Annotated in this window: 52 protein-coding genes (1 of these 52 running past the window's edge); 34 read left to right on the top strand and 18 right to left on the bottom strand. The window is 40.2% G+C overall.

Annotated features, from left to right (window positions below; genetic code table 11):
- Positions 1-247: 247 nt before the first annotated feature.
- Complete coding sequence (locus QXL17_01215) at positions 248-709, top strand: ribonuclease III domain-containing protein (protein MEM4257756.1); 462 nt, start codon at positions 248-250, stop codon at positions 707-709.
- A 520-nt stretch (positions 710-1,229) separates the two neighbouring features.
- Entirely contained in the window at positions 1,230-1,667 is a 438-nt protein-coding gene (locus QXL17_01220) for a CBS domain-containing protein (protein MEM4257757.1), read from the top strand.
- A gap of 46 nt (positions 1,668-1,713) precedes the next feature.
- On the opposite strand, the gene QXL17_01225 is transcribed toward QXL17_01220, so the two are convergent.
- Positions 1,714-2,289 carry an acetyltransferase gene (locus tag QXL17_01225; GenBank protein MEM4257758.1) on the bottom strand — a complete coding sequence of 192 codons (576 nt, stop codon included), beginning with the start codon at positions 2,287-2,289 and terminating at the stop codon, positions 1,714-1,716.
- A gap of 132 nt (positions 2,290-2,421) precedes the next feature.
- On the opposite strand from QXL17_01225, the gene QXL17_01230 reads away from it, so the two are divergent.
- From QXL17_01230 to QXL17_01315, 18 genes are all read left to right on the top strand, one after another.
- Complete coding sequence (locus QXL17_01230; protein ID MEM4257759.1) at positions 2,422-3,147, top strand: ABC transporter ATP-binding protein; 726 nt, start codon at positions 2,422-2,424, stop codon at positions 3,145-3,147.
- On the top strand, positions 3,144-3,947 hold the full coding sequence (locus QXL17_01235; protein MEM4257760.1) for an ABC transporter permease subunit: 804 nt from the start codon (positions 3,144-3,146) through the stop codon (positions 3,945-3,947). Before QXL17_01230 ends, QXL17_01235 begins: the two co-directional genes overlap by 4 nt.
- Before the next feature lie 101 nt (positions 3,948-4,048).
- A complete protein-coding gene (locus QXL17_01240; protein ID MEM4257761.1) occupies positions 4,049-5,920 on the top strand; it encodes a C1 family peptidase in 1,872 nt (623 codons plus the stop codon).
- 369 nt (positions 5,921-6,289) lie between these two features.
- Positions 6,290-7,051, top strand: coding sequence for a hypothetical protein (locus tag QXL17_01245; protein ID MEM4257762.1), 762 nt, complete (start codon positions 6,290-6,292; stop codon positions 7,049-7,051).
- Positions 7,052-7,121: 70 nt separating this feature from the next.
- The gene (locus tag QXL17_01250; protein MEM4257763.1) at positions 7,122-8,984 is read left to right on the top strand and encodes a C25 family cysteine peptidase; all 1,863 of its coding nucleotides are present in this window, start codon (positions 7,122-7,124) and stop codon (positions 8,982-8,984) included.
- Positions 8,985-8,999: 15 nt separating this feature from the next.
- Positions 9,000-11,264 carry a M14 family zinc carboxypeptidase gene (locus QXL17_01255; protein MEM4257764.1) on the top strand — a complete coding sequence of 755 codons (2,265 nt, stop codon included), beginning with the start codon at positions 9,000-9,002 and terminating at the stop codon, positions 11,262-11,264.
- 223 nt (positions 11,265-11,487) lie between these two features.
- Positions 11,488-12,042, top strand: a complete 555-nt coding sequence (locus QXL17_01260; protein MEM4257765.1) for a winged helix-turn-helix transcriptional regulator — start codon at positions 11,488-11,490, stop codon at positions 12,040-12,042.
- Positions 12,043-12,294: 252 nt separating this feature from the next.
- Positions 12,295-13,716 carry a hypothetical protein gene (locus tag QXL17_01265; GenBank protein MEM4257766.1) on the top strand — a complete coding sequence of 474 codons (1,422 nt, stop codon included), beginning with the start codon at positions 12,295-12,297 and terminating at the stop codon, positions 13,714-13,716.
- A gap of 150 nt (positions 13,717-13,866) precedes the next feature.
- Complete coding sequence (locus QXL17_01270; GenBank protein MEM4257767.1) at positions 13,867-14,919, top strand: NosD domain-containing protein; 1,053 nt, start codon at positions 13,867-13,869, stop codon at positions 14,917-14,919.
- Between the two features lie 77 nt (positions 14,920-14,996).
- Entirely contained in the window at positions 14,997-15,164 is a 168-nt protein-coding gene (locus tag QXL17_01275) for a hypothetical protein (GenBank protein MEM4257768.1), read from the top strand.
- An 11-nt stretch (positions 15,165-15,175) separates the two neighbouring features.
- Complete coding sequence (locus QXL17_01280; protein MEM4257769.1) at positions 15,176-15,298, top strand: hypothetical protein; 123 nt, start codon at positions 15,176-15,178, stop codon at positions 15,296-15,298.
- Positions 15,299-15,377: 79 nt separating this feature from the next.
- The gene (locus tag QXL17_01285; protein MEM4257770.1) at positions 15,378-15,665 is read left to right on the top strand and encodes a transposase; all 288 of its coding nucleotides are present in this window, start codon (positions 15,378-15,380) and stop codon (positions 15,663-15,665) included.
- 42 nt (positions 15,666-15,707) lie between these two features.
- Positions 15,708-16,184, top strand: coding sequence for a hypothetical protein (locus QXL17_01290; protein ID MEM4257771.1), 477 nt, complete (start codon positions 15,708-15,710; stop codon positions 16,182-16,184).
- A 12-nt stretch (positions 16,185-16,196) separates the two neighbouring features.
- Positions 16,197-17,216, top strand: coding sequence for a transposase (locus QXL17_01295; GenBank protein MEM4257772.1), 1,020 nt, complete (start codon positions 16,197-16,199; stop codon positions 17,214-17,216).
- A gap of 419 nt (positions 17,217-17,635) precedes the next feature.
- On the top strand, positions 17,636-19,525 hold the full coding sequence (locus tag QXL17_01300; GenBank protein ID MEM4257773.1) for a C25 family cysteine peptidase: 1,890 nt from the start codon (positions 17,636-17,638) through the stop codon (positions 19,523-19,525).
- A 59-nt stretch (positions 19,526-19,584) separates the two neighbouring features.
- Entirely contained in the window at positions 19,585-20,874 is a 1,290-nt protein-coding gene (locus tag QXL17_01305) for a M28 family metallopeptidase (protein ID MEM4257774.1), read from the top strand.
- 16 nt (positions 20,875-20,890) lie between these two features.
- A complete protein-coding gene (locus QXL17_01310) occupies positions 20,891-21,592 on the top strand; it encodes a hypothetical protein (GenBank protein ID MEM4257775.1) in 702 nt (233 codons plus the stop codon).
- Positions 21,593-21,630: 38 nt separating this feature from the next.
- Positions 21,631-21,894 carry a hypothetical protein gene (locus QXL17_01315; protein ID MEM4257776.1) on the top strand — a complete coding sequence of 88 codons (264 nt, stop codon included), beginning with the start codon at positions 21,631-21,633 and terminating at the stop codon, positions 21,892-21,894.
- A gap of 43 nt (positions 21,895-21,937) precedes the next feature.
- On the opposite strand, the gene QXL17_01320 is transcribed toward QXL17_01315, so the two are convergent.
- Both QXL17_01320 and QXL17_01325 read right to left on the bottom strand, forming a co-directional pair.
- Positions 21,938-22,846 (bottom strand): PAS domain-containing protein, encoded by a 909-nt coding sequence (locus QXL17_01320; protein ID MEM4257777.1) that lies wholly within the window; start codon positions 22,844-22,846, stop codon positions 21,938-21,940.
- Positions 22,847-23,315: 469 nt separating this feature from the next.
- Entirely contained in the window at positions 23,316-24,299 is a 984-nt protein-coding gene (locus tag QXL17_01325; protein ID MEM4257778.1) for a hypothetical protein, read from the bottom strand.
- A 144-nt stretch (positions 24,300-24,443) separates the two neighbouring features.
- On the opposite strand from QXL17_01325, the gene QXL17_01330 reads away from it, so the two are divergent.
- From QXL17_01330 to QXL17_01345, 4 genes are all read left to right on the top strand, one after another.
- Complete coding sequence (locus QXL17_01330; protein ID MEM4257779.1) at positions 24,444-25,769, top strand: M28 family peptidase; 1,326 nt, start codon at positions 24,444-24,446, stop codon at positions 25,767-25,769.
- Positions 25,770-25,857: 88 nt separating this feature from the next.
- A complete protein-coding gene (locus QXL17_01335) occupies positions 25,858-26,871 on the top strand; it encodes a PKD domain-containing protein (GenBank protein MEM4257780.1) in 1,014 nt (337 codons plus the stop codon).
- A gap of 97 nt (positions 26,872-26,968) precedes the next feature.
- Positions 26,969-28,963, top strand: coding sequence for a ribosome rescue protein RqcH (gene rqcH / locus QXL17_01340; GenBank protein ID MEM4257781.1), 1,995 nt, complete (start codon positions 26,969-26,971; stop codon positions 28,961-28,963).
- Complete coding sequence (locus QXL17_01345) at positions 28,960-30,003, top strand: mRNA surveillance protein pelota (GenBank protein ID MEM4257782.1); 1,044 nt, start codon at positions 28,960-28,962, stop codon at positions 30,001-30,003. Before rqcH ends, QXL17_01345 begins: the two co-directional genes overlap by 4 nt.
- 18 nt (positions 30,004-30,021) lie before the next feature.
- Here QXL17_01345 and QXL17_01350 read toward each other — a convergent pair whose 3' ends face one another.
- The 4 genes from QXL17_01350 to thiL form a co-directional block, all read right to left on the bottom strand.
- Entirely contained in the window at positions 30,022-30,762 is a 741-nt protein-coding gene (locus QXL17_01350) for a hypothetical protein (protein ID MEM4257783.1), read from the bottom strand.
- Between the two features lie 157 nt (positions 30,763-30,919).
- Entirely contained in the window at positions 30,920-31,930 is a 1,011-nt protein-coding gene (gene amrS, locus QXL17_01355) for an AmmeMemoRadiSam system radical SAM enzyme (GenBank protein ID MEM4257784.1), read from the bottom strand.
- Between the two features lie 28 nt (positions 31,931-31,958).
- On the bottom strand, positions 31,959-33,269 hold the full coding sequence (locus QXL17_01360) for an Ig-like domain-containing protein (protein ID MEM4257785.1): 1,311 nt from the start codon (positions 33,267-33,269) through the stop codon (positions 31,959-31,961).
- An 88-nt stretch (positions 33,270-33,357) separates the two neighbouring features.
- Positions 33,358-34,395, bottom strand: coding sequence for a thiamine-phosphate kinase (gene thiL, locus QXL17_01365; protein MEM4257786.1), 1,038 nt, complete (start codon positions 34,393-34,395; stop codon positions 33,358-33,360).
- Between the two features lie 48 nt (positions 34,396-34,443).
- Between thiL and purM the strand changes: the two genes are divergently transcribed.
- Entirely contained in the window at positions 34,444-35,466 is a 1,023-nt protein-coding gene (gene purM / locus QXL17_01370) for a phosphoribosylformylglycinamidine cyclo-ligase (protein MEM4257787.1), read from the top strand.
- Between the two features lie 29 nt (positions 35,467-35,495).
- A complete protein-coding gene (locus QXL17_01375; GenBank protein ID MEM4257788.1) occupies positions 35,496-36,413 on the top strand; it encodes a tRNA-dihydrouridine synthase family protein in 918 nt (305 codons plus the stop codon).
- Here QXL17_01375 and QXL17_01380 read toward each other — a convergent pair.
- Positions 36,358-38,475: a DNA topoisomerase I gene (locus QXL17_01380; protein ID MEM4257789.1), complete on the bottom strand. Its 2,118-nt coding sequence runs from the start codon at positions 38,473-38,475 to the stop codon at positions 36,358-36,360. The two genes, QXL17_01375 and QXL17_01380, sit on opposite strands and share 56 nt — an antisense overlap.
- A gap of 123 nt (positions 38,476-38,598) precedes the next feature.
- Here QXL17_01380 and purE point away from each other — a divergent pair, with 123 nt between their 5' ends.
- From purE to QXL17_01395, 3 genes are read left to right on the top strand one after another with little or no spacing between them, the layout of a single operon-like run.
- Positions 38,599-39,045 (top strand): 5-(carboxyamino)imidazole ribonucleotide mutase, encoded by a 447-nt coding sequence (purE, locus tag QXL17_01385; protein MEM4257790.1) that lies wholly within the window; start codon positions 38,599-38,601, stop codon positions 39,043-39,045.
- A 17-nt stretch (positions 39,046-39,062) separates the two neighbouring features.
- A complete protein-coding gene (gene guaA / locus QXL17_01390; protein MEM4257791.1) occupies positions 39,063-40,010 on the top strand; it encodes a glutamine-hydrolyzing GMP synthase in 948 nt (315 codons plus the stop codon).
- A gap of 6 nt (positions 40,011-40,016) precedes the next feature.
- Positions 40,017-40,595: a GMP synthase subunit A gene (locus tag QXL17_01395; protein MEM4257792.1), complete on the top strand. Its 579-nt coding sequence runs from the start codon at positions 40,017-40,019 to the stop codon at positions 40,593-40,595.
- Position 40,596: 1 nt separating this feature from the next.
- Here the strand turns inward: QXL17_01395 and QXL17_01400 are convergent, their stop codons facing one another.
- The 9 genes from QXL17_01400 to QXL17_01440 form a co-directional block, all read right to left on the bottom strand.
- Entirely contained in the window at positions 40,597-41,112 is a 516-nt protein-coding gene (locus tag QXL17_01400) for a hypothetical protein (GenBank protein ID MEM4257793.1), read from the bottom strand.
- Positions 41,113-41,165: 53 nt separating this feature from the next.
- Positions 41,166-41,717 carry a UbiX family flavin prenyltransferase gene (locus QXL17_01405; GenBank protein ID MEM4257794.1) on the bottom strand — a complete coding sequence of 184 codons (552 nt, stop codon included), beginning with the start codon at positions 41,715-41,717 and terminating at the stop codon, positions 41,166-41,168.
- 11 nt (positions 41,718-41,728) lie between these two features.
- Positions 41,729-42,466, bottom strand: coding sequence for a geranylgeranylglyceryl/heptaprenylglyceryl phosphate synthase (locus QXL17_01410; protein ID MEM4257795.1), 738 nt, complete (start codon positions 42,464-42,466; stop codon positions 41,729-41,731).
- 45 nt (positions 42,467-42,511) lie between these two features.
- Positions 42,512-43,291 carry an inositol monophosphatase family protein gene (locus tag QXL17_01415; GenBank protein ID MEM4257796.1) on the bottom strand — a complete coding sequence of 260 codons (780 nt, stop codon included), beginning with the start codon at positions 43,289-43,291 and terminating at the stop codon, positions 42,512-42,514.
- Positions 43,292-43,306: 15 nt separating this feature from the next.
- Positions 43,307-43,795, bottom strand: a complete 489-nt coding sequence (locus tag QXL17_01420; protein MEM4257797.1) for a small multi-drug export protein — start codon at positions 43,793-43,795, stop codon at positions 43,307-43,309.
- Entirely contained in the window at positions 43,792-45,084 is a 1,293-nt protein-coding gene (gene pyrC, locus QXL17_01425) for a dihydroorotase (protein MEM4257798.1), read from the bottom strand. Before pyrC ends, QXL17_01420 begins: the two co-directional genes overlap by 4 nt.
- On the bottom strand, positions 45,068-45,679 hold the full coding sequence (locus tag QXL17_01430; GenBank protein MEM4257799.1) for a TIGR00296 family protein: 612 nt from the start codon (positions 45,677-45,679) through the stop codon (positions 45,068-45,070). Before QXL17_01430 ends, pyrC begins: the two co-directional genes overlap by 17 nt.
- Before the next feature lie 78 nt (positions 45,680-45,757).
- Positions 45,758-50,041: an STT3 domain-containing protein gene (locus QXL17_01435; protein MEM4257800.1), complete on the bottom strand. Its 4,284-nt coding sequence runs from the start codon at positions 50,039-50,041 to the stop codon at positions 45,758-45,760.
- A gap of 86 nt (positions 50,042-50,127) precedes the next feature.
- Positions 50,128-50,991, bottom strand: coding sequence for a ribose-phosphate diphosphokinase (locus tag QXL17_01440; protein ID MEM4257801.1), 864 nt, complete (start codon positions 50,989-50,991; stop codon positions 50,128-50,130).
- Between the two features lie 175 nt (positions 50,992-51,166).
- On the opposite strand from QXL17_01440, the gene QXL17_01445 reads away from it, so the two are divergent.
- Positions 51,167-53,350, top strand: a complete 2,184-nt coding sequence (locus QXL17_01445) for a hypothetical protein (GenBank protein ID MEM4257802.1) — start codon at positions 51,167-51,169, stop codon at positions 53,348-53,350.
- On the opposite strand, the gene QXL17_01450 is transcribed toward QXL17_01445, so the two are convergent.
- Positions 53,351-54,547: an NAD(P)/FAD-dependent oxidoreductase gene (locus QXL17_01450; protein MEM4257803.1), complete on the bottom strand. Its 1,197-nt coding sequence runs from the start codon at positions 54,545-54,547 to the stop codon at positions 53,351-53,353.
- Between the two features lie 56 nt (positions 54,548-54,603).
- On the opposite strand from QXL17_01450, the gene QXL17_01455 reads away from it, so the two are divergent.
- From QXL17_01455 to QXL17_01470, 4 genes are all read left to right on the top strand, one after another.
- The gene (locus QXL17_01455) at positions 54,604-54,945 is read left to right on the top strand and encodes a DUF5749 family beta-barrel protein (protein MEM4257804.1); all 342 of its coding nucleotides are present in this window, start codon (positions 54,604-54,606) and stop codon (positions 54,943-54,945) included.
- Between the two features lie 8 nt (positions 54,946-54,953).
- A complete protein-coding gene (gene pth2 / locus QXL17_01460; protein MEM4257805.1) occupies positions 54,954-55,331 on the top strand; it encodes a peptidyl-tRNA hydrolase Pth2 in 378 nt (125 codons plus the stop codon).
- A gap of 74 nt (positions 55,332-55,405) precedes the next feature.
- Positions 55,406-56,755, top strand: a complete 1,350-nt coding sequence (purB, locus tag QXL17_01465; protein ID MEM4257806.1) for an adenylosuccinate lyase — start codon at positions 55,406-55,408, stop codon at positions 56,753-56,755.
- 18 nt (positions 56,756-56,773) lie between these two features.
- Positions 56,774-57,671, top strand: the 5' portion of a protein-coding gene (locus QXL17_01470; GenBank protein MEM4257807.1) for a tyrosine--tRNA ligase. It continues 143 nt past the right edge of the window; the window shows 898 of its 1,041 coding nt (coding positions 1-898); the start codon lies at positions 56,774-56,776; its stop codon lies off the right edge, out of view.

Consider the following 57,671-nt stretch of genomic DNA (forward strand, 5'->3'; position numbering starts at 1 on the left):
GTGTCCTTTTCGTCCTCTGTTATTAGGTTTCCAAGGTGGAGGCAGTTGGTGTACCGCTTTGATCACCGCCTTGCTGAAATCGGCGGTGAAATTGCGGTTCACATGGTTCGCAACTGTTGGATTAATCCTTTTCTTTGCGCGTCCCATCCAATGAAAAAATGAATGTTTCTTCCTTAATTATCTATTTCGGGATGAAGCCATAAGGTACGGTACTTTTATGTATCATGAGTAATTTAATGGTGTTGCTATGAGAAATATTGATGTTTCGTTGCTTGAGGATCGTTTAGGATATCGGTTTCGTGATCGGAAATTACTCGAAAACGCTCTGACGCATAAGACGTTTGCATTTGAGGCGAGTAGTGCAGTTGAGTATAATGAACGTCTTGAATTTCTCGGAGATAGTATTTTGAATTTTGTTGTTGCTGAGCAGTTGTATCTCAGCAATCGATATTTTTCTGAGGGGGAGTTGACTCGTCGTCGTTCAAACGGAGTGAATAATCAGTTTTTAGCTGAGGTTGCCGATCATCTTAATCTTGGTGCATTTTTACGGCTTGGTAAAGGTGAGACGAAGCAACATGGTTCGAAGAATCGGACGAATCTTGCAAATGCTTTAGAAGCTGTGATTGGTGCGATATATCTTGATTCAGGTTTGGATCAGGTGCGAAGGTTTATTCTCGAAAAGGTGTTCTCTAAGGAACATCAGTTTTGATCTAATTATCTATATGAATTCATTTATTAAATGCTCTTATATAGAAATATTTATATAATAATTATTAATGTCGGTTTTCTCAGAATATGGTAGTTGAACTGGGGAAGCATCCTTTTTTCCACATATTCATTCTCATCACCTCCCCTCTCTTCCCCATCACTACACATATTTTTATTTATCTTTAACATACCTGCGCATGTTATTGGTAAAAAAGAATGATCTTATTGTTAGAGTTTTGAAGATAAGAGAAAGCGGATAATCATCCCGAGGATGAAAATAAAGCTTAACGTTGCAAGGTAAAATAAAGTCATTTCCCATTTTTTTTGGAGAACCAAACCCATCCATCTCACCGTTACAAACAGCTATTTTTTATTCTTTTTTATACTTTTCTTTGTTTTCTTTCGGCAAATGACGATGCATGTACTAGGAGGGGCAATATGACACCTTTTTATGCTCCTAGTGAATACTGAATTGCAATACCAGACCGATGTGGTTTTCGTACAAGCGAGGTGTGTATGAGATGCAAGTAAGTGAAATCATGACAAAAAATGTGGTTACTATTGAATGTGATCAAACTGTTGTCAAAGCCTGTGAGCGATATAAGCAGATGGGTGTAGGATGTCTCGTGGTTATGAAGGGGAATTTGATTGTTGGCATTCTCACTGAACGGGATATTATCGAGCGTGTCATCCTTGAAGGAAGGGATCCGTATACCACTTCAGTTGATGCAATCATGACAAAAAATATCAAAACTATTCATGCGTCTGCACCTGTTGAAAAAGCAGCTGAGATGATGAAGAAATATAGAATCAAAAAACTTCCCGTGGTTTTGAACAATGAGATTGTCGGTATTGTAACAGTCACTGATCTTGCAAATGCCCTTCCGAATGTGACCAAGAACATGTTCCGAAAACAAGAACCATATAAATATATTCAGATCACATCAGAATCCTACTAACGAGAACCTAAAATACTATATGTTCTAAAAAACAATCCTCGTTATATTATTTGTTGGCGAATGCTTGATTTTTAGTATATTCCCAATCTTTGTACAGGAGTTCTCGTTTTGATGATACTTGGTTTTCATCAGTGGTTTCTGAAGAGAGTGCGTCAATGATGATTCCTTCTATGTCACGAAGGATGATCTCACTTTCATCCTCAGTATAATCGGTGGTGTAAATCTGACCGTTTTTGTAAATGATACCTTCTTCCGAGTTATACACTGGTTTTTTTCCAATGAGTAACTCAGGGTCGTAATCTTGAATGTCTTCAAGTTTTTTTAACTGATAAGCATCATCAGCCATGCCAATCATGGTTCGGTAGATCTGTTGTTTTTTTAGATCATTTTCTCCTTTCATGGCATCTTGAAGAGCAGAGATAATTGCTGGGATATCTTGGGTTTCAGCTTCGAGTAATATTTTATGCCAAAACCAGTTGTACAGTTTGCTGCCACGAGCGTTGATATGTTCTGGTTTTTTTGCAGGGTAGAGAATGATACGGCCGTTGAGGGTTCGATGTTTTTTCCTCCACTCAGTTCTCTTTCGGTCAAGTTCTTGTTTCCGTGGGCTACTTTGGGTCATACCATAGAACTTATGATGTTTATTTGATATAAACCTTGTGGCAGATGTTTTCTGACATATTTGAAAAAAAGTGTTAGTATCGAATGGTTTATATGAGTTTGAACGATTTCTTGGTCTGGGGAGGTCGAAGTGGTGGTTGAGGTTATCACCGTTGATCATCTGACAAAATATCATCATACAACGTGTGTTCTACATGACCTTAGTTTTTCGGTTCAATCTGGTGAAGTTTTTGGACTTCTTGGGCCCGATGGTGCCGGGAAGACAACTCTTTTGCGAACGTTGCTTGGTTTTCTGAAACCAGATACCGGATGTATTCGGCTGTTCGATCTTCAGGTTCCTAACCATAGTTCAGTAATTAACACCGACATCGGCTACATTTCAAATCAGGTTTCATTTTATCGCTATGTCACTGGATATCAGATGCTGTCGTATCTGTCGAAACTCCGTGGCAATGCTCTGTATGCATTTGATGAACTCGTACATCTATTTGAAATTCCACTGCATGAAAAGATACATCGATATCATCCAGAACTGAAACAAAAACTGAATATCATCCAAGCATTCATGCATGAACCTGCAGTTGTTCTTATGGATGATCCAGTACGTCTGCTCAACGATGAAGATCGAAAAATCTTTTTTTCACTACTAGCTGAGCAAAAAAAGAAAGGAGCAACCATGGTTTTTGCCTCTGGAGATTTTGACGAACTCGCGCTGATCTGTGATCGAATTGGGTTGTTGCACAATGGTGTATTGCTTGTTGTTGATACTGTAGAGGGGTTGAGAAAAACCAAAGATACTCTGCTTGCTCCTGGCAAAAATGATGGGCAGACGTGTTTGTCTGCAGGGGAACACGTATGAACCGAGGACTCGTGGTGATGATCCAAACACTTCGTGATCACGCAGCATTTGTTTTAGTTCTCATCGTTCTTTTCGTAGGAATTGCTGGTGTCGTGTTGACTGCATATCCAACGTTTTTTCCCGTTGAGAATACCGCGTTTTTTTTAGAGGATGAACAGTATTTTGAGACTTTTGATCAGAATCCTACGTTGAACCGTTCCTTTCTTCGTTTTAGCAGCCTGTTTTTTTATCAATGGTTTCTCATGCTCATCGGCGGATGTATCATTGGATATGCGGCGTCTTTGTTGTTATCGCAAGAATTCCAGAAAAACACCTTGGATGTGTTACTGGCAACACCGTTATCTCGGAAAGAATTTGCGGTGGGAAAATTTCTCGGTTTTTGCTCTGCTCTTTTTATCATCAATATCGTTCTCATTGTGAGTGTCATAGTGATTATCCGTAGTCTTGGTGAAATAGTTGATATCAGTCGTTTGATGGTGATGCATGGTGTTCTTCTTCTCTATTTTTTTGCAGCGGCATCACTTGGTTTCTTGATTGCTTTATTTGCTGATACTGCGCAGAAATCAGGGATGATTACTGTTGGGATTCTGAGTGGTATGTTTTGTTGTGAACTTCTGAGTCGGAGTTTTTCTGACGTATCATGGCTTGGTTATCTTTCGCTACACCATTATTGTAATCCTGATCTTCTGTTACTTGACACTCATCTTGATCTGATCAGTCTTATCGTCTTACTTGTCTTCACCGCTGAATGTATTCTCCTGAGTCTCGTTGTTTTTATGAAAAAGGACATCTGGCATTGAAAAACCTTCTAATTTTCATAGAAGCATCTCTGTTTCCTCAGGTTTTTTGACCAAAAATTTATAATATATCTTAAATATCTATTCGGTGGGGGTATCTACTCATGATGATAGTAAAAAAATGTTTATCCATGCTGGTTTGTCTTTTGTTATGTGTGATTGCATTGACTCCAGGTCAGGCTCACATTACTTCTGGTGAAAAACGAACGCAGGGTGATATTCATGGCAATGTTCGTGAGGAGACACCTGGATGCGGATGTCAGGATGAAGGTATATCGGACAGTATGAATCAGCAGTATTCAGAACATCATCAGTATCGAACTGGGCTTCTTGTAGGTGGTGAACCACTACCTGAAGGGGAGATAATCCTGGGGGACCCACCAGCAGCATGGGATTGGCGGTCTGCAACGTATGAAGGAGTCACAGGCGATTGGACAACTGATGTTCATAATCAGGGAAATTGCGGGAGTTGTTATGCATTTGGGTCACTGGCTGCATTTGAATCAGTTATTAATATGAAAAAGAAAAATCCAAATTATGATATTGATCTGTCTGAGCAGTTTATGGTTTCCTGTGGTACGGAGTGGATGTCTGGCATTGAAGGATGTGATGGTGCCTATGCAACGCCGACGTATAATTTTTTAAAGACGTATGGTGCGATCCCTGAGTCTTGTTTTCCGTATACGAGCAGCTCTGGTTCGGTTCCATCATGTTCTCAGAAATGTAGCAATTGGCAAAACCTCGTCATCAAAATTGATAGTTGGCATACCATTGCTGCTGATCAAACTTCAATTAAAAATGCTTTGATTCAGTACGGCCCGTTATCTGCAGGTATGGCTGTGTATTCAGATTTTTATGATTACGATGGTGGTGTCTATGAACATCCAGGGAGTGATCCTGATCCAATTAATCATATGGTGTGTATTGTTGGGTATAATGATGCGCAGGGTTGTTGGATTGTGAAAAACAGCTGGGGATCTTGGTGGGGTGAGAATGGTTGGTTCCGGATAAAATATGGCGAATGTAAAATCGAACAAGCAGTTGTCTATTTTACGTATACTGATGTTTCTGGTCCACAGCTGAAAATACAAATGCATCGGATCAAAGCGTTGGGAAATATTGAAAACTGGTTTGAGGGTGGAGCTGATTGGTCGTATCAAATATCGGTGAATGCTGGTCAGGGTTGGGTTGATCAGGTGAATGATGCGTATTCATCAAATGTCGATGATCAAACCCAAGATGTTGTTCATTCATTTAATGCTCGCGTTGTTGAACCTGAGATTCGCATTAAAGTCTGGGATCGCGACTCCTTGAGTGGGCATGATCTTGCAGATGTGAGCGGCTATGTTGGTGGAGGTGTTGATAACGATATCAGTGATGTTCGAGGTGCGATTTTTTATGGGAAATATAATATTGTGACGAACTCCTTTATTCCAATAGACACCATTCAAATTGATGGAGGTTTTATCACAACTTCAGGTACGTATGCCCCAGATAACAGTGCCAATAGCGATGCTGAGAATGATGCAATGGTTTGGTTTAAGGTATCTGATACGTATACGCCGCCGGCTCCAAATCTCATGGTTGCAGGTTCGTTAAATGCCAGTGTCAAGTATGGGACAACCCATTTTTACCTTGGGTCGTTTACCGTGAAAAACATTGGTGTTGATCCTGAGGGTCTGAGTGATTCGTATCTCAACTGGGAGGTAGCTGCATATCCAAGCTGGGGTGCGAACTGGGAGTTTCAACCAGCAAATGGCGTGAATCTGAAATCAGGACAGACAGTTACCGTGAAAGTCTATGTCGATGTACCAACAGAAATGAATACTTTCACTGGTTCAATAAAAGTCTGGAACACTGCTGATCATAGTGATTACGGAATTATCTCTATAACTCTCAAAACACCACGACTATTAGATGGTTCAGGTTTTTCATTTCTTCGTTTCTTATTTCAGTACCGTTTGATGAAACAATGAACTATCTATCTTAGATGATGGAAAAAGTTAGGTACAATTCATATTAAAAAAAGAAATCAAGAAATCTATAGAATTTATCGATCAGATAAAAAGGAATAGGATACACGAGGTGTTGCGGCCATAAAACACAGGTACTTCTATTTTTTTTTCAGAGAAAAAAACCAAATTAGATAAAAAGAACGTCATAGGTTTTTCAGACAAACCCCTAAATCCTGCGATATCTTTAAATACTGTTTTTTATAATTAGTACAGTATCTACGGGGGATCTGTCTGAAATATATACCTGGTCTGTTTGGCATAGGAGTAGTTCTTCTCAGTGCGATTGCATCTGCGGTACATACTCAGCAAACCGTACCGCCAATTGTTGAAATGCTTAATGATGACGTACCGATTTGGTCAGTTGGTGATAGTTGGACGTATACAGTTTCTTCGTTTACCGTAGATTATGATGCAAATGGACAACGAGTGTATTGCACAGGTCGTATCGATGAGGTCACGTTGACTGTTTCCAGTACGAGTGGAACAAACTACGTTGTTGACGTTACTGGTAAGATAACCTGCGGGTATTCTATCCATGTACGTTCATCATCCTTGACTTTAGATATGGTCGGTTCTCTGAAACCATCGACAACGAAATTGGTCGGTTCGATGGTGTTTTCTAAATCAAATCTTCAGCCTGTTGATGGGACTGCTGTGATTAAGGGTATTTCAATGGCAAAGATTTTGCCGCTTCCTTTTGCAGTACCGCTGCCGATAAAGATATCGCTGGATGGCGACCTTTCACAACCATTTCCGTTATTTCAATTTCCGCTGTATACTCATAAATTCTGGGAGATGCCAGATCTCCGGATTCAATCTAACATTAAAGCAGGTGGCATCTTTGGTTTGATCCAAATTCCGGTAACATTTACTACTCAGTATTCTTGGTTGCCACTTGCGTTCCACTGTGTAGATAAACAATCAATAAGTGTTCCTGCTGGAACGTATACTGCTTGGCATATCACATCGACATTCTTTGATATGTTTGATTATTATTATGCACCAGCGGTTGGAAATCTAGTTAAAATTGATGCGGTTCTTCCTAACGGAGAAGTTCATGCAGTGTTGAAATCAACGACATATTCAATATAAAAAATAGACACATGAAGTGTTTGGCTATTGATATGAATATAATGAGGTAGAGTAAGGGGAAAAGAGAATTATGAAAAAAATTGGAGCAATACTCTTAACAGGTTTAGTCCTTATGAGTGGACTTGGTGCTGCTGTATCATTTTCAAAACAACCATCAAACATTGTTGAAAATGTCGTTTTTCAAAACATGGTGATTTCTGAAACCGAAACTAATACGATTGTTTCTTTGGATGTATCAAACAGCTGGGTGAAAAACCCGGGAAAACCATTACTTCCTATGGTTCAGAAAACATATATTTTTCCGTTTGGTACACAGATTAATAGTGTTGATGTAATATTTGTCAACCCTCAAATAATCCAGTTTTCAAAAGAGATTATTCCAGCACCCCTGGCTCAAACAGTGGTTCATGGAAAATTGATTTCTCAACAGCAAGATCAGACAACGAATACTGCTTTGTATCCTGAAACACCGTTCAGCTATTCTGTCTATGCTGGCATTAAGGGGACAACCCATGTTCTGTTTCTTGTCGTCTACCTGTATCCTATTCGATGTGACATCCAAGATAAGATCTTATTTTTTTCAGATGAAGCTGCTCTTCGTATATCATATACGTTACCAGTGCAGCCAGTTTTTACTTCAGATGATTATGATCTTGTGATTATCGCACCTGAGGTTTTTTCAGAAGCATTGCAACCATTAGTTGAACATAAAAATAGTCATGGTGTTTCAGCGTTTTTGAAGACTGTTGAATCAATCTATGCTGAGTATACTGGTGTTGATGAACCTGAACAAATCAAGTATTTTATCAAAGATGCTGTTGAAACCATGGGTGTTGATTATGTGTTGCTTGTCGGTGGCCAAAAGGGGCAACGGCGATCGTGGTATGTTCCGGTTCGGTATGCAAATCTTGACGATAACTCAGATTTTGAAACTAGTTATGTAAGCGATTTGTATTATGCTGATATCTATGATGCCGGTGGTAATTTTTCAAGCTGGGATCCTAATGGGAATGGAATTTTTGCTGAATGGAAAGATGGAACAAAAGAAATCCTTGATCTTGTTCCTGATGTGTATCTTGGTAGGATTCCCTGTCGTAGTGTGTACTTCGTGAAAATCATGGTTGATAAAATTATCACCTATGAGACGAATGCTGCTGGAAAATCCTGGTTTAATGATATGGTGGTTGTTGGTGGTGATTCAGCACCTGGAGACCTGTATTATGAGGGTGAAGAGGAAAATAAAAAAGCATTGGAGTACATGGATTTTTTTAATGGTGTTTCCTGTTGGACATCTGATGAGACATTAACTGGACCGCAAAGTGTTATTGATGCGGTATCTCAGGGTTGTGGTTTTCTGTTTTTTGATGGTCATGGGAATCCATCAGTGTGGTCAACGCATCCACCTAATAATGAAAGTGTGTGGATTACTGGTTTGAGTAATCGTGATATGCGCAAGCTTCGAAATGGCGATAAACTCCCGGTTTGTGTTGTTGGCGGGTGTCATAATGCTCAGTTTAATACAAGTTTGATGCGTATCCTTGAAGGTATTAAAAGTGAGGGTTTTAATTTTTTCAAACGTTCGTTTTATTATAAAGACTGGGTTCCTGAATGTTGGGCTTGGAAAATGGTGCAGGTAAAACGAGGTGGTGCAATTGCGGTCATGGGATATACTGGTCTTGACTGGTTTGCTACAGGTGATTATACTAGTGATGGCATTCCTGATTGTACCCAGTTTTTTTCAGGGTATGCAAATACTCATTTTTTCAAAAACTATGGAGTAAATGATATCACTGTTCTGGGGCAGACACATACACAGACACTTGTTGATTATATCATCGATAACCCGCCGATGAGTGAACCGCTTGATTGTAAAACAGTTCAAGAATTCGTACTGCTTGGTGATCCAAGTCTTCAGATCGGTGGGTATGTTTAAAACAGGGTGATTGCAATGAACAAGAAAATAGTTCCCTTTATTCTTTTCTTTTTGCTTCTTTTTAGTTCTTGTGTTGGTGCAGGTTTTTTTTCGTTGCAGTCGTCAGATCCAACGATGTTAGTTCGAGTTGATCTGAGCATGCAACAGGTTGTGTTACCTCGGGGTGTGGAAATAGCAAGCATGGTTCCTGAGAGTTATGTTGATATTTTTATCCAACAGAGCCGTCTTTCAGAACTTCGAGAAAAAACATCAGCATATCGTGTTCTGATTGAAGATGTTGATCTGTATAGTAGTCAGTTTATTGGTCAGTATCACACCCTTGCACAAATCGAACAAATCCTTGCTGACACGGCTGCAAGCTACCCGTCGATCACCAAATTAACAAGTATTGGATCAACCTATGAGGGTCGAAATATTTATTGTCTTGAAATTTCTGATAATCCTGGTGTTGATGAAGACGAACCAGGTGTACTCTTTATGGGTTTGCACCATGCACGCGAATGGCCGACGGTTGAGATATGTTTGTATATTCTCAGTCAGTTAACTTCACAGTATGGAAGTGATTCGATGTTGACAAACCTGGTAGATACTCGTCGTGTTTGGATTGTTCCTTGTGTGAATCCTGATGGGTATTACTACTGTCATGATCAGGGTCATGACTGGCGGAAAAACCGGCAGTATTTCTCCCAGTTTGGAACCATAGGTGTTGATCTGAATAGGAATTATGATGGTACGTGTAATGGTGAACCTATGGGTGCATGGGGATCTGTGATGAATGGAGCAGCAACGCATTCACCTAATCAAGAAACCTATTGCGGTCCAGCTGCTTTTTCCGAGTATGAAACCCAAGCTATTAAAAACATGTTTCTAACCAATGATATTTGCGCTTCGATTAGCTGGCATACCTATTCTGAATTGGTTCTCTGGCCGTGGGGGTATGCAACCAACGAACAGACACCAGATAATACGTATCTGAAACAAGTTGGTCAGGGTATTGCTGCTCGTATCACCAAGCAATCTGGTTCTGGTACGTATACCCCGCAGCAAAGCGCAGCGTTGTATCCAACCACCGGTGATACTGATGACTGGGCATATGGCTATGCACATTATATTCAGGGAAGAAATACGTTTGCATATACAATTGAAGCTTGTTCTCAGTTTCAACCACCAGCCTCCAAGCTTGATCAGATATGTGCTGAGAATTTTGATGGTGCACTGTTTCTTCTAAAGGAAGCTGCAAATATAAGTGCACTGATCCCACGACCATTGCCACCGGTTCTCACTGTACCTTCGAGTGATCCTGATGGGAACTATCTTGTTTCATGGACTGAGCAGAACCCTTCTGCTGGTGTTGATTGTTTTCAGCTTGATGAACTCAGTCGTTTTCATGTTTTAGTTGATGATGCAGAATCATCAGAGATTCAATGGACTTTGATTGGTTTTACCAAAAGTTCAGATCAGATGCATTCCGGTACACAAAGCTACAAAGCCAAGAATCAGAATAATTATGTTTCTTCAATGACCAGTAACTATGCAATGCCGGTTACGAGTGGTATGATTTTGTCGTTTTGGACATGGTATAGCATTGAGAATCAATGGGATTATGCGTTTGTTGAGGTGAGCCGTGATGGGCGGAAGTATGACGTCCTTGATGCGTATACTGGTTCCTCATCAGGTTGGGTGCAGAAACAATATGATCTCAGTAGTTATGCTGATAACTCGGTTTTTATCAGGTTGCGATATACGACTGATGATGAAACGCTCGGGTCTGGTTTTTATGTTGATGATATCAGCCCGGTTCCAGTGTTTGACCAGAGTGTGACGCTTTCTGATACTATTGGGGATACATCATTTGAGGTTTCTGGCAAAGCAAATGGGACGTATTACTATCGTGTCCGAGCTCATAATACTGTTCGTGGGTGGGGTGACTATAGCATGCTTCAAAAAATACTGGTTGGTAGTGGTGAGGATACCCAGCCGCCCAGTGTTCAGATCATGGTTCCTGCTGAGAAAAAACTGTATCTTGGATCAAGGATGTTTCCGTTTTTTGTAACCCTTGTGATTGGGCGTATCACCGTTGAGGTTAGTGCTGTGGATGCATCTGGGATTGATCAGGTTGAGTTTTATCTAGATGGTATATTTGTTGGAAATGATACCGAGGAACCATATACCTATGCATGGGTGCAGAAAAGCTTTGGGAAACATGTTGTAGCAGTGATTGCTGTTGATACGTATGCAAATCAGGCTTCACAGGAAATAGCCGTGTGGAAGTTTTTCTGAAACAATCCTTTTTTCTTTTCTTCCATGTTAGTTTTTTCATTTTATGGTGTTGCAGTTTTTTTGTCGAATGGAGTATTTTTACTGCTTTTTCCGTCAAAACGATAAAAAAAACACGTTTTTTGGAATTTTGACGGAAAAAACCGTAGTAGGGTTTTATGTTTCTCTGAAATAATATTGTTTTTTATGGGACTACATTTGAAAACGAAACCTTGGAGGAATACCTATGGAAAAAACTGCATATACGCTCTGCAGGATTCAGCAGCAGATTTCTGATTTTTTACGTTGTAATCCTGGTGCGCATTGCCGGGAGGTGTCTCGTAGGTTGAATATTCCGTTTAGTACGGTACGATATCATCTGGTACGTCTTGAAAAACAAAACATACTGTATTGTGTTCGTGTTGGGAAGTATGCTCGATATTATGTATCTGGGATGATCGGTGTTGATGAACGGAGTATTGTGAGTGTGCTTCGGAATGCAACACAAAAGCAGATTATAGAGGTGTTATTAGTGAATGTTGCTGTGTCAAAAGAGGAGGTAGGTAATTGTTTGCGGAGGCATCCGACGACAATTATGTTTCATTTGAACCAGCTGCTTGAACGTGATATTATAACAACCCAGGGTTGTTCTGATGCTTTGGTTGGATCAAAAGAAAACCTGGGTTGTAGTTGTCAGACGAGTTCGAGAGCAAAGTTTAAACGGTATCGGTTAAAAAAACCTGATCTGGTAGCTCAAGTTATGCAGAAATATGCAGCAGATACTTGCTTAGGAGCTAAATAGTATCATGGTTGAATCTGGTTAATCGTCTTTATCGAATCGTATTTGAAATAAACTACGTATCACCTCCTCTTCGAACGATATCTAATTTTGATTTATGATATTTTATCCAAAAATAATAGCTTGTTACTTATTTTTTTATACACAAAAAACAGCTAAAAAAGGATGATTGATCTATAAAGTATAAATATTTGGATGATACTATGTTTTTTAAAGGCTTGATAAACTCAAGCAGAGAATGGAGGAAAAGATTTGATGAAGAAAATGAAAGGAAAAGATTTTTGTATCGGGGCTGTTGTTCTTATGGTACTACTTGCAATAGCACCCTCGATAAATGCTCATGGAATAAGTAATAAACTACCTGATGGTGGAAACGGACCTTTTACAAAATATACTCAACCTCAACCACAAGCGGATGATGACGATAATTCCGTTTACGAAGTAGTTTGGGAAGATACTTATTATGGTGCGGGGATGGTACTTGATGTTGCAAGCGATTTTGATAATAATTATATTGTTGTTGGTGTCACTCATTCATTTGAGGGAGCAGTTGTAAAATATAACGGCGTCACTGGTGAAGTCATTTGGGATAATATTATTTCTGATTCAGTGATGTTACCATTTTATGAAGGAGAAACCTATCAACCAACTTCAGATATCAGCAGATTCTATTGTATACGAAATCTTATGTTAGATGTTCACCAGCAACGATATGATTTTTCTCTCGACCCGACTGGAGCTTATTTTATACTAATTACAGGGGTTGACATCTTTTCGAATGGAGATGTAGTTATTGTAGCTACAGCAATTGACAATACGAATGATAATGATCCATCTGATGTATATATTGCAAAATATAGTGGATTAACAGGAGAAGTGATATGGGAGAGGCTACTTGATTTATATGTTTGGGATTTTGGATATTCGGTAGCTGTGACAAGTAATGATAATGTGATTGTTGTTGGTGTCAGTGGGGGTTATGAAACCCATAATGGTCAATTACTCCCAATCATGGATGGATGGGTATACAAACTTGATGGAGATAATGAAGGTTGTACTCTTGATCAGAGTCATATTTTTGGGATTACCCAACCACTACCATACTATTTTGATGTTGCACTCGATTCAAATAATAATGTTTTTGCCACCGGTGCTTGTCTTATTATTGATTGGAGTAATTTTCCAGAGATCACCGATGTGCAGACGGTTGTTGTGAATAGATATAGTGGAACTACTCTTAATTTACAGAAGTCATATTACGGGAATCCAGCAATTTTCACATGGCTATGCACGATTACTATTGACACAGAAAATAAAATCTACGTTGGAGGACATATTAACAACCCTACTACAAACCGATATATAATGAAGTTCACAAATAATTTAAACACAAGTTTATGGACCTTGCAAAACGTTCCAGGGGAAGTTGTATGTCTTGCAGCATCAAAAAATCCCAATGTTGATGAAATAGCTGCACAAATAGGAGGTAATGGTTTTATCACTGATCGTTTCACCTTCGCCGGGGCGTTTATCGCACCTGAAATCATTGAGCATTTAAATGAGGGATGTGGAATGGCAATTGTTTATGACGGAAATAATGATATGGTCGTAACAGGGTCCATTGAAGGAGGTTGGGATGTATACATGCATACGATGAAGTACCACATTTTCCGGTAATAAAAATCAGTAAGAAGTATATCTCCCAAGGGAATCTTTTGGGAGAATCTTCAGCTTTCATATAATTTGTTAAGTTAATAAGGATATTTAATAGAAAATTTAATATAATATAATAAATATAATAATAAAGTATTGCGGGGAAATGAAAATATGTTTAAAAAAAATATTATACCTCTTTTAATGATTAGTTTCTTATTTTTAACAACAACTATTTTTTTTGCATCTACAGTTCAATCAATTATTAAAAATGAGAAAATAATATCTGAACCACGAACGATCTACGTTGACGATGATAACCATGCAGGTCCTTGGGATGGTACTCCTGAGCATCCATATGAGACAATAACACAAGCATATAACGTTGCTATCTCGGGAGATACAATCTTTTGTTTCTCTGGTGTTTACGGAATCAGGGACCAGCGTGATTGTTATATGATAATAAATAAATCAATCAACCTTATCGGTGAGAATAGAAGTAATACATATCTTTTTAAGAGAATTGGACCGGAATTCTATTACCTAATCGTCATTGATAATGTCAATATTTCTGGCTTTCATTTTACTGTCCATAGCTCATGTCATGTTATGACGAAAATTTTTGTGAATGCTTCTGATCATTGCACTGTGACGAATAATGATTTTCAAGATGATTTTACGATGGTTGGGGCAACAGCAATCATAAAAATAATTGACTCGGAAGACATCATAATTTCAGACAATATCATAGGTCGACCGAATCCACCGGTGAACATTATTGGTACTCAAGGAATCATTCTAGAAAATTCAAGCAATATACAAATTTACAATAATTGTATCGATGAATATTTTTACGGAATTGTAGGCAAGCATCTTACCAAGAGCAATATTACAAACAATCAGTTGTACACGCTTGGTGGGCTGCAACTTGTTGCATCATCTCATAATATAATTTCAAATAATGTCATTGAAAATGGTATTAATGGATATGGAATATATTTACTTAGATCCTCTGATAATTCTATTATCCAAAACAATTTTATAACTAATAGAATCAGAATTAGAAAAGCATTATTTTCTGATTGTACGAATACCTGGGATCAGAATTACTGGGGTAGGGCACGATTGCTTCCAAAAATAATTTTTGGTGAAAAAACCGTGAACAACAAAATAGTACCTGCATTTCAGATTGACTATCATCCTGCAAGAGACCCCATCTCGCTTTAAATAACTATACAACAAAAACGGCTTTGGTTCATAATTAATATCTAAGAATCGCATATCCTCCTGCGCGAGGGATGGGTATGCGAAAAACAAATTGGAAAATCTACGAGAAAGCAGAGGAGGAAGAATTCCGACTCTTCCTTGAAATTGGCAAAAAATTATCTGGGATCAACAACCACCACAATACTGGAGAACAAAGAAAAAGAGACCAGGAAGACCACCGGCATACGATTGGAAAGGATTGGTGATCCTCCTGCTCTTGAAGATGTTTTACCGATTGAAATTCCGAGAGATCACTTCATTTGCTAAAGGGTTTCCTGGTCTTCGAGAACTCTTAGAACTCAAGAAAACACCAAGCAGATCAACCCTCAACGGACCATGAAGAAATTGGATAAAGCTTGGTTACGAACAGTGAACGATGCCATTATTGCTGAGTTTAAAAAAAGCGGAAACACATCGGTATTGATTACAGCGGAGAAACAGTTAATCACTACTCACCGTGGTACTGCTTAAGAACTAAGAAGAAAACCAGAAAACGCGATTTCAAAAAGATCCATGTCGCAATGGAAATTAAAGGCCCTGAAAAACCTATCTACTCCATCGAAGTGACTAAAGCAACACGACATGATTCTTCTCTTCTGATTCCGTTACTTGACCGGATCACTGGAAAGATCGGGGATGTCTGCGGTGATAAAGGACTCTCATCACGACGCAATGCACAATACATCCCGAGTTTCGCACGTGAATAAAAGTTAAGTGCCTTCAGTGTTTGTATTTTTATTGGTGCAAAAATGCAAACTGTACTGAAGACACCAAACCACATAAAGCTCAACAAGAATAAGACCTTTCCGATAGGAACAATCCAAACCGTCAAAACCATTTTCGAAAAACTTCATCTTTCCCAACTCCTTGATGATCTCAAACACTGCGGCTATAGGCTCAGCGGACTCTCTACTGGGCTGGTCTCCTACAAAATGACCGAGAATTTCTCAATCAGCAGATGTCATCAATGGATGACATCCAATCCAATGCTTCTGGAATACCTCCAATTGTCTGCTTTTGAGGATGATGCCTTGTACCGTGGCCTTGCAATCCTTGGAGAGAATAAACACGTGATCCTCAGTCACCTTTTACACGTCCTCAAAGAAGAATACGGTGTGGGACTGGATATGGTGTTCATGGATTGGAGCACCGTGTACTTCGAAGCCAAACCAACAGAGTACATCAAATATGGACATACTCGTGATCATCGACCTGACAGGCCGTAGGTCGCCATAGGACTGGCACAAGACCAAGGAACTCAACTCCCTGTTGGACTGACCATTCAACCTGGGAACATAAACGATCAAAAACACTTCAAAGTCACTTACCAAAAGATCAAACCAGGACTCAGAACTGGGAGTGTCCTGGTTTTTGATGCCGGTGTCACTGGCATCCCAAACTTCGATCTCCTTGGTTCGGACAAAATGAGGTATCTCTCCCGGATGAAACTCAACACAAGCGACATTAAACACCATCTGAACACATTCAACAAGGAGGAATGGACACCTGTTGTCACCGGCAACAGGGACGAAGAGGTCTATGGGAAACAGCTGGTGTTCCCCAGCAGGACCAAATACCTGTACTTCTCCCAGAACCTCTACGATAACACCATGAAAAACAGGAGAAAGCACCTGGAACAAGAGTACGACGAAGCGCTAGACCTGCGGAAAACCATACAACAAGGGAAACGACCACGGAAGAAATACCGCAACAGCAACCACTTCCTGCAAACACACCTGTCCTACACCTTCCCCCTCACCGGCCTCTCTCGTGAGCAGGCGATAGAGCGTGCATTACAGCTTTCCATTACCGGGAAAGAAGGATTTTTTGCACTCGTATCAAGCAAAGATTTCTCACTTCACGAAGCACTCCAATACTACCGTGAAAAGGATGGTGTGGAGAAGCTGTTCAACAGCATCAAAAATGAGCTTCATGTGCGACCTACACGCTGCTGGACACAGGAGGCGATCGACGGATCCATCCTCATCGTCTACCTTGCTCAACTCGTCATAAGTTTACTCCGCTACAAACATGACAAGCTGCGTCATCTTTCAACAAAATTCATCATGCAAAGCCTGAGCAATTTCGCACTTACCATCGTTGTGGGTAAAAATGGGGTGAAAAACCGTGTTTTTTCCAATTTTGACTGGATCAATACCCTGGTTTTTTTTGTGGAAAAACACCAGGATCGTAGGTTTTTCAGCCTGTTTGGCTGGCTGAAAACGAGAAAATTGTGTCATGTGCGAAATGTGTTCTAATCAATAAAAGATCAATCACCTGCGAAAGTCAGGATACATCGCCAAACGAGGCGGTACACCCTCCTCATGATGAAAAAGAACAGCATCAGCAAAAGCAAAGGATGCCCCGCCTGGCACAAGATGCACAAATCCCGAGAAAAGGACGAAAAAGCTTGGGACAAACATTATCACAAACGCTCCAATAGCGAAGCAGGATTCGGCTCATTCAAACAACAAACCAACTCCTATCTTTCCAGTAGAAACCGGGAAATGTCAAACCAACGAAATATGGCTAAAAACAATAGGATACAACATACGACAATTGATCCATAGAAAAATACGACTGGAGGTCACAAGAGGTGAATTATGAACCAAGGCCAAAAGCTCAAAAACATTTATATAGTGCACAGCTATAAATTAATTACGGGGATAGTTTACGTATGAAGAATACAAAAACGTTGATGATCGTCAGTATGCTTCTTTGGAGTGGTTTTGGAGCTAGTATCATCCAAGCAACAAATAATCAAACCTATGAAACAATGCAGGTTGTTGTATCGTTTTCTCAGCCGATAGTTACCAATGGAAACGATGGGCTGTCGGTTTCTCTTGCTGAGGCAACATCTGTCTTAAATACACCTGGCGGGTATATGCTTCCTCAGGTTACCAAAGTTTTTAGTTTTCCGTTTCGCACACAAATCATTGGTATAGACGTGGTTTTTTCCGATATAACAACACAACTACTACCACAAGAACCTGCTCGTGCAACTCAACCAGTCTCTGATCTTGGTTTTTCAGCACATATTGAAGAAATAGATCTCTCAACATATACACTGTATCCTGAAAATCAGTATAGTTATTCACTTGCAACAGGTCGTCAGGGTGACAGTATCGTACTTTTTATTGTTGTACGGTTAACTCCTGTTCAGTTCAACCAGAAAGACATGCTGCTTACAACTGCAAAAACCGCTGATATTACCATTACTTATAGAGTACCAGAACATCCAACCATACTTGCTGATACCTATGATTTACTTATCATTACTCCTGATGATTTTGCTGCTGCAGTAGAACCCTTGGTTGTTCATAAGAATGCGATGGGGGTTCAGACAAAACTGGTTACCCGATCTGAGATCTGCGCTGGAACCTATTTCCCTGCGCAGGGTCGTGATTGTGCTGAGGAGATGAAATATTTCATTAAATCTGCATTGGAATCCTGGGGAATAAAATATGTTCTTTTGGTTGGCGGCCGGAAAGGAGGCGTTATGCAGGAGAAATGGTGGATGCCGGTTCGCTATTCAAATCTTGATGATTCCTCTGGTTTTGAGGCAAGTTATCTGTCTGATTTGTATTTCGCTGATATCTATGATGCCTATGGAAATTTCTCAAGCTGGGATACAAATGAAAACGGTGTTTTTGCTGAATGGAAAGGTGCTACCAGGGATATTCTTGATATGTATCCTGATGTGTTTGTCGGTCGTCTTGCGTGTTTGAATACCCGTGAGGTGAAGCTTATGGTTGATAAGATTATTACCTATGAGACTGAAACATATGGGTCTGCATGGTTTAAGCGTTTTATTGGCGTTGCTGGTGATACCTATCCTGGGCCAACAGATCCGTATTATGAAGGGGAACGTGCGAATGAAGCTGCGTTTAATCTGCTTGAAAGTTCTGGTTTTACCGCAACTATGGTATGGACATCCAATGGTATATTTACTGGAAAAAAGCCGGTGATTGATGCGTATAGTAAGGGTGCTGGTTTTGTGCATTTTTCAGGGCATGGTAATCCGAATGCATGGGGTAATCACCCACCGCATAATGATACGTTTATTAACGGACCGACGTCCTTTGAGATGGGGAAATTAAAGAATAAAGAAATGCAGCCGATTGTGATTGTTGGCGGATGTCACAATGCTCAGTTTAATACAAGTTTGTTGAATATTGTAAAAGGTGTACTTACTGATGGCCTTCAGTATTTTAGTACAAAGTCTCCACTGGGAAAATACTGGTATCGGGAATGGGTTCCCCGATGTTGGGCTTGGGCGATGGCTGCACAGAAAAACGGCGGGTGTATTGCGATTATGGCAAATACTGGTCTTGGGTATGGACAACCTGGTGAGAATTGCTTAACGATGCGTGGGCGGTTCCTTGAAGTCTTATTTTTCCGGAGTTACAGTGAGGGAAAAACAGTACTTGGTGAAACTCATGGGCAAGATATGATCTATTACATGCATGAATATCCTCCGATGAGCAATGTGATTGATTGTAAGATTGTTCAGCAGTGGGCATTGCTTGGTGATCCAAGTCTTCAGATTGGAGGATATCCAAATTAGTCGGTTTTTCGTTTATAGACAATTAGTCAGGTGATGCAATGATATTTTAAGGTGCCTCTATGAACCATGGCGCATATTTTGGAGTGATGCTTTGTTGTTTTCTATGCATCGGTGTTATCCAACAGCCGTATTATGTTCAATCCGCTGGTGCAACTAGTTCTGATCAAACAGAAGATATTCTTGAGATGATCAGTCAGGTTGATGAAGGACTTGTGCAAAACTATGTTACAAAGCTTTGTGCGTTTCGACCACGGTATACTGGAACTACGCTGTGTACTCTTGCAGCTCAGTATCTATTTGATGAGTTGAGTTCTATGGGTCTTGAAACTAGTTTTCATGAGTGGTTCTATAAGGGTTTTAGAAGTAGGAATGTGGTTGCAACACTTCCTGGTACTGATCCAGAGAGTACTGCTGTTTTTATTATCTGCGGGCATTATGATACTGTGGAAGTATCACCAGGTGCTGATGATGATGCGTCTGGTGTTGCATCGGTGCTTGCCTGTGCTCGTATTATGAGTCAGTATTCTTTTCCTCATACGATACGTTTTATTGCTTTTTCTGGTGAAGAGGTTGGAACACTGGGGAGTTTTTCGTATGCACGTGATGCGTATCGGCAGGAAGACAATATTGTTGCAGTATTAAATCTTGATATGGTTGGATATGCAAACAGTGCTGAGGGTGGAAGCACTCTTCGGTTTTTTCCAGCACCGCGAGCACGGTGGATAGCAGATTTTGCAGAAAGCATCAGTGAAAAATACAAGGATATCATTGATATGAATGTTGAGATTCTTCCATGTTATATTGGTTCTGATGCGCAGCCTTTTATTGATTATGGGTATGATGGTGTATGGATTGCGCATCATGATGGGTATTCCTGGGGCCATTCAGCAGATGATGTTCCTGAGCATTTGAATTACACGTATCATGCAAAAGCAACTCGTTTTATGCTTGCGGTGCTTGCTGAGTTTGCGATTAAACCCCTACCGGTTCAGGTGATTATTAAAACACCGTTGGAAGGGTATGGGTATTTTTTTGATCGACCTACGATAAAACTTGATCTTGGTAAACAGTGGTATAAAGGCCTCCGGGGGATCACGATTGCCATCGGTCGTCCTGTTGTTCGGGTTGATGTTCTGAGCAGTGAACCGATTAAGTATGTTGTTTTTTGTGTTGATGGGAATTTTATGTATTGGGATAGTCAAGCGCCGTTTGAATGGAAACTAGGAGGTTTGCATTATCCACTGGTTGGTCGACATACACTTCAGGTCTATGCGTATACAACTGAGGGAAACAGTGCTGTAGATGAGATGCAAATTATTATACTCACATTTTCATGTCAGTATTCATAAAAGAACAATGATACGTATGGCAAAAAGTATTGGTTTCCTTGCTGTTTTTCTGGTGACTTGTTCGTTTGCTTCATCGTATCATGTGGTATGTACAAATGAACTGATTATTTTTCCCTCTTCACCGGTTGTGCTGGTTACCGGTTTTGAGCCTTTTGCTGATTTTGATATTAATCCGTCGCAGATAATCGTTGAGGAACTCCAGAATCAAACAGTTCATGGTCTGCAGGTTGTTGGGGTGGTATTGCCAGTTAATTTTACTTCTGCTGATATGATACTTGTTCAGGTACTCCAGCACTATCAACCGTTTCTCATGATCAGTCTTGGTTTGTCACCCAAGGCAACTACTCTTGAAGTTGAGACATGGGCTGTGAATATGAAACGATATCCGCTTGATTCAGGAAGGTGGTCGTTTCCTCGAAAAATAGAGCAGGATGGTCCTTTGCTTCGTTTATCATCCCTCAATACCCGTGCGGTTATTCGGGAGTTGAAAAATCATGATATCCCATCGGAGCAGAGTTTTTTTGCTGGTACGTATCTCTGTAATTATGTATTTTACCGAGCACAAAGCATTGTGAAAACAATGGATCTTTCTACTCATGTTGGTTTTATACATGTCCCCCTCCTTGATGTGCAAAGTCAACACGGTATGAAACTTCAAACTATGGTTGATGGCGTGAAAGTAGTCATTGGTTTGTACTCTACTTCAAACAGCATATGAAAAAGTTTTATAAAGAAATGAGTGCTTGACTTAGTGTGATGAGAGAGTTAACGAAAGCACGGTTGACAGTTGGTTTGTTAGCTTTTTTTGCGTCAGTCTGGATTGTCATCCGGAAGATCTTTATCTCTTTTGATCAGCTGTTTATAACATTTGGTTTTATTGTTTTGCTGTTGTTTGTTATTCTGATCCTGTCGGTTGTTATCCTTGGGATTTTAGAATGGGTGCATATTTTTGATTTGAGAACCAACTCGATTCTGACGTTGATTGTTGTGATTGTTATCAGCGTTTCAACTGTGTTATAACGGTGATATCAAAGTGTATTCTTTTTCCTTATGGGTTTTTGTTTTATCTGTTGAGTTCTCGCATGATATGAACTGAGCCGGTTACGATTCCTTGATCATTGATAATAGGTGATGCTGATATTTGGAGTTTTTTACCGAGATGCTCATCAAAGAATTCCACGGTGATTGGTTTTTTGAGTTGTTGTACTTGTTGGCAAGGACAAGGTTGATGAACGTGGTTTGTTCCATGGAGAAGTGTATAGCATTTTTTTCCAATGCATTGGTCTGGTGAGAGGTTGAAAAAATCGGCAAATGATTTGTTTGCGCGGATGATGGTGTTTTCGGCGTCATGGATTGAGATCATTTCGTTGACTGAGTTAAAAGTTGTTTCCCATTCATGGATGACTTGTCTCAGTTTTTTTTCAGTGTTTTTTCGTTCGGTGATGTCTTCAATGATCAGTGTTACTCCAGGTTCTCCATCGTCGAAGGTTGTTGGGATGTATTTCATGTTGAGATAGAATTTTTGTTGATTGGTTGCAAATTCGATTTCTGTAGTTGTATCAGAGCCGTCGAGTGCTTTTTGGACGTTGGTGGTGAAGTCAGTAATTTGAAAGAGTGGTATGAGAAGTGTATCGATGGTTTTCCCGATGATGTCGTTTCGTGATGTTTTGAGAAATTCGAGGAGGTTTTCATTGATTTGGATGATTCTGTGGTCTTTGTCAATGAGCAGGACGTAGTCGAGGGTGAAATTGAGTACTGCTGAAAGTGGTACTCGTCTGCTCGGGAAAAATACTTTTGCTGGGCCGAACGTGACCATTTCTGCATGGCCTGAGATAAGGAGGATGTCGAGGTATTTGGCAACTGAGTTGCGGTTAATGTTGATTTCTCGAGCGATGTCGGTAACGGTCATTCCTCGAGGATTGCTTTTGAGAATGGTCCGTATTTGGGTGAGCTCTTTTTGGTAACTTTCCACAGAGGCACATGGGTTGTACGATATTTATGCATTTCGCTTTTGCCATGCAATTAAAGAAAAGTTTATATACTATATTATGCATTATAGTATTGCCTTGCATAATCGCATGGCGAAATGGTGAAGGGAAAAGATATGAAGAATCGTAACTCAGAACAACGAGTTTCGTCATCTTCGCGTACACAACACATCTCATCTACACATAACCCACAATATCATCTTCAACAAACGGGGGAGGTTGCCCACCATCATCCATCGCATCCTACAGAAGTTTCACACTTCTGTCTTCTCCCACACCGCTTCATCCTCCTCCATTCTCGGTATCAAAATGGACTGCCACCATCGTTTCCATTCCTCCTCATCGGAACAGTAGGTACCTCTCGAAGATTATTTTCACGCATCCCATCTCCTTTTTTTTTAACCATCTCTTAAGAGAGGTACCCATCCCATCCTTCTTTCAACAAATGCATCTTCACCAAAAATGACAGTACTCCATGATCTGAGTCTCATTTACCGATTCTTGTTGATCGGCAATTGAAATCGTACCAGTAACCAACATATGAAACCGCCAATACCGAAGCATTCCAAGCATATGAAAATCAATTGATTGCACAGAAAAACGAACAGCAACATCGATATCATCCTCATGAATTTCAAACATAGATTCAAGAGGAATCAATTTTCCATGATGATACTGATACTGAATGTGAGTAAGCTTGATATTTTCACGGTGAATGCTGGTGTAATTCAGAGTATCGCGATTAATCATAACAAGGAAAAAATCTTCGCACCATCTGTTTTTCATATTTTGTGAAAAAATAATTGAAAAATGTGTCGATGAGAATTTTCCCCAAAACCAACTCTTATGAAAACGACGAACGTCAAACCCACGTTCTTGGTACCCTACTCCTTTAACCATGAAAATTGTATCATCCCATTGAAGTGTCCCAACAACCACAGCTCGTGGTACAGGACACCCCCAAATACCATGACCGGTGTATCCTTTCCAGCCCTGTATTTGACTAATAAATATGAGATTTGCAGATACTGTTTTAATTGACAGGTTGAGAGATACACAGAGATGGTTCTCAGCATCATAAAAGGTGCTGAGCAGTTCTTTTCCCTGCAGTTGTAATCGAGGTTCTGCTGGTGAAAACTGCATCATCCTGAGAGGAATAACACGATGCAATCGTGCTACAATCGTAGCATGATCATACAAACTAATTCTAAGGAGGAAAAATCCTGTTTTTCCTTGGGTTCCTATAGAAAGGATTCCGACATGGATGCTGTAGTTGTTAGTGAACAACGCATCAAAGTACCACCATTGCAGTGACCAGTACGACGTAATGTTATATGCATTATCGAGAAGTGTGATATCTGTTGGTTCGTACCATCTCGGATCGTTGCTTTTCACTGCCGGTATTTGAAAAAGGGCTACCCCTACAGTGAGAATCATGCATATAGAACATATAGTTTTCTTCATGGGTTTTATTAATATATAAAACATCAATATTTATATAACTTTAGTAATAAGCGAATCCAAAACCTTTATAGAGATACATTTATAAAATTAGACTGCTTATTATATATCCATGAAACCATGAAACATATTCAAAAAACACAGATAACATCAAGTATTATTGTCTTCTGCTTTTTCGTTTCAGTACTACCTGCTGTTTCCTCTTCTTTTATCGGCGCACCACAATCACCGGGTGTTTCTCAGGATTCTACTCATCTCTCAACGGATTTATATAACCCAAAAGTTGCTGCAGCACTCAGTCAAATCACTGAGGGTCGTCTTCGTGAGATTCTTACAGTGCTTGTTGGTTTTTCTCCACGGTTTACAGGAACCTATGGATGCGAACAAGCAGCAAACTATATCTATGATTTTTTTCAGAGTAACCATCTTCAAACGCGGTACCACAACTGGAGCTCATGGGGGAACGAGTATCATCGACGGTTTTTTTCCAGCAGAAACATCGAAGCAACCATCCCTGGAACAGACAAGAAGAATACTGTTCTTTTGTTCAGTGCACACTATGATGGTGTGAAAAGTGCTCCTGCAGCTAATGATGATGGCAGCGGTACGGCGGCAGTTCTTCTTTCAGCTGCAGTTTTGAATCAATTTAGTTTTAACCATACTTTGAAGTTTGTAGCTTTTTCTGGTGAAGAAATTGGTTTGCTAGGTAGTCACGCTTATGCAAAAGAATCCTATGAAAATCATGAGAACATTTTGTTGAATATCAATGCAGATATGATTGGTCATGCCGAAACCAGTGAAGGCGGGAGCAGAATGGGTATTTCTTCATCAGAAGATCTAGCTTGGCTTTTTGATATTGCTGATAGTCTTTGTAGTATCTATGATATTGATTTGACGATAAGTCGTGGTAGTATCAATCGTGATGGTCGCGGCTGGAGCGATTATTTTTCTTTTATTGAATACGGCTATGAGGCATTTGCCTGTTGGGGCGGAGAACATGATCCAAATATGCATACTTCAAAGGATGACCTAAACAATGTAAATTTTTCCTATCTTGTAAAAACCACTCGTTTGATTACAGCACTGCTTGGAACACTGGCTGATTACGAGGATTTTTACCCCCAAGTGACAATTGCATCACCTCGAATTGGAAAGCTCTACATTGAAGGAAGAGAAAAACGTAGCATCGGTGATCTCAAAACTATAGTTCTTAATGATATCTGGATTTGGGCTGATGTTCGCTATGCTTCAGTGCCGATTCTCCGCGCTGAGTTTTATCTCGATGATCGTCTCATGTATACTGATACGCAGGTCCCGTTCTCTTGGCAGTTCAATAAATTTTCAGTGGGGACCCACCGAGTGACGATACTTGTGTATGATGAACTGGGGAGAAAATCTTCTGAGTATCGAGATATTCGTTTCATTAATCTTTTACTTAAAAAATAGGTTTTTCTGGGAGGAATATTTAAAAACCGGTTTGATTTCTCCATTTGTACACTGCATCCTATTTTTGATGAAGGGAGAAAAGAAGAGTATGAACAAGAGCAGGAAGATACTATCATATATGGAGGTATTCGTCATTTTGTTTTCAATGGGTTCCATGGTTCTCATTTCGTTTGATAGCCATGCACTACAGATTGGACCCGAAATAACAATTACCACTGATCAGCTAGAATATTATCCTGGTGAGCAGGTTTCCATTTCTGGTCGTATACTCAATGATGGTCAAGGAGTCCCCTCATCTCCTCTCTGTGTACACGTGAACGATTCTGAAGAAAACATGATTTTTGGTACCTGCGGACTGTCAAATAATTATGGAAATTATACATTTACTTTTTCATTAGACGAATATGCACTGCTTGGTACCTATCATGCAGAAGCACACTCATATCAGTTTGATATTAAAACGACAACTTCCTTTGAGGTCGTATCAACTGTAGTGATAGTTGAGATATCAGGACCTTGTAACGGTGTCACAGGTGTTCCTGTATCGTTCTTCGGCTCGGCAACTGGTGGCAAAAAACCGTATAGCTGGCTGTGGAATTTTGGAGATCAGCAGATCTCCGCTGAACAAAACCCACATCATATCTATTCAACTCCTGGAAATTACACGGTTGTTCTCACAGTTACCGATACAGATGGTCATACCGGTACCGATCTGCTACTAATCACAATTCTACCTGGTGAAAATCAGACACCAAATCAGCCTATGATCTCGGGTCCGTCATCCGGAAAAATAAAAACTGAATATACCTACAATCTTTCAGCAGTTGATCCCGACGGAGATCAAGTGTATTTTTGGATTGAATGGTGTGAAAATTGTGTTGAGCCACAGTGGATTGGGCCATATGATTCTGGCGAAATCGTACCGGTACAGCACGCCTGGGAAAAGAAAGGAATGTATACCATCAGGTTGAAGGCAAAAGATACCATGGGTGCTGAGAGTGCATGGACAACGTTTGAAGTGAGCATGCCGAAGGAAAACCGTATCTTCCGCAGTATGTTTTTCTGGTTCTTGAAAAGTCGTTTTCCTCGTTTTTTTGGGTGATTATACACTTTGTTGGTCGTATGACATGCCTTTCAATGTGCGATTTGTAGACATCCTATTCTTTTTTATTCTTTAAACCTATCTCTGTGTTGGTAGTATGCAACGTGGGCTCTCAGCATTTGACCTCATGGTCGTCGTTCATGATCTTCAAAATAGTATTGGTAGCTATATTGAAAATATCTATCAGATAAGCCGTGATGAGATTCTGATCAAGATCACAAATAAAAATACGCATGAAAAAGAAATCATTTTCATTAGAAATGAAGAACTTATCTGCATCACACAACAGAAATTCAACGTTCCTGAAAAACCATCAGTATTTGCGATGACGCTTCGGAAATATCTACAAAATGGGCGCATCACCAACATAACGCAACATATGTTTGATCGGATCATTTTTATTTCCATTGGTCGTGCTGATGGGGAATACACCTTAGTTGTTGAGTTAATCCCTAAGGGGAACATTATTCTGCTCAATTCAGAGTCAGTTATTCTTGCCTCGTTGATTCGTCAGCAATGGGCCCATCGAACCATAAAAATACATGAAAAATATGTACTGCCGCCCTCGCAGATAAACCCTTTCGAACTATCGTATCAAGTATTTGCAGATCTTCTTAAAAGAAGTACGAAGGATCTTGTTCGTTTTTTTGCTGTGAATCTGAATTTCGGTGGAGCCTATGCTGAGGAGTTATTATCGCGTATCGGTATGGATAAAACCATAAAACCTCACAATCTTTCTGAAGTAGATATTCAAAAACTTTTTGACGCCATGCAACAATTTTTAGACATCTTCCGCCAGAAACAATTTGAACCATATCAAGTTCGGAGAGATTCTGCGATTGTCGATGTGATCCCAATATTGTTTAAAAGCTACGCTGCTGAAAATTTAGAACTCTGTGGATGTTTCATTTCAGGCCTTGAAGCGCTGATTAGTCAAAGAAAACAAACTAAAAAAACAATAGCGACTTCTCTAGTAAAAAGAGAGGCGCTCCATCGGCAATTGCGACAACAGCAAGAATCAATTCAAGAATTTCAAAAAAGGATGCTAGAAAAACAAAAAGAAGGAGAGCTAATCTATCATTATCAGCAAGCTCTTGATCAAATTCTTACTACAGCGGTTGATGTTCTTAAACAAAAAGATAAAACCGAAGGTCTTGGACTTCTTAAAAAACATCAGATGGTTTCTGATGTCAATTTTGAGAATCAAACGATAACCGTCCTTCTTCGTGATACTGATAATACTGAATATCAAGTGATTTTAGATATCTATAAAAGCGTATCTGAGAATGCGCAAAATGCGTATGCTGAACGTAAAAAACTCTCAGAAAAAATTAAAGGTGCACTTGAAGCTGTTGAACAAACAAAAGCTGAACTAGCCAATCTTGAAAAACACATGCAACAAGAGGAACGAGAACAACATCGAGCGATCAGCACAGAGAAAAAATCTGAAAAAACGTATTGGTTTGAACAGTTCCGCTGGTTTATCACTTCTGAAGGCAATGTAGTTGTCGGTGGAAAAGATGCAAAATCTAATGAACTTGTGGTTAAAAAATATCTTCGCGATGGTGATCGGTATGTTCATGCCGATGTTCATGGAGCGCCCAGTGTTATTGTAAAAACAAAAAATATCCATGATGAACACCTATCAATTTCTGAGAAAAGCCTTGAGGAAGCATGTATATATGCTGCTTCATTCTCAAAAGCATGGAATCAGTTTGCTGAAGCACAAGCATACTGGGTGCATCCTGAGCAGGTGAGTAAAACACCGCAGAGTGGTGAATATGTTCCGAAAGGTGGTTTTATTATCCGGGGGAAACGGAATTACCAGCGGTGTACGCTTGAACTTGCCGTGGGAAAAATCAATCTCGATGGTATCGAAAAACTCATGTGTGGACCCGAGCGTGCTGTACAAGCATATACTGATCGGTATCTTGTTGTGGTTCCGGGTGGCATGAAAAAGGCGATTGTGGCAAAAATCATAGCACGGACGTTTGCTGTATCTGTGGAATCAGTTGAGCAGATTCTTCCTCCGGGTAATATGCAGATCAGTCGCAGCGTTGGTCTGACCGTTGAAGAAGGTGATTACCCGTGAAAATCGTTTTTCAGGATCATAAAACCGGTGAACTGAAAATAATCGCTGAAAATCTTGATGATCTCTGGCATTTGTATCATATCATTGAGGAAGGAGATTTGGTTCGTGGAGTCACATTTCGTACTGATGAACAGCCGGGTGATAAACTTCGATCGAAAAAACCTGAGAAAAAAAGAATGAAGCTCGGCATCCGGGTTGAAAAGGTTCAGTTCCATGAGTTTTCTGATCGGCTTCGAATCCAAGGAGTTATTGAGGAAGGACCGCAGGATATAGGTTCGTATCACACGTTCAATATTGATGCCGAGAGTATGGAAGCGTTTTCGATTGTGAAGGATCAATGGAAGGAGCATCAGCTGGAACGCATTAATGAGGCGGTGAAGCAGCGCATGCAGCCAGTTCTTGTTTTTGTAAGTCTTGATGAAGATACTGCAACCGTTGCGATTCTTCGGCAGAGTGGCGTGCAGTGGATTGCTGATGTTGATTCGAAACGATCTGGGAAGATGTATGAAAGTAAGGAAACAAGCTATGAGTATTTTGGTGACATTGTTGGTATTCTGAAAACCTATGTGACTAAAGAAACACCTCTCGTGGTGATTGGTCCTGGTTTTACTCGCGAACATTTTATAGCATTTGGTAAATCCAAGTATGCTGAGTTGTTTTCAAATGTTCAGACACATGCAACAAGTCATCCTGGAATGAATGGTATTCATGAGGCGTTAAAACTTGGTGTAGTTGAGCAGATCACTAAGGATAATCGGGTGTCACTTGAGACACGTCTGGTTGAGAAACTTTTTGAGGAGATTAAAAAAGATGGATGTGTAACATATGGTGCTGCGGAGGTTGAGGATGCCTTGCATCGAGGTGCAGTTGAGCGATTGTTAATTTCCGATGTTTTTGTTCGCAGTAAGAAAGGAGAACAACTGTTAGAGCTTGCTCGGCAGACCCGGAGTGATTTCACCATTATCAATTCATTACATGAAGCTGGGAGAAAATTTGAACATCTCGGTGGTGTTGCAGCGTTACTAAGGTTTAAAATTTAAATAAAAAAGATTTCGTTTTTAGATGTATCTGCTGCAGCCTGTTTTGAGAATCATCGAAAGATACGGAGGTTCCCAAGTATCATCCGTGTTGTAGGTATTTTGATGTGTGTTTTTTGTTTCTTCTTTCGTTTCGCTGATCAATGCGTTAAAGTAGGTGTAGGTTATTTTTACGTCGAAATCGTTTCCTTTATCTCTGAGGTATTTGAAGAATCTGAAGATTTTTTCACCGGTTTGTACTTTGACGTTAATAGTGAATGTTTCATCAGCGGTTTTATAGTAGTCTGCTTTGATGGCATCTTCTGCATCTGAGAGCGTTGATGCTTGTATAGTTGTAATCGTTGGAAGTGTGTTCATTCGGAACGTCAGAGTCATGGTACCGTTACCGGTTTGTTTTTCGGTTTTGGTTTGACCTTTTCCGGTTACATCAACCGTGAGGGTATCTAATCCTTTTTTCCTGAGGAGTCCATAGGTGTGATCATCAGTCCAGGAAAGCTCAATTGTTACTTCGAGGAGGTTGTCTTGGGTAAGTGTAATTTCTTTGGAGTATGGTTTGTTTTTGCTCGTATAGAGCTCGTCGTTGAGCTGGTATGTCCCTGAAGAAGTCTGCCAGGCGACCTGGTATGTGGTTTCACCAGGTGGTGTATGTTCATTGTTTGTTTTCTCTGGTGGGACGTACACAGCGATACCGACACCGGCAATAACAAGAACCAATACGCCGATAATAATAACTATTTTATCGTTTTTCTTTAAACTGACCATAGTGATGTCACCTTACACGTTTGTTCAGAATGCAAGATATTTATATATTTCTGCAGTATATTAGTATGCTTCCTGGTTTATTAAATTTTTCCATTATTTATATATTTTTATCTTTTTAATAATTATCCTGAGGGAGATGTTCCCACGGCTCTTGGTTTTAGTCAGAGATTATCGGAAGAATCGTCCCGCAATACATACATCGTTTATTGTTTACTCCTGTAAGTTGTATTGAGAACCCATGGCGTTCGATAACGGTTTTGTGGCAGATGGGGCATCTGGTGTTTTCGTAGGAACCATGAGCGATATTTCCAAGATATGCGTAGAGTAATCCTTGGTTTTGTGCATGTGAATAAATAGTAATCATAGTTTCTTTCGGGGTTGCCGGTAGGTTTGTCATCTGGTGGTCTGGATGGAATCTGGTAAAATGAACCGGTGTTTCTCGACCAAGTTTTTCAAGAACCCATCGGCAAAACTTGTTAATTTCATCTAACGTGTCATTGTATCCTGGGATTACAAGATATGTTAATTCGACATGAATTCCAAGATTTTTTGCAAGCTCACAAGTGTTTAGAACAGGTTCAAGTCGTGCGGTACAGATTTTGTGATAAAATGATTCCGTGAATGCTTTCGCATCAATATTCATTGCATCTAAATACTGGGAGAGTTCCCTGAGCGGGTCTTCATTGATATATCCATTGGTTACATAGACGGTAGCAAGTCCTTGTCTTTTTGCATATTTCATTGTGTCATAGGCGTATTCATGCCAAATTGTTGGTTCGTTGTACGTCCATGCGATACCTCTACAGTTATGTTCTTGGGCGATTGCAACTGTTTGTTCAGGAGTAAGTTCTCGAAAAGGAAAATGATAGGGTTGTGCTGTTGAAATACTTGCATTCTGACAGTGAGCGCATTTCATGGTACAACCTACAGATCCGATCGATAATACCAATGATCCTGGATAGAAATGATACAATGGTTTTTTTTCAATGGGGTCATCAGCAATCGATGAACAAGACCCATAAATCAGAGAAATCAGTTTTCCTTGCTTGTTTTCACGGACACCACAAATTCCGCGTCTTCCTGAAGGAATCGTACATTGATGTGGACATAATAAACATTGGACCTGTTGATTATCCAGGGGCCGCCAGAATTTTGCTTCATGATGCATTGCTGTTTTTCATACAAAAACAGTTTATTTATGTTTCGCCAAGAATAAGCCCTTTTCGGTTTGTTACTCGATACGGATATTTGTCGTTGATTTGGGGCTCCATGGTTTTATATTCGGCAAACGCCTTATCGGTTCGTAGCATATATTTAGCATAATAAAATGCTTCTTCGACCGATACTTTTCCATCTTTGAAGAGGTGTAACCGAGAAGGTACTCCTCGTTTGAGAAAACCTGGTTTGAAGCCATCAGCATCTCCTGTTTTGATACCCTCAAACCAGAGTAAGGTAAACAGAGGGCCCTGAGTGGTGCTGGCGTATCCTTGTCTGAATTTACTGGTGCTTGAAATGACAATACGACCTGAACGTGGTATCCCTGATTTGAACAGAAGTGATGTTGAAAAATCATAAATGGTTTTATCTGCAAAACCTCCACTATAGCAAGCGTCAACGATCAGTGTTGTTTTTTTAGATCGAAGTCCAAATAGCATTTTTCCCAAGTCACGATCACTCAGTAGTCCATCCCAGAGAAAGATCTGACTTCGTTCGAATAGTTTTCCACCGGTTGCTGAGTTGCTTGCATCTCCATATCCATGGTTGAAAATCCAGATGAACACTTCGCTATCGCGGTAGGAGTTTGCTTGGTTCACGAGATGGGTAACAACCTGGATGAACGTATCTTTGGTTGCTGCTCCATAGGTAACCGCATAGCTATGCTTGCGTTGCTGCAAGGTTTCTATTCTTTCACCATAGCCGTTGTCTTTTCGAATCCATCCATCGTCAAAAAGAATCACAATGTTTTCTGTGGCATAGTTGTAGTGGGTGATGAAATATGCTGCCATTTCTTCAGCAAGGTATAATCCACCGTTGCCAAGTTTACTTTCATTCTCTTTGGGAAAGTTTGCGGCTGCGACAAAGAGAGCCCATTTGTGGCCATCTGAAGAAACATTTTTCGGATTTTCTAAGGTAACGTTAATCGAAGAGATTTTTGAATACTGTTTACCATCATATGCTCGTACACTAATCATGTAGTCTGCATTTTTCTCAGAATATGCAATCCAGGTGTAGCTCCACTGGGTTAGACCACTTACATTGGTCCATGTTGTGTTGCCGATTTTAATTTCAACACTAACCAGCTCCTGATCTCCATCCGGGTCAGATGCAGTTCCACTGATCATAACTAGTTGGGAGACCACAGCATGATCTGACGGATACACTATGGTGACAATTGGTTTTTTGTTAGCATGGTAGGGATCCCGGGTGCCTAGTGTAAAGTAGTACACAATTCCTATAAGTATCAGAACTACGAGTACTGTGCATACAGTGATCAGCTTTTTGTTCATTCTTTCTCTAATAAAAAAAGTACTCTTGGTCCTTTAATATCTTTATGGAACAATTGGTACCGGATTCTGAAGGAAGAATCGTGTTGTTTTACCACGTAATGTTTTTTTTAAAATGTTCATACCCTTTGTTCTCAAGAACTGTGGTATCACTCCCAGTATATAATAGAATTTTTTTTGTTTTTGTTACAGTTCCAATCGGATAGAGAGATACACCTTTTTTTCCTACGGCTTTTTTTGTTTTTTCAAACACAGTTGGCGGAATTGTAACAAGGAGTTCATAGTCACCACCGAAATGCAAAGAAACAGCAGGAACATCAAGGTTTTTTATTTTCTTTGCTACTGATCTGAGTTCTGGTGAAATCGGAAGTTTTTCTTGATCTATTTCAACCCCAATCTGGTTCATTTCTTGGAGTTGATACAGCGATGACGATAAACCATCGGAAAGATCCATACAACTGGTAACATGATGCGTCTGAGCTAGTATTCTCCCTTCGTTGAGTCGAGGCCATGGTTCAAACAAGAATCGGCAGATTTTTCTGTCAGTAATGTTATGGCGGAGTGCATAGTATCCAGCTCCAGCTTTTCCGAGCGTTCCAGTGACTGCAACCACATCGCCAATCTGTGCTCCTCGACGTGCCATGAACTCATTTTTATTCACCCTGCCAAATGCAGTCCCTGAAAGTGTTATTTCTCGTGTTTCTTTGGTATCACCGCCAACGATTGTTGTTCCAAAACGAGTTGCACAGGTGTTTAAACCACGACTTACTTCTTTGAGAAATTGTTCTGAGGTTTCCGTAGGCAACCCCAGAGATACAACTAATCCAAGTGGTGTTCCTCCTTTTGCTGCAAGGTCACTGAGGTTGATTGCGCAGAGAAACCAACCAATCTGAAATGGTCTCATCTCCTGTGGTATGTGGGTTTTTTCAGAAATCATGTCGGTTGTTATGAGCAGATAGTCTTTTCCAAGATCAATCGCGGCGCAATCGTCGCCAAGACCAACCAGGCTAGTATCCTGAGTGAGTATCGATGTGATGAGTTGTATCGCTTTTCGTTCTCCGAGGTCTGAGAGTTTTTTCACAAATTGTTCAACACGTGGGGTATTCAAAAGGTTTATGATAAAAAACATGTTTTTCCCCTTGATGTATGCTGTAGGGAGTGATTGATTTTGAAAAAAATGACGTATGCAGATAGCGGTGTTGATATTTATCAGAAAGAAGAAGCAATTACCTCGCTACTTTCAAGTATTACAACAAAAAGAACCGGGTTTGGCAAACCCTTAGGGGGGCACTATGCAGGTCTTATCGATTTTGGACCATATGCATTAGTCCTTTGTACTGATGGTGTTGGAACGAAAATCAAAATCGCTGAAGCATTGAACAAGTGGGATACTATTGGTATCGATTGTATCGCAATGAATGTCAATGATGCGATCTGTGTTGGTGCAGAACCGCTTGCATTTGTTGATTATCTAGCGGTAAACAACCCAGATGCTGAAATAACAAAGGAAATCGGTAAGGGGTTAAACAAGGGAGCAGAACTTGCTCGAATATCAATTATTGGTGGTGAAACTGCTGATCTGCCTGAAATCATCAATGGTCTTGATCTTGCAGGAACGTGTCTAGCCTATGTGAAAAAAACTGATATCGTGATGGGTGATCGTATTCGTCCTGGTGATATCATCATTGGCCTTTCAAGCACTGGAGTTCATTCTAATGGCTACACGCTTGCACGAAAAGTAGTTACTGAATCTGGTTTTGCATACACTGATCGATTTCCTGAGGGCTGGTATCCCGGGAAAACCATTGGTGAAATCATGCTTGAACCAACAAGAATCTACGTTCGAGAAATCTTGCAGCTTCTTAAAAAAATCAAAGTCCATGGATTAGCTCATATCACCGGAAGCGGCCTTCGGAATCTCCCTCGATTAAAGAAACAGGTGAAATATGTACTTACCGATCCCTTTGCACCTCAGCCTATTTTTCAGTTTTTACAAACGTATGGAAACATCGAAGACGCAGAGATGTATCATACATTTAACATGGGCATGGGATTTGCAGTAATCGTTGCAGAGCAAGATGCCGAAGAAACCGTCAAAATTCTTACAAAATATTCAGATGCAGAGGTACAGATCGTCGGAATGATCACGAAAGGATCTGGTGTTGAAGTCCCAAGTTTGAATATAGCGTTCCAACCATAGGTTTTTTTCTGAGTACGTATGTAGGGTATATGAAAATCGGAAATGTTGAAATCAAGAATCCTTTTGTTCTTGCTCCACTTGCAGGAGTGAGTTGTACCGCGTTTCGTTTGCTCTGCAAAGAGAACGGCGCAGGGCTTATTTATACGCAGATGATTGATGCAGAACGTATCTCTGAGAAAAAACCTGAGGAGGTACAATCGTTTCTGAATATTCTGCCGCAGGAACGACCAGTAACCGTCCAACTTATTGGCAGTACCAAACAAACATTACTTCGTGCAGTACACGTAGTTGAACCATTTGCTGATATTATTGATTTGAATGTTGGCTGTATTGAGGAGGATTATCTTTCGAAAGGATGCGGTGCAGCATTGCTTAAACATCTTGATCATCTTGAGACGCTCGTCAACGCGATGGTGAGTGCAACTGCAAAACCTATCACGGCGAAAATACGGATTGGGTGGGACAACCAGCATATCAATGGTGTAGCAGTAGCACAACGTTTGGAAAACAACGGTCTTGCTGCTCTCTGCGTTCATGGGAGAACTGCTGATCAAAAATATGCGGGTAAGGTCAACTGGACGATCATGAAGCAAATTAAACAAAAACTTCACATCCCAGTTATTGCAAATGGAGATGTTAAAAGTTATACTGATGGTCTTGCAATGTTGGAAAAAACAGGATGTGACTTGGTGATGATCGGCAGAGAAGCTATGCACTGCCCGTGGGTATTCAGTCAAAAACCAGTTGATATCAAGCAGCAGATTCTCCGATTTATTGATCTGTATCAACGTTATGAACAGCGCCAGTCAGTTGTAGAGATTAGTGATCATGTGTTTTGGATGCTTCGTGATTTTCAAACAACTCAGGATACGAAGAAGGTTCATCTGTTATCTACGGTTGGTCAGATTCAGCGTTTTGTTGCTCGGTTAGATTCTCGTCTTGAGTAGATTTCTTTTTTAATGACGATGGACGTTCTGTTTGTTTCGATGAGGTTGTAGTTCCATTGTTTTTTTTCTTAGGGCAAGCTGGGTTTAGACAGAGATCCCAATGTCGTTTACCTTTGAATTTCACCCGGATAATTGGTGTTTTACATTCAGGGCAGAGTTTATCGGTGAGGATCAAACCACCCTGCTGAGGAAGAGAATACGTGTTTTTACAGTCAGGATACCCGGTGCAACCAACAAATCGTTTCCCTTTTTTTGATGTGCGAACCATGAGATCTTTTCCGCATTGAGGACATGAACCAATGTTATGCTGCTGACGGACTGCTTTGGTGATACTTTGTTTAATCTCCTCTTTTAGTGGTTCAAGATCTCTCATAACTTCTGTGAGCATCTGACGAGATTCTGTGACCACTTCGATGAGTGTTTTCTTTCCTTCAGCGATGGCATCCATATCTTCTTCGAGACGAGCCGTCATAACTGGTTTGACGACATCGCAATGTCCAAGTGCTTCAACCACGGCGATTGCAGTTGCTGTGGGAACAGGGGGTGAACCATGGATATACTTCCTGCTGTACAGTTTACTAATGATTTCATGACGGGTTGATTTTGTTCCAAGTTTTAGTTCCTCCATTTTTGCGATCAAAGATCCTTGAGAGTATCGCTGGGGAGGTTTCGTCGCATCTTCTTTTATCTCGATATTCTCAACCTGGATTGATTCTCCTTGCGTAAGCTCAGGAAGTACTGTATGTTTTTCTTTGTAGTATGGATATACGTCACGCCAGTTTGATTCAAGAAGTTTGTAACCTTCTGCGTTGAATAGTTCGCCACCGATGTCAAGCTGTATTTTTGTTCGTTCTGCTACAGCGTTTTTTGTCAGGGTTGCAAGAAAACGGCGGCAGATTAATTCATAGATTTTTTTCTGTTCTGCTGAGAGTTTTTTGCTTGGTGCATCGACAGGATGTATTGGTGGATGATCGGTTGCTTGTTGTTTTCCCCGTGTTGGGTAGTCTCTGCTGTGCGTAAGGACGTAGTCAACTTCTTTTGAGAATTGAGATGTTTTCAGTTTTTCAAGAATACCTCGGATATTGAGTGAATTTGGATACACGGTATTATCTGTTCGCGGGTATGAGGTTAATCCCATCATATAGAGTTCTTCAGCGATGTTCATTGCTTTGGCTGCTGAAAAACCAAGATACGATGCTGCCTGAAGAAACGTTGTCGTGTTGAAAGGAGATGGCGGTGTTTCTTCTTCAATCTTTTTTATTATTTCTTTTACCGTTGCTTGGTGTACCTCTTTTATTTTTTCATAGATCTGTGTTGCATGTTGTTTTTCCCAGAAAAATTCTTCACTGTGATCTGCATCAAATGTGGTATTTTTTATCAGATGAGCAATAATTTTCCAATATGGTGTTGGAATGAATTTTTTAATTTCTTTTTCTCGTTCAACAAGAAGCGCCATGGTTGGTGATTGCACTCTGCCGATAGAGAGAAAGTCTCGTCCAAGACGCCGTGAGGTCAATGAAATAAATCTCGTGAGAACAGCACCCCAGACAAGGTCAATGATCTGACGCGCCTCAGCAGCATTTGCTAAATTATAATCAACCTCGACAAGATCAGAAAACGCTTTCGTAATTTCATATGGGGTTATGGCACTATACTTTGCTCGTTTGATTTGAACAATATTTTTATTATACTCTTTTAGGAGATCAACAACTTCAACACCGATCAGTTCTCCTTCACGATCATAGTCAGTTGCAACAATTAAAAATGGGTTTTTGTCAACAAGTGATTTCAATGCTGCAGCAATACCTTTTTCATGAATTTTTTTAATTGGTTGTACCTCAATGAGTTCATGTGGTTGGATTTTCTGCCATTGGTTAAAATCAGTTGGATAATCAAGGGTGATGATATGACCTTTTAAACCAATAACATCCCACGGTTCACCATCTTTTTCAAACTGATAGACAGGGATTTTTCCGATATGAGTACTTTTTGCAGTACCATTAGACAAAATATAGGCAATTCGTCGTGCAGCTATGTTTTTTTCGCAAATAACCAGTTTCATCGGGTGTTCACTATTTTTATTGTGCAATCACGTCATTAACAACTCCTATAACTAGTTTGCGATACTCTAAAAAAGTTAGTTGAAACTATTTATATGAAGAGCATAATATCCTGGTGAGGTACTATGAAAGTTCAAATTGTTATGGGATCAAAATCAGATATGCCGGTAGCAGAAAAAGCAAAAGAGATACTTACTGAGTTTGATGTTGAACATACGATTACTGTTGCTTCAGCGCATCGGACACCTGATGTCGTAAAAAATCTTGTCGAAAAAAGTGACGCTGATGTTTTTATTGGGATAGCTGGTCTTTCAGCAGCACTCCCTGGAGTCATCGCTTCCCATACAACAAAACCAGTCATTGGAGTTCCAGTGAGCGGTAAAATCAATCTTGACGCGATTCTTTCGATTGTCCAAATGCCTCCAGGTGTTCCGGTTGGAGCAGTTGGTCTTGATCGGGGAGAAAATGCAGCGTTGCTTGCTGTTGAAATTCTTGCAGTTCATGATGAAAAATTAGAAAAAAAACTGGTTGATTATCGGAAAAAAATGCGGGAAAAAGCACTTGCGCAATAGAACCAAAGGTTGCTTTTATGTTTCGTGCTGAAACCTTTATAAAAAAAACTGTTGAACAGCTCAAAGCAGACATTCGTGGAAAAGCTTTAATTGCGTTTTCAGGTGGTGTTGATAGTACCGTATGTGCTGCACTCGTCAACAAAGCAATCGGTGATCACCTCGTCGCGGTACATGTTGACACAGGATATATGCGAAAAAATGAATCAGCAACCGTCAAACAAATGATGGATTCGATGGCATTGAACAATCGATTTATTAATGCAAGTCATGAGTTCTATTATGCATTGAAAAATGTTGAAGATCCTGAACAAAAACGAAAAATCATTGGGGAAAAATTTATCAGAATTTTTGAACGAGTCGCACGTGAGGAATGTATTCAATATTTGGTTCAAGGAACTATCGCCCCTGATTGGATTGAATCAGGTGGTGGTCTTCGTGATACGATTAAATCACATCATAATGTCGGTGGCCTCCCAAAGGATATGAACCTAACCTTGGTTGAACCACTCCGTGATTTATACAAAGATGAGGTTCGTCAGGTAGCTCGTGCGTTACATCTGAACGTTTCAGAACGTCAGCCGTTTCCTGGTCCTGGTCTTGCAATTAGAATTATCGGAGAAGCATCCCCTGAGAGAACTGAAATAGTTCGTGAGGCGTGTTATATTGTTGAGACAGAAATCGATGCAGCAGTCGCAAAAGGACGTATGGAACGCCCATGGCAGTATTTTGCAGTACTTATACCTATTAAAACTGTTGGTGTTCATGGTGATAAACGTGCTTATGGGAATACAATCGCGATTCGTGCAGTCCAGAGTGTAGATGCAATGACTTGTCAGTATAGTTCGATACCCCATGAGGTTTTGGATCAGATTTCAACAAAAATTACCAATACATTGAAAGATAGGGTGAATAGGGTTGTCTATGATATAACAAATAAACCTCCTGGGACTGTGGAGTGGGAATAATATACTATGGTTAAAATCTATGTTGTTGACAATGGTGGTCAGTGGACGCATCGTGAATGGAGGACCCTTCGTGATCTTGATGTTGAAACAAAAATAGTACCAAACACGATTTCCTTTGATGAGCTTCAACAGGAAGAAGTTGATGGCTTAGTTTTGTCTGGTGGCGCACCTCGGATCGGGTTGGAGTCAACGCTTGGCAATTGTGATGAATATCTGAAAAAAGCTTCCTTTCCGATTCTTGGTATTTGTGCGGGTCACCAGTATATGGCACGGTTTTTTGGTGGAGATGCTCAGCCGTCAAAAATTCCTGAGTTCGGGAAGATAGAACTTCATCTTCTCAGGGATAATGAAGAGTTGTTTCAACATGTTCCTCAGAAGTCGATTGTATGGGAATCCCATAACGATGAAGTAACCAAACTTCCAAAAGATTTTGTGCATCTCGCTGAGAGTGAATATTGTAAAATCCAGGCAATGCGACATACGAAAAAACCTTTCTTTGGTCTTCAATTTCATCCTGAGGTCGAACACACTGAATATGGTGAACAAATCTTTCAAAATTTTGTCGCTCTTTGTAAACAATACTAAACTATGGTATCAACATTTTTTTGATTTTTTTGAGGAAATATTCAAAGATAACAATGACAAACAGAATTGCAATACTCGTTACAACAAACAAAAGGAAACTATACAGAATTGCTCCTTCAACACCATACGAGGTTACCAGAGTTGATATACTTAGGATAATCCAGATGCCGGCAAGGATCATGGAAAGTATAATTTCAGCACCCCATCCTTTTTTTGCCGTAAACGTTTCCTCAATGTGGTTTATCTCTTCTTCAGTATCTTTGATGATTTTTTTAACTTCGTCAGAATCGTCTTCAGGGCCGAATGGCTCTGCTTTTTCATCCTGTTCGTTTTTTTTCTTCAGAGTATCAAGAAAATTTTTATAACAATCCTCAGAATCGAAAAGGAGCGGCTCACCTTGATATCCACAGTCTTTGCAGATGCTTTTCCATGAGGTGATACCAAAAAGTATGCCTGCATTCATGGTCCCTGCATCAATGCGTCTACTTCCGCAGTTTGGGCATGCCTGAATATCCATAATATGATACCAGCTAATTTTTTGTTATGATCATCCGATGTTTTTAGGTGGTACTACTCCCAACGGCGAAACAAGGTATGACGTATGCTGAGTTGGTCAAGGATTTTTCCAACAATAAAATTAACTAAATCATCAATCGTTTCCGGTTTCTGATAAAACGCTGGCATTGCCGGGAGAATAACTGCTCCTGCTTCTCGTGCTGCCACCATGTTTCGTAAACCAGGGAGATCCAAAGGAGTTTCTCTGATGACCAGAACCAATTTTCGTCCTTCCTTCAGACAGCAACTTGCCGCCCGAGCTGTGAGTGTGGTGCTGTACCCTTGTGCGATTGCAGACAGCGTTTTCATACTGCAGGGGACAATAATCATACCGTCGAGATGAAATGAACCACTGGCAGGACCTGCAGCAAGATCATTATTGTCGTAATATGTGTCTGCAAGTTTCTGAAGATTCTTTGCAGAATATCCTGTTTCATGCTCGAGGATTTTTTTTCCACCATTGCTAATAATTAAATGAATTTCATGCTTTGTTTTTTTTAATTCTTCAAGAAGACGGATGCCGTAGATACTTCCTGAAGCACCAGTCATACTCACCAAATATTTCATACAGTACACCTTCAACTCTCTAAAGAAGCAATTAGATCAGTTAATGTTTGTTTCAAATTTTTTTCTTGTTCAAGAGCTGTACCCGTGATAAGTATGTTTGCCCCTGCCATTGCTTTTTGCCGTGCTGTTGCCGCATCTCTGATTCCACCGCCGACAAGCAAGGTGATCTTAGTGTTTTTTTTCACACCAGTGATCAACGCATCTGATACAGGATAGGGTGCACCTGAACCTGCTTCGAGATAAAAAAACTGCATGCCGAGATACTGAGCTGCAAGAGCATAGTTCACGGCTTGTTGAACATCATCTTTACCGATGAGATCAGCTTCACCGACACGGCCAACAGTCATTCCCGGCTCAACAATAACATATCCCATAGAGAGCGGTTCTAATCCTGATTGTTGAACAAACGGTGCCCCTCGGACGTGCTCTCTGATGACGAAATTTAGATTTCGAGAATTGAGTAAACTCATGAAAAAAACCGCATCAGCGTATTTACTGAGGTATTGTGCACCTGATGGAAAGAGAATGACCGGAAGATCTGAGTTTTTTTTAATTGCAAGTACCGTTTCATCAACTTGCTGGTGTGAAAGAATGGTTGATCCGCCAACCATGATTGCACTGCTCCCAGCATTGGTGACTATTTGAGCGATTTTTCCTGCGGTTTCTGGTTTCTGTTTATCTGGATCAAGTAGTGAAAAATGGAGTGTTTTCTTTTTTGACTTTCTGATAAATTGCTGCGCAAGCGTCATTATTTCTCACATCCTCTTGTGTCCTATTTAAAATTTTTGTACATATTATTGCAACAGATCATGGATGATTTTTTCTGAGCCTGCAACAAGAATATTTGTTCGTTCTTGAAGTGAAAACTCCATATCTAAAATATCTCCTGCAAGATTGTACACAAAACCTCCTGCTTCACGAACAACAAGTGTTGCTGCCGCAATATCGGTAACTCGAAGGTAGTTACGTTCAACCATATAATAGTCAAAACCACCTGTTGCGACATAGCACATTTCAAGCGACGAACAGCCAAATGCTCGAACATAGTTTTGAGTTCCAAGATGTGTAGTTTTGATATCGGCGTGTTTTCCTAAAGCTAAGCAGGAGAGAAGTTCGTTTGCCGGGATTTCTGGAACCATGATACGATGCTTGTTCAGGTAGGCTCCTTTTCCTTTTTCAGCGATAAAAACATCTCCTGTTGGAATATGTTGTACAATGCCATATTCAACATCAGAGATTGTTTTTTGTCCAACAGCAAGTGACACTGCATAAAACGGTATTCCCCGAACTGCGTTCCGTGTACCATCAACAGGATCAAGAACAAAGGTATATGGTGCATGATGATCGATGAATCCTGCTTCTTCAGAGAGAACATTTATCTTCATTCCAGATTTTTTAATACAGCGAAGTGCAGCGTCCTCAGCGATTTTGTCAAGATATTTTGTTGGGGTGCCATCTGCACCGATACCAATGTTTTTTCCCATTGCATGAAACTCATGAGTTAGGGCTTTTTTGACGGTTCGATGAATGGTTTCAACAGTTTTTAATGCAAGTTGTTTTATTTCTTCATGCATATTTATATCACGGTGTTAAATGTTTACTCCAAAGTAGATCAACAAGGATCGGATGTAGACCGTCATTACAATCATACAAAGAGAAGCAAGAACAATGCCACAAAAAATGGTGATTAATGATTTTATATTGTTCAGCTGAAAGAGGTATGCGATCAGGGCGCCAGTCCACGCACCGGTAAATGGAATCGGGATTGCAACAAAAATAAAAAGACCAACATATTGATACTTGCTGATATGACGATCTGCTTTTCGTCGTGTACGAGCAAATAACCAATCCATGAGTTTACACCAAAAGGAATAGTTTCGCAGGAATTTTTCAACTCGGTGAAAAAATACCAGGATGAACGGTATCGGAAGAAAATTCCCAAGAACTGCAAGTGGAAACGCCTGCCACCACATCCATTCTAGTTGAATCATTGCATAAGGGATAGTATATCGTGCTTCAACCCACGGAAACATGGAAAAAAGAAAGATCTGGGCCCATTCAGGAATGTTTGAAATCATCGTTGAGGTTCACCTATACATGTTCCATAGCCTGGTTTTCCAACCAAGGTGTAGTCATCGATAATCTGTTCTCCTCTGACAAAGACATGTAGGGGAAAGAGAGCAGGCATTCCTTCAAATGGAGTCCAACCGCATTTCGAATGAAGAGCGTCCGCATGTATTGTTTGCAGTTTTTTAAAGTCAATGACAATAAAATCTGCGTCTCTGCCGATTTCAATTTTACCTTTCGGAATGCCAAGAATCTGTGCCGGCCGTTCACAGAGAAGTGATATCATCTGCCGAAATGAAAGAGCATCTTTTTTAACCTCGGCAAGCAGTAACGGATACATGGTTTCAACACCAGGGATTCCTGAAGGTGCTTTGTCAAACTCAGTTTCTTTTTCAGTAAGCGTATGTGGTGCATGATCTGATTCAAGAACATCGATACTATTATTTTTTATGCCATACCAGAGCGTTTCTCGATCGAATCCTGATCGAAGCGGCGGATTCACTTTATACCACGTTTCATTACCCGAGATAGTATCGCAGTCAAAGTAGAGATGATGGGGTGTTACGCCAACGGTGATATGTGCAGGTCGTCTGCGGAGAAGTTCAAATCCTTCAAGAGATGATAAATGGCAGATATGAACCGGTGTTGTGATCTGTTTTGCATGCGTGAGGATATTTTTTATCGCCGTAACTTCGCATTCTGAAGGGCGCGCCTGTACATGATCCTTTAAATTTCGTTCTACAATCGTATGTTGTTGCAAGCAGGTTTCTGATTCTGCGTGGATCAGGGTTACTTTTTTAGTATGCATAATTTCTTCAAATGCGACCTGGAGATTACGTTCATTGAGGTGTAGCGTATTTGTACTCGCTCCTAAAAATATTTTAAAACCATTGCAAACCGAACCAAGTTCTTGTGCCTGGTTGATGTTCGTATCAGTTATTGCTGCATAGAGGCCAAAATCAACATAGCTTTTTTTCTCAGCAAGTTTTTTCTTCTCACGTATTGCTTCAACAGTGATTGTCTGAGGATTCGTGTTTGGCATATCATACACACACGATATTCCTCCGTAAGCTGCTGCTTTTGATCCTGAAGAAAAATCTTCTTTTTTTGGAAATCCTGGGTCGCGGAAATGAACATGCAGGTCGATACCAGCGGGAAGAATAAGTTTTGAGCCGAAGCTGATATGATCATCTGATTTCAAGGTTTTTTTAATCTCACTGATCTTTCCCTGTGTAATGCCAAGGCAGCATGATTCAAACGTGCCGTTGATGTAGATTTTTCCTTCAATTGTGCGATCCATCGAGTTTTTTCTCCTGTATTGTTCCTTTCGGTGTTTGTTCAGCAAAAATCTGACCGGTGAATTTTGAAATTCGTATGTCTTTATCAAACCAAGCATCTGGGAGAAGTCCCGCTTTCATGCAGGTTTGTGAAAGGAATTCTTCGGTATCCCAGCCTTGTTCGACGGGAACCTGCGGGAGGAGCAGACCTGCAAAGAACCCTTGTTCAACAATAAGACCGTCTCGTCCGATTTTGATATGTTGAGGATATTCTGATGGTTTTGAGACAGTAATGAGTTCTGGTTTTGTCAGAATAGTTACTTCGACAACAATGCTGTCGAGTTCTTCTTTTCTGAGTGGGGGAAAGCGTGGATCATGGGTTGCTGAGACCGCTGCATCGGTGATCGCGTGTTTGAGTTGCTTGACCGGGAGAGGTATCCCGATGCATCCTCTCAGTTGATATTCTGGGTAGGTGTGAATAGTAACGAAAACTCCATGTTTTTCAGAAAATGTTGCTGGAAGGTTTTGTACTTCAAGTTTTTGATGTTGAACGTGTTGTTCGATGGTTGTTCGTGCAAGACGAACTGCTTGAATTCCATCTTCTTGTGATAGCATCATAGCAAGAACCACCTCATCTTTTTCTGCTGTGCACTTTTGTAGAAAGAAATAAACAAGAAGAATAAAAACAATATTTTTTTATCCTTCTATCTCTCGGAGTAGGATAATATCGTAAGTTCTGGCGATGTCAACTTCGTCTTCTCGTAGGTCGAGATATCCAGCAAAACGATACGTTACGTTTTGACCGAGTTCTTGTCTAGTTTCTTCAACGGTCACATTGTAGCGTCCTGGTTTAAGTTCAACGGTATATCGACCATGTTCATCTGATCTTTTTGATGCATATTGTGCGGTGTTATTTTCGTCAGAATAATCAGGTATAAAGTCGATTGAGATGTTAGCTGTTGGTAAACCGTTGTACAGCGTTTTACCTTGGATGGTTACTGATTTTTTAAGAAGTGCAATATTATAGGTTGCAACACCTTGGCCGATTGGTATATCCAGAGCTCCAGTAAAGCTGTAGAATCCTTGTTCACCATCGTAATTCACCGTGACGTTGTATGAACCTGGTTGGAGTTGTACAGAATACATACCAGTTTCATCAGTAGTTGCAGATGTGCTCTGAGCAGTATTATTCTTCACAGATCTGTTCGCAGTAAATTGTATAGGTATGTTACCAAGAGGTGTCGTTCTATGTTGAGTTGATCCTGTGACCGTAATTGGTGCGTAGGTGATTGAGATATTTTGAACCTTTGTTTTGTTTGCCTCAAGGTTGATGGTTTGTTCTTTTGCATAATCAAGATATTTTGTGGTACTGTTGCGTTTGGTGACATTGAGGACATAATTCCCAGGTATAATAGAGCTAAATGAGTATGAACCATCAGCACCGGTAATCATCGTGTTGACGACTTTTCGATCAGTTTCTGTATAAATCAGTTCAACAGTGACATCAGGCATTTCTTCTCCATGGTCAACTTTGTTGTTTTTGTTTGCATCAAAGTAGACGATACCGTTGACTGCAGCTGGTTGTGGTTTTGACATGTTATACGTGTTGTTCCCCGGGTAGATAAACACATAGTTTTCATGGATTCTGAAATCGTCATATACTGCTTGGATTAGATAGATACCAGGCATGAGATCTGATGCCTGGTAGTATCCATGTTCATCAGTGGTGAGTTGTCGTAGATTTTCATAACCATATTCTTTTGGCTGACCAGGACGTGTTGGGTCATTGAGGGGGTAGAATTCTTTGATTTCTATGAGCGTAATTGAAGCATTATGAAGCGGTGTATCGATCGATGTATTATAGGATTCATCATAGTCGTTGTTTGCATATACGTAGCCTTGGATAACTCCGGGTATAACTTCGATGTTGAGCGTCCGTTCGTAGTTTGTTCCTTGTTTTCGCATTGCTTCATCATCGGTAATGGGTGCTTGTTCTGGATCAGTTTCACTGTTGAAATGAACGGCTTTTATGGGAAATGCATTCATCCCGAGCTCTGGATTTCGCCGTAACTCAAGAGTTATGTTTCCTGCAGGTGCAATGACTTGGAACATGCCGTTAGCTGCTTTTGTAGTATCATGATCAATTCCAAGAGATGTTCCATATAATGAAATGTTTTTCCGTACAACTACTTGGACGTCCAATGGTTCACCTTTGTACGTTATTGTTCCGTTGATTTTTGCTCCTTCATAATATTTTGCAATTACGACCGAAACAAATCCTTGAGTTCCCGGGTAGGGTAATGTTGAAACGTAATCTGCGGTGAAATGTTTTAGACCCCAACAGGGGACTTGAAGGAGCTGATTTTTTACAGTTTCTAAAACTGTACTCTCCCCAAGATAGGTTCGATAGAACATCGTATTGTTATACGCAGGTTTTGATACAACTGCAGTATCGGTGATTGAAATACTTCTTCGTTCAGATGCGGACATGGCGTTGAGTTGTGCAGCAGTCCAGGTTTGTTCAGATCCGATCTGCTGGCCGGTTTGAGGATTGACTTTATAGCCTTTGTATCGTACCTGGATGAAATCATCTTCGGCATTGTGAAACCGTTCACTACTTGCGGTTCGTAATGCATGTAACACTAGGCTTTTATCACCAAGGAAACCAAAGATGTTGAAAATGTCACGGTCATATCCTTCGGCGCCATAATATCGAATACTTCGTCCGGTTGCTTCTTGGAGATCATGGTATAACCAGGTTACTTGCTCTTCAGTTAATGTATGGTTTAAAACCGCGGTGATATCATGATAATACACATTTTCGATAAATTGTTCACCGACAACAAGATCTTTACTTAATTCTTTATCATATTCTGATCCGATTGGTTTTAAATATGATGGTGCTTTTTGTGGTTTTTCAATCCAGGAAAGGAGATCAGAATAGGTAATATTTACATAGGTTACGTTTTTCACGGTAAATGGATCATGGGTGATATTGCTGAGATGTTTTTGAAGCACTGCTACAGTTGTCGGTGAAAATGATTTTTCATGCTGTTGGAAATCGCCTTCAAGGAGGCGAATGATGAAGACGATGACTGCTTCTTTTTCACTAGTTGCCGTATGGAGGTTAGCTGCAGGTGGTATACCATCTTGGAAGTTGTCAGCAACGGTTGGATGATCACCAACTGCTACTTCATAAAACCCGTAATCCCACCATGAGATGAACGCAGGTCGATCAACTGGATTTTCGATATGTGTGTCTTGTTGTTTGAGCCATGAGAAAGCATCAACCCAGTATTGTTCTTTATATGAACTTGAGCCAAATGCTCCTGAAAAGTTTTTTCCGAAGTAATCGATTTTAAAATTACTCGTTTTATTTTTAGATGCTGCGTAGGGTACTGCTGCATCAAGTGATAAGAAGACATTTGGCATCATAATTAAAAAGAAGATAAATAAAACGCCAAGAACCTGATACATTTTGATTCCTTTTCTGAGACTTCGGAGTCCACCACCAGCATGTCGAATGTTTTTAATCATGCTGCTGTAGTTTACTTTTTCAATGAGATACCAGATGACAAAACCTGCAAGGAGTGCAACAACCGGGACAACATCATTGAGGAAACGACCTGCGGTCCCCGCAAGCCAGATATTGATTAAGAAGAGCATAATGATGAATAAGTGTTCTCGTTTTTTCTGCCGGTAGAATCTGATGAGTACAAGAATAAATCCAATCCAGGCAAGCGCAAGCAGTGCAGGACCATAGGACATCCATGATCTGCTGATATTGTAGGTTCCTGCTTCTGCGATAGTCAGATCAACTTTCGATCCGTAGATACCAGCGGTTCCATAGAGAATTCCTGAGATTCGACCAAGTGGTTTTAGAAAAGGATACGTTTCTGTTAAATCAGGAACGAAAAACAGAAAGATTGCGAAAGCTGCTGCGGTGATAGCAAGTAATGAAAATGAAAGAACCCAAGGTATTTTCTTCTTGTCAATTATGTAACAGAAAACTCCCAGTGCAGCAATGAGTATACAGATCATGAGTTGGTTTTCAAAATAGAATTGTTCCATTCTCGTTATTCGTACTGGCAGGGATATGAAATATCCGACAAAAAGAATGATTGCCATATTTTGTGCAAATCCTTGATTGATTTTTTTCGTGAAGATGTCAATGAGGATTTGAGCAATCACATAAATTCCGATGATGACAAAGAGGAATTGTGCTTCGACCCATACAAGTGAAAGACCTGCAACGCAAAGACCAGCAAGAAATGCATAGACCATCGAGTTGATTCTGTCTTTCTCAGTAATACTTTTCACCAGAAACATAAAGGTGAGGAAGAAGAGTAGCAAGTTTAATGAGTCATGATCGAACAGGCCATATGCTGAACCGTGACCAGATGCGATATGGATTGGGATGATTGCGATAAGTAGGGCAGCAATGATTCCTTCTTTTCGTCCAAATAATGTTTTTCCTATATAATAGATGGGGATAATGAGTAACGCGCCGAATAATGCTGGGACAAATTGCATAGAATACCCAAGTGCATCAGATTGGCTCATAAACGGTGTGAGGAGGTTACTAAATCCAATTGCAAGCATGTTGAGGAGTGGTGCTCGACCTCCGCTTCTACCGATAGGGTAATTTAATAATGGGTCGTTTTCAGAATAGTAGGGATATCGTCCTGTTTGTACGGTTTCTTCAACAAGACGCATGTTGTAATACGGGTCAGGACCAGAGAGATAAAATTTTTCATCAAGTGTTGTTCCTTCTGGATTGAGATTAACATCAGAGATGAAGTTAAAATAGGTATTCATCAGTAAAACAAGACAAAAAATACCGATTAGCGTAACTGTAGTCCATGAGTTTTTTTTCAATTTAATGAAATGTCGTTCTGGTTTGACTTCTTTTGTTGTTGATTCACTAGATGGTGATGATGAGGTGGTTGTTTCCATTTTAAATTGGGCTCGTTTCCGCATAGATATTCACCTAAAGAATAACGAGAACCGTAAATCTGTGGTCTTATAAATATCTATCTCATAGCAGGGTTTGTTTTTTCTCGATATTACATGACCTGTTTTTTGAGCAGCTCAGCAATACATGGTGCAACTGATACCGTACTATAGTTACTCTGTATTGTATCGGTTGCGATAATTTCGTCGCATCCTGCTGTTGTAAGTTTTTGTTGTGCATCACCGATAAACAGCCCATGGGTACAGGCTACAGTTACTCTGTTTGCTTTTTGTCGTTTGAGTTCTCGTATTGATTGCGCCATGGTGCCCCCAGTTGATATGATATCATCGATAATTGCAACGTTTTTTCCTTTTGCATCGAGATGTTTTGGTTTCATGGTGACGGTTGTTCCATCGATTCTGGTTTTTTCGATATAATCATAGTCACATCCAATGATTTTCGCTGCATGTTTCGCTCGGTTTTTCGCTCCTTTGTCTGGCGCTAAGATAAAATCAATATCTTTCTTTTTGAGATATGTGGCTATTTCTGCAACAGCACTACATCCATACGCGGGAACCGTAAAAAATTGCAAGAGGTGATCTTTATGGGGATCAACTGTTATAATTGTTGACGCGTTGATGCTGATGAGCTGTGCAAGTGCTTGTGCACTGATCGGTTCTCCTGGTTCAAATTTTTTGTCTTGTCGGTTATACCCAAAATACGGTATGACAACTGTTATTTTTTTCCCGCCAGCTTCATGGACAGCATTTTGCATAATGAACAGTTCGACAAGGTTTGGATCTGGATAGGTTGTTTGCACGATGATGATGTGTTCATTGGTGATATCATCGTGGATCCGGATGTAAAATTCAGTATCTGGAAAACGTTTTGTTGTTCTAGTAAGTAATGGTTCGTGGAGAATTTCTGCGATTTTTTGTGCAAGGGGTTCAGATGCAGTTCCTGCAAGTATTGGCATGTTAATCAAAGACCCGTTATCCTTGATGATGTTTTTAGGGGTTTCGTAAGAAAGTTTTTATAAGTGTTTTTCGCTTCGTATTTTTATAACGGATGTGGATGGTATGCGTATCAGGAATCAACGGAAGACTTCTTTTTTCATAGTTATGATAAGTATTTTTTTTGTAGGTTCATATATGCAGGTTTCAACGGTTTCTGCGCAGCAGGATCAAAAAAATGTTATTTCTGCCCAGTTCGACATTCGTATGGTTTCAGGGACTGTATTTCATGTGAATGTGTCGATGGATGTTGAGAAGATTATTTTGACGTCAAGTATTAGTTATACAAAAAGTGATATACAACTCTTAATTGCAAGTACTGAACGTGCAGATATTGAGATGGTTGGTGCATTGAAATTAAAGCTTCGAGATCTCCTCGAAGATCAGATACGGAACTCATTTTCTCAAGCGCGCATTACCGAGAACCGAGTGTTACCAATATATCAGAATGCTGTTTTTTATGATGAGTATACGGTTACTTTGACACCCGAATTTTTTACCATGTCATCATCGTATGAAATTGCACCGTTAGTTGATGGTATTCTTGATATGGGTGGTGTTGTTACCTATTCTTTTTTACTGCACGCGGCATATGGTTGGAATAATACGTATACCTTTATCCTTCCAGAGTATCTTGGTTTGAAATTTTCAAACACTGCAAATGTGAACACCCAACAGAACCGTATCACGTGGATGGTATTGAACTGGAACAGTCAGCTGAAAACAGAGCAAGCGCAATTATCAATTACTGAAAAAAAACCAACAACATCTGCATCATCTGAAGATATTGCTCTTGCGTTCTCATTAGATACCACACCCATAGTGACAAATCGGTTGCAGCTTGCAGTTGATATAAACGTTTTAAATATTCGAGACTATGCAATTCTTCCCTCTTTTGTTAGTGATTTATCTGCTATTCCTGCTGATGGCGTTCGTCTTTTTGTAAAATATGGGTTGATGTCGTGGGATGCTCTTTATGAAAAAACCGTGAAAGCGGTTGCACAAAGTACTATAGCTATGATTGAGATTTCACGGTTAAATCAAAGTCTTAATATGAGTTTTTCCTGGGATGATACGTCAGCTGCTAACTGTTCAACGCCGTTTAATAGTTCTCAGATGGATTCAAATCCTCCGGTTCGAGCAGAGTTTGTTGATGATGATGTTGATCTTCGTTTTTGCGGTATGTCGTCTCGCGCGTTCTTTGGGTTAATTAATGCCGGTGCTCGCGCGCAGGTCTCTGCCGATGATATTAATTTTGGTGATAAACTTAACAAACTTGATTATCGGTATGATGTCTACGTATATTTACCTGAGAAAATCTTTTTGAATGGATTCAATGTGTTTCATTGGAACAGCAGCAATCCGTTTTCAGGAAAATTTACCTCTGAATATCAACCAAAATCATCTTATTCGCAAGAACAGATCTCTACGTATGTTGAGGTTGATATCAAAAAAATGGAACTGAATTTATTTAGCTTTTTCTCCGGGAAAACAGAGCTTACTGCAACTGCGCATATCAAAGAAGTTGAAAATATCTATGTCGGTAAACTTCCGAAAGAATTTTCACTGTCGAAAAAATTGAATCTATCGTTTTTGAATTCAGATGCATATAGAATCTGTATCGAGGAAGGTGTTTTTACGCAGGATCAGATTGAATCATATCTTACGAATAAAACAGTGATGTTCCAGCGTCATCTCGCAAAAGTTCTTCGTGGATTATCGGTCGTTGGTATTGTTGATCGAACTGCTTTTCTTGATTCGTTACGTTGGGATAAAGACATTATGGTTATGGATGCTCATGATCCTGTGGTTTTTTCTGCATATGCGGATCAGATTCTGCCGGTGAACATTACATTATCTATTGCACCACCAAGTATTTCAATTTCTGAACAAACATTTTTGTTGTCGAGTCTAGGAAATCAAAATGTGACGTATCGTTTTATCTTTCCGCAGGGTATTGCTATTAAAACTGCAAATAGCAGTCTTGTTTCAGCGGTTAAAGATCGATTGAGTACTGGTCAAGAATTTGTCGAGGTTTTTTTTATTGGCAGTAGTAGTGGAGATATTTCAGATGTTCTCAGCTGTGTTTTAGATCCTTCGCCGATTTTTGTACTCAGTCTTTTCTTACCTTGTATTTTAAGCTTTGTGCTGCTGATTATTCTTATTATTATTGTATATTTAATCCGTCGGAAGCGGCGATTTGGTGCTGGCCCAACGATAAAAAAACCAAAAAAGAGTAAGAGAAAAGAGGCTGAGGAGGAAGCTACTGGATACGAAGGTGAGGATTTTTATATTCCACCCCCACCGCCCTCTTCTCGGTAATCATTCTTTTTTCTTTGTGATGAGTGCGTGAGGAATATATTTCAAGAAGGTAGGTATTTTTTTGAGCAGCGGAAGTGCTAGTTTTGAGGGATAATCAATATCTCCAAATTGATTGATGATCTCAATACTTTTTTGTGAAGATAGTTTTTGGCAGATATTGTTGAGTTGCTGGTCGTTGAGTTTTTTGTAGATGTTTCGAAATCGCATGCCGATTGCTAATTCCTTTCCGATGTCGCGGGTCCATGTAGTGTGATATTTTTTCAGAAATGCATCTGTGAAATCTTGGGTTTCGAGTGCCTCAGCTGCAACAGTTGCACATTGTGTAGCACAGAGCAATGCAGGGTAGATTCCTCCACCTGATGTCGGTTTGACGTGACCTGCCGCATCTCCAACAAGCATGACGTTATCTGTTGTTGTTTTCGTGAGCGGGCCAAGTGGTATGATACCACCGATGCGATGTTCGATGTCTATGTCTTTGAGTTCTTGTTGTTTGAGGAGTTGATTGAAATAATAGGTGAGTGGTTGTGTTGTTGTTCTGGTGGTACACAGGCCGATCCGTGCTTTTGTTCCGTCTTTGTTTATAGGTATAATCCAGGCAAAGAAACCTGGTGCAATGTGTTGTCCGATGAAGATATGAACAAAAGTAGGATCAAGTGATGTATTAGTTATCTCAGCGCCAACAGCATTGAGGGTTTCTTTTGGTTGAGGAAAAGAGAACATTGTTCGAACAAGTGACTGTGGTCCATCGGCACCGATCAGTAGTTTTGTTGTAAACGTTCTTCGTTTTTTTTTATAACGTGTTGTTATAGTTAGTTGGCCATTTTTCTTTTCTATATTTGTGACCTTGTTTTCTAAAATAAGAGATGCACCATTTTTTTCTGCTGATGCTGCAAGGTATTCATCAAACACCGGGCGATTGATAACGAGTGCATGGCTGGTGTCGCCACCGATGGTAAAGGTTTCTCCTGATGGTGAATGGATGATCGCTCCGGAGATACTGTTTTGAATGATAGATGCTGGCAGGAGTGTTGTGTAGTTGAAAATGCGTGAGCTGACCAGTCCTGCACAGCTGAGCGGGAGTCCAATTTTTTTGTGTTCTTCTAAAACAGCAATAGTATATCCTTTTTTTGCAAGGTTGTCTGCAACAGTTGCACCTGCTGGTCCACACCCGACAATAACTGCATCGTACGAGGTCATACGAAACGTTGTATGTCACCAAAGATTTATAATAAAACCGGTGATACGGATGTCCTATGATGTTGAGTATTTGGTTCTTGCAGTTCTGTCAGTTTTTTGGCAATTTTTTTTCATTTTCTAAAAAAGATAAAAAAGACCAACAGCAAATAAAAGTATCTGACAAGAAAAATCTGTTATGTCGTTTTGTCCTTGATAGTTCTGGGAAAAAAGTTGGGGAGACGGTTGCGGTTGTTGATGAAGATATTCTTATTATTAAATCAGGTTGTCAGTTTCTTGGTGTTCCTTTGAAACATGTTGAGGAAAATGGAAAAACTATTTTAGTTAAAGGTTTGATTGATTATACGAAAGCCTGTGAGCTTGGGGAGACCTGGCGGGAAACCGCTACTCGTGATGCATGAAGGTTTGTATGAGCAAGGAAAACAGTATCGATTTTGAATATAAGATGGTTCTCATCTCTCGAAAAGATCTACCACTTTCACCGGGAAAGTTAGCTGTTCAGGTTGCTCATGCTGCTGTTGAATGTACGCTTCTTACAAAACAACATAAATCAGTATGGTTTTCAAAGTGGCATCGTGAAGGTGGAAAAAAAGTCGTTGTAAAAGTTGATTGTTTAGATGATTTTTTTAAATTAAAAAATGATGCAGAAAAATTAGGGATTGCAGCAGTGATTATTACTGATGCAGGGCTCACTGAAATCCCTGAGGGTACACAGACTGTTCTTGGTCTTGGTCCCGCTCCTGCGGCGTTACTCGACCGAATTACAGGTTCGCTTTCGTTGTTATGAATCGGCAGTGTATATCTTTTCTTTGTGGAAAAAAACATTAACTACGACGCTGTTTATGGCGTGGAGTGTTGTTTATGGAAAATCCTGTGTGTCCTCTTGAATATCGGTATGGTCGGAAAGAAGTAAAAGATATTTTTGGTGAGACAAGTAAACTTCAGTTTTATCTTGATGTGGAGGCCGCTCTTGCTCGTGCTCATGCTGCTGTTGGGAATATTCCGAAAAAAGCTGCTGATGAGATTTCGAGAAAAGCATCAGTAAAGTTTGTTACTGTTGATCGAGTAAAACAAATTGAACAGGAAACCAGGCATGATTTGATGGCGGTTACAAAAGCACTCAGCGAGGTTTGTGAAGGGGACGCCGGGAATTATGTGCATCTTGGAGCAACAAGTTATGATATTGTTGATACAGCAAATGCTCTTCAATTTTCCTTAGCGGCAGACTACCTCTCCAAAGAAGTAAAAGAACTGCGGCAAACACTCGTCGGGCTTGCTCAGAAATATAAGAAGACGATTATGCTTGGTCGAACCCATGGTCAGTTTTCTATTCCTATTACGTTTGGTTTGAAGATGGCAGTCTATGCCATGGAAGTTGATCGTCATCTTGAACGTCTCCATGAATGTAAATCTCGGGTTTTAGTTGGTAAGATGTCTGGTGCGGTTGGTACTGGTGCAGCGATGGGACCACATGTGTTAAAAATCCAGGAACTAGTCATGAAGGATTTGCGACTTGGGATTGAAGAAGCAGCAACGCAAATCGTTGGTAGAGATCGATATATCGAACTGATCTCAGTTCTTGCAAATATCGCAGCAAGTATTGAAAAATTTGCCACAGAGATCAGGAATCTACAGCGGAGTGAGATTGGCGAGGTTTCAGAAGCATTTGAGTCAAAAAAGCAGGTTGGCTCCTCGACGATGCCGCAGAAACGTAATCCAATTGTTTGTGAGCAAATATGCGGTCTTGCTCGGGTAATTCGAAGTTTGATTATTCCTACCTATGAAAACGCACTGCAATGGCATGAACGTGATTTATGTAATTCATCCTCTGAGCGTTTTATTTTACCCCATGCATTGATATTGACTGATTGGATTGTTTTTCAGATGAATAAAGTGTTTTCTGGTCTTCAGGTGTATCCTGAAAACATGGAGCGGAATATACAGCGATCTCTTGGTTTGCCGATGGCTGAAGCAGTGATGACAAAACTTGTTGAGAAAGGGCTTGGTCGAGGGCAGGCTCATGAAATCGTCCGTATGTGTTCACATAGAGCTTTTGAACAGCATCGTTCACTTCAAGAAATTTTATCGAAGGATCAGCAGGTTTCAACATTGTTGACTGACCGAGAGCTTGCAGAGGTACTTGATCCACAGCAGTATCTTGGTGTTAGTGAAGAGATTGTGGATCGTGTGGTGAAAAAACTTACCCGGTAACAAAAGGAGATAGAAGATATGGATTCCTATGAATTGATTGTACGCAATGCTGTTGAGGTTGTTACCCATGATGAACTGCGTGGAGTATTGCAAAAAGATAGTCCAAAGATGTATATTGGTTTTGAACCGTCAGGTTCAGTTCATCTTGGTTGGATGATTTGCATTCAAAAAATGAAAGATTTTCTAAGCGCTGGATTTGAATGTATCATTTTGCTTGCTGATTGGCATGCGTATATTAATGATAAACTCGGTGGCAATCTTGAGAAAATTCAGCTCTGTGGAACGTATATGGAGCATTGTTTTGCTGCACTTGGTCTTGATACGTCAAAGATTCGTTTTGTATATGCTCATGAGTATGTTGGTGATTCGAAATACTGGGAGTTAGTTTTGAAAACCGCGAAGGCAACGTCGGTTGCTCGGGTGAAGCGTGCGATGGATATCATGGGTCGAAAAGAGGAGGATATGGAGAAAGATTTGAGTAAGTTGTTGTATCCGGTTATGCAGGTTTCTGATATTTTTTATCTTGATGTCGATGTTGCATTTGGAGGTATGGATCAACGTCATGCACACATGCTTGCTCGTGATGTTGCACGAAAGTTGAATCGAAAATCCCCGGTTGCTGTTCATACACCGCTTCTGAGTGGTTTGCAGGCTGGTAGTCGGATGGATCCTATTGAGTCGAAGATGAGTAAAAGTAAGCCTGATTCTATGATTTCGATTCATGATTCATCGGAGACTGTAAAACGAAAATTAGGTAAAGCGTTTTGTCCGGAGAAGCAGGTTGAGGGTAACCCGGTTTTGGAGCTCTGCAAGTATGTTATTTTTCCTTGGTTAGATGGTGCTGTTTTTGTGATCGAACGTCCTGAGAAGTTTGGCGGTAATCTTGAGTTTGACAGGTATGATGCTTTAGAAAATG

Source organism: Candidatus Thermoplasmatota archaeon (assembly GCA_038884455.1).
GTDB lineage: Archaea > Thermoplasmatota > E2 > DHVEG-1 > DHVEG-1 > JAWABU01.

Coding starts and splice junctions, on each gene's coding strand:
- QXL17_01215 (MEM4257756.1), top strand. CDS start 248: ATGAGAAATATTGATGTTTCGTTGCTTGAGGATCGTTTAGGATATCGG.
- QXL17_01220 (MEM4257757.1), top strand. CDS start 1,230: ATGCAAGTAAGTGAAATCATGACAAAAAATGTGGTTACTATTGAATGT.
- QXL17_01225 (MEM4257758.1), bottom strand. CDS start 2,289: ATGACCCAAAGTAGCCCACGGAAACAAGAACTTGACCGAAAGAGAACT.
- QXL17_01235 (MEM4257760.1), top strand. CDS start 3,144: ATGAACCGAGGACTCGTGGTGATGATCCAAACACTTCGTGATCACGCA.
- QXL17_01240 (MEM4257761.1), top strand. CDS start 4,049: ATGATGATAGTAAAAAAATGTTTATCCATGCTGGTTTGTCTTTTGTTA.
- QXL17_01245 (MEM4257762.1), top strand. CDS start 6,290: ATGCTTAATGATGACGTACCGATTTGGTCAGTTGGTGATAGTTGGACG.
- QXL17_01250 (MEM4257763.1), top strand. CDS start 7,122: ATGAAAAAAATTGGAGCAATACTCTTAACAGGTTTAGTCCTTATGAGT.
- QXL17_01255 (MEM4257764.1), top strand. CDS start 9,000: ATGAACAAGAAAATAGTTCCCTTTATTCTTTTCTTTTTGCTTCTTTTT.
- QXL17_01260 (MEM4257765.1), top strand. CDS start 11,488: ATGGAAAAAACTGCATATACGCTCTGCAGGATTCAGCAGCAGATTTCT.
- QXL17_01265 (MEM4257766.1), top strand. CDS start 12,295: ATGAAGAAAATGAAAGGAAAAGATTTTTGTATCGGGGCTGTTGTTCTT.
- QXL17_01270 (MEM4257767.1), top strand. CDS start 13,867: ATGTTTAAAAAAAATATTATACCTCTTTTAATGATTAGTTTCTTATTT.
- QXL17_01275 (MEM4257768.1), top strand. CDS start 14,997: ATGCGAAAAACAAATTGGAAAATCTACGAGAAAGCAGAGGAGGAAGAA.
- QXL17_01290 (MEM4257771.1), top strand. CDS start 15,708: ATGCAAACTGTACTGAAGACACCAAACCACATAAAGCTCAACAAGAAT.
- QXL17_01300 (MEM4257773.1), top strand. CDS start 17,636: ATGAAGAATACAAAAACGTTGATGATCGTCAGTATGCTTCTTTGGAGT.
- QXL17_01305 (MEM4257774.1), top strand. CDS start 19,585: ATGAACCATGGCGCATATTTTGGAGTGATGCTTTGTTGTTTTCTATGC.
- QXL17_01310 (MEM4257775.1), top strand. CDS start 20,891: ATGGCAAAAAGTATTGGTTTCCTTGCTGTTTTTCTGGTGACTTGTTCG.
- QXL17_01315 (MEM4257776.1), top strand. CDS start 21,631: ATGAGAGAGTTAACGAAAGCACGGTTGACAGTTGGTTTGTTAGCTTTT.
- QXL17_01325 (MEM4257778.1), bottom strand. CDS start 24,299: ATGATTCTCACTGTAGGGGTAGCCCTTTTTCAAATACCGGCAGTGAAA.
- QXL17_01330 (MEM4257779.1), top strand. CDS start 24,444: ATGAAACATATTCAAAAAACACAGATAACATCAAGTATTATTGTCTTC.
- QXL17_01335 (MEM4257780.1), top strand. CDS start 25,858: ATGAACAAGAGCAGGAAGATACTATCATATATGGAGGTATTCGTCATT.
- rqcH (MEM4257781.1), top strand. CDS start 26,969: ATGCAACGTGGGCTCTCAGCATTTGACCTCATGGTCGTCGTTCATGAT.
- QXL17_01350 (MEM4257783.1), bottom strand. CDS start 30,762: ATGGTCAGTTTAAAGAAAAACGATAAAATAGTTATTATTATCGGCGTA.
- amrS (MEM4257784.1), bottom strand. CDS start 31,930: ATGCATCATGAAGCAAAATTCTGGCGGCCCCTGGATAATCAACAGGTC.
- QXL17_01360 (MEM4257785.1), bottom strand. CDS start 33,269: ATGAACAAAAAGCTGATCACTGTATGCACAGTACTCGTAGTTCTGATA.
- thiL (MEM4257786.1), bottom strand. CDS start 34,395: ATGTTTTTTATCATAAACCTTTTGAATACCCCACGTGTTGAACAATTT.
- purM (MEM4257787.1), top strand. CDS start 34,444: ATGACGTATGCAGATAGCGGTGTTGATATTTATCAGAAAGAAGAAGCA.
- QXL17_01375 (MEM4257788.1), top strand. CDS start 35,496: ATGAAAATCGGAAATGTTGAAATCAAGAATCCTTTTGTTCTTGCTCCA.
- QXL17_01380 (MEM4257789.1), bottom strand. CDS start 38,475: ATGAAACTGGTTATTTGCGAAAAAAACATAGCTGCACGACGAATTGCC.
- purE (MEM4257790.1), top strand. CDS start 38,599: ATGAAAGTTCAAATTGTTATGGGATCAAAATCAGATATGCCGGTAGCA.
- guaA (MEM4257791.1), top strand. CDS start 39,063: ATGTTTCGTGCTGAAACCTTTATAAAAAAAACTGTTGAACAGCTCAAA.
- QXL17_01395 (MEM4257792.1), top strand. CDS start 40,017: ATGGTTAAAATCTATGTTGTTGACAATGGTGGTCAGTGGACGCATCGT.
- QXL17_01400 (MEM4257793.1), bottom strand. CDS start 41,112: ATGGATATTCAGGCATGCCCAAACTGCGGAAGTAGACGCATTGATGCA.
- QXL17_01405 (MEM4257794.1), bottom strand. CDS start 41,717: ATGAAATATTTGGTGAGTATGACTGGTGCTTCAGGAAGTATCTACGGC.
- QXL17_01410 (MEM4257795.1), bottom strand. CDS start 42,466: ATGACGCTTGCGCAGCAATTTATCAGAAAGTCAAAAAAGAAAACACTC.
- QXL17_01415 (MEM4257796.1), bottom strand. CDS start 43,291: ATGCATGAAGAAATAAAACAACTTGCATTAAAAACTGTTGAAACCATT.
- QXL17_01420 (MEM4257797.1), bottom strand. CDS start 43,795: ATGATTTCAAACATTCCTGAATGGGCCCAGATCTTTCTTTTTTCCATG.
- pyrC (MEM4257798.1), bottom strand. CDS start 45,084: ATGGATCGCACAATTGAAGGAAAAATCTACATCAACGGCACGTTTGAA.
- QXL17_01430 (MEM4257799.1), bottom strand. CDS start 45,679: ATGATGCTATCACAAGAAGATGGAATTCAAGCAGTTCGTCTTGCACGA.
- QXL17_01435 (MEM4257800.1), bottom strand. CDS start 50,041: ATGCGGAAACGAGCCCAATTTAAAATGGAAACAACCACCTCATCATCA.
- QXL17_01440 (MEM4257801.1), bottom strand. CDS start 50,991: ATGCCAATACTTGCAGGAACTGCATCTGAACCCCTTGCACAAAAAATC.
- QXL17_01445 (MEM4257802.1), top strand. CDS start 51,167: ATGCAGGTTTCAACGGTTTCTGCGCAGCAGGATCAAAAAAATGTTATT.
- QXL17_01450 (MEM4257803.1), bottom strand. CDS start 54,547: ATGACCTCGTACGATGCAGTTATTGTCGGGTGTGGACCAGCAGGTGCA.
- QXL17_01455 (MEM4257804.1), top strand. CDS start 54,604: ATGATGTTGAGTATTTGGTTCTTGCAGTTCTGTCAGTTTTTTGGCAAT.
- pth2 (MEM4257805.1), top strand. CDS start 54,954: ATGAGCAAGGAAAACAGTATCGATTTTGAATATAAGATGGTTCTCATC.
- purB (MEM4257806.1), top strand. CDS start 55,406: ATGGAAAATCCTGTGTGTCCTCTTGAATATCGGTATGGTCGGAAAGAA.